The sequence below is a fragment of the Shouchella tritolerans genome, from assembly GCF_025770735.1.
Classification (GTDB): domain Bacteria; phylum Bacillota; class Bacilli; order Bacillales; family Bacillaceae_D; genus Shouchella; species Shouchella tritolerans.
Genome location: NZ_JAODPB010000006.1, coordinates 115343 through 173013 on the forward strand (window position 1 = coordinate 115343; position 57671 = coordinate 173013).

At 43.9% G+C, this 57671-nt stretch carries 58 protein-coding genes and 1 pseudogene (2 of these 59 running past the window's edge); 21 read left to right on the forward strand and 38 right to left on the reverse strand.

Annotated features, from left to right (window positions below; translation table 11 throughout):
- Positions 1–188, forward strand: partial view of a TetR/AcrR family transcriptional regulator gene (locus tag N6H06_RS18570; protein WP_062750305.1) — the 3' end only. It extends 352 nt beyond the left edge of the window; the window shows 188 of its 540 coding nt (coding positions 353–540); the start codon falls outside the window, past its left edge; it ends in the stop codon at positions 186–188.
- A 358-nt stretch (positions 189–546) separates the two neighbouring features.
- Here N6H06_RS18570 and N6H06_RS18575 read toward each other — a convergent pair whose 3' ends face one another.
- The 3 genes from N6H06_RS18575 to N6H06_RS18585 all read right to left on the reverse strand — a co-directional run bounded on the left by N6H06_RS18575 (position 547) and on the right by N6H06_RS18585 (position 3777).
- Positions 547–912, reverse strand: a complete 366-nt coding sequence (locus tag N6H06_RS18575) for a DUF1516 family protein (protein ID WP_062750306.1) — start codon at positions 910–912, stop codon at positions 547–549.
- Between the two features lie 241 nt (positions 913–1153).
- Entirely contained in the window at positions 1154–2254 is a 1101-nt protein-coding gene (locus tag N6H06_RS18580) for a nitroreductase family protein (RefSeq protein WP_263707682.1), read from the reverse strand.
- A gap of 161 nt (positions 2255–2415) precedes the next feature.
- Complete coding sequence (locus tag N6H06_RS18585; protein WP_263707683.1) at positions 2416–3777, reverse strand: MFS transporter; 1362 nt, start codon at positions 3775–3777, stop codon at positions 2416–2418.
- A gap of 607 nt (positions 3778–4384) precedes the next feature.
- On the opposite strand from N6H06_RS18585, the gene N6H06_RS18590 reads away from it, so the two are divergent.
- From N6H06_RS18590 to N6H06_RS18615, 6 genes are all read left to right on the forward strand, one after another.
- Positions 4385–4885, forward strand: a complete 501-nt coding sequence (locus N6H06_RS18590) for a MarR family transcriptional regulator (protein WP_263707684.1) — start codon at positions 4385–4387, stop codon at positions 4883–4885.
- 1347 nt (positions 4886–6232) lie between these two features.
- Positions 6233–7357: a sensor histidine kinase gene (locus N6H06_RS18595; protein WP_263707685.1), complete on the forward strand. Its 1125-nt coding sequence runs from the start codon at positions 6233–6235 to the stop codon at positions 7355–7357.
- A 13-nt stretch (positions 7358–7370) separates the two neighbouring features.
- Entirely contained in the window at positions 7371–7976 is a 606-nt protein-coding gene (locus N6H06_RS18600; RefSeq protein ID WP_062750311.1) for a response regulator transcription factor, read from the forward strand.
- 78 nt (positions 7977–8054) lie between these two features.
- Positions 8055–8966: an ABC transporter ATP-binding protein gene (locus N6H06_RS18605; protein WP_263707686.1), complete on the forward strand. Its 912-nt coding sequence runs from the start codon at positions 8055–8057 to the stop codon at positions 8964–8966.
- Complete coding sequence (locus N6H06_RS18610; protein ID WP_062750313.1) at positions 8963–9703, forward strand: ABC transporter permease; 741 nt, start codon at positions 8963–8965, stop codon at positions 9701–9703. Before N6H06_RS18605 ends, N6H06_RS18610 begins: the two co-directional genes overlap by 4 nt.
- 45 nt (positions 9704–9748) lie before the next feature.
- On the forward strand, positions 9749–10384 hold the full coding sequence (locus N6H06_RS18615; RefSeq protein WP_263707687.1) for a LysE family translocator: 636 nt from the start codon (positions 9749–9751) through the stop codon (positions 10382–10384).
- A 188-nt stretch (positions 10385–10572) separates the two neighbouring features.
- Here N6H06_RS18615 and N6H06_RS18620 read toward each other — a convergent pair whose 3' ends face one another.
- Positions 10573–11148: a hypothetical protein gene (locus N6H06_RS18620; protein WP_062750315.1), complete on the reverse strand. Its 576-nt coding sequence runs from the start codon at positions 11146–11148 to the stop codon at positions 10573–10575.
- Positions 11149–11323: 175 nt separating this feature from the next.
- Here N6H06_RS18620 and N6H06_RS18625 point away from each other — a divergent pair, with 175 nt between their 5' ends.
- Together N6H06_RS18625 and N6H06_RS18630 are read left to right on the forward strand one after the other, a co-directional pair.
- Complete coding sequence (locus N6H06_RS18625) at positions 11324–11914, forward strand: TetR/AcrR family transcriptional regulator (protein ID WP_062750316.1); 591 nt, start codon at positions 11324–11326, stop codon at positions 11912–11914.
- 329 nt (positions 11915–12243) lie between these two features.
- Entirely contained in the window at positions 12244–12843 is a 600-nt protein-coding gene (locus N6H06_RS18630) for a hypothetical protein (protein ID WP_213029534.1), read from the forward strand.
- 36 nt (positions 12844–12879) lie between these two features.
- Here the strand turns inward: N6H06_RS18630 and N6H06_RS18635 are convergent, their stop codons facing one another.
- The 7 genes and pseudogenes from N6H06_RS18635 to N6H06_RS18665 all read right to left on the reverse strand — a co-directional run bounded on the left by N6H06_RS18635 (position 12880) and on the right by N6H06_RS18665 (position 21648).
- Positions 12880–13248 carry a hypothetical protein gene (locus tag N6H06_RS18635; protein ID WP_450103995.1) on the reverse strand — a complete coding sequence of 123 codons (369 nt, stop codon included), beginning with the start codon at positions 13246–13248 and terminating at the stop codon, positions 12880–12882.
- Between the two features lie 142 nt (positions 13249–13390).
- Positions 13391–13548: pseudogene (locus N6H06_RS18640) on the reverse strand (recombinase family protein); the annotation flags it as partial.
- 1333 nt (positions 13549–14881) lie between these two features.
- Positions 14882–16429, reverse strand: a complete 1548-nt coding sequence (gene guaA, locus N6H06_RS18645) for a glutamine-hydrolyzing GMP synthase (protein ID WP_062750330.1) — start codon at positions 16427–16429, stop codon at positions 14882–14884.
- A 201-nt stretch (positions 16430–16630) separates the two neighbouring features.
- Positions 16631–18841, reverse strand: a complete 2211-nt coding sequence (locus N6H06_RS18650) for a DUF4129 domain-containing transglutaminase family protein (RefSeq protein ID WP_263707689.1) — start codon at positions 18839–18841, stop codon at positions 16631–16633.
- Positions 18831–20006: a DUF58 domain-containing protein gene (locus tag N6H06_RS18655; RefSeq protein WP_062750332.1), complete on the reverse strand. Its 1176-nt coding sequence runs from the start codon at positions 20004–20006 to the stop codon at positions 18831–18833. The genes N6H06_RS18650 and N6H06_RS18655 overlap by 11 nt, the downstream gene beginning before the upstream one ends.
- A complete protein-coding gene (locus tag N6H06_RS18660; protein WP_082808449.1) occupies positions 20006–20962 on the reverse strand; it encodes an AAA family ATPase in 957 nt (318 codons plus the stop codon). The genes N6H06_RS18655 and N6H06_RS18660 overlap by 1 nt, the downstream gene beginning before the upstream one ends.
- A gap of 128 nt (positions 20963–21090) precedes the next feature.
- On the reverse strand, positions 21091–21648 hold the full coding sequence (locus N6H06_RS18665; protein ID WP_263707691.1) for a thioredoxin family protein: 558 nt from the start codon (positions 21646–21648) through the stop codon (positions 21091–21093).
- Between the two features lie 117 nt (positions 21649–21765).
- On the opposite strand from N6H06_RS18665, the gene N6H06_RS18670 reads away from it, so the two are divergent.
- Positions 21766–22710: a metallophosphoesterase gene (locus N6H06_RS18670; RefSeq protein WP_213029543.1), complete on the forward strand. Its 945-nt coding sequence runs from the start codon at positions 21766–21768 to the stop codon at positions 22708–22710.
- Positions 22711–22795: 85 nt separating this feature from the next.
- On the forward strand, positions 22796–23002 hold the full coding sequence (locus tag N6H06_RS18675) for a hypothetical protein (RefSeq protein WP_062750335.1): 207 nt from the start codon (positions 22796–22798) through the stop codon (positions 23000–23002).
- 42 nt (positions 23003–23044) lie between these two features.
- Here the strand turns inward: N6H06_RS18675 and N6H06_RS18680 are convergent, their stop codons facing one another.
- The 12 genes from N6H06_RS18680 to N6H06_RS18730 all read right to left on the reverse strand — a co-directional run bounded on the left by N6H06_RS18680 (position 23045) and on the right by N6H06_RS18730 (position 35823).
- A complete protein-coding gene (locus N6H06_RS18680; RefSeq protein WP_062750336.1) occupies positions 23045–23281 on the reverse strand; it encodes a hypothetical protein in 237 nt (78 codons plus the stop codon).
- Between the two features lie 64 nt (positions 23282–23345).
- Positions 23346–25346 carry a penicillin-binding transpeptidase domain-containing protein gene (locus N6H06_RS18685; protein ID WP_263707693.1) on the reverse strand — a complete coding sequence of 667 codons (2001 nt, stop codon included), beginning with the start codon at positions 25344–25346 and terminating at the stop codon, positions 23346–23348.
- 346 nt (positions 25347–25692) lie between these two features.
- Positions 25693–26265 (reverse strand): nitroreductase family protein, encoded by a 573-nt coding sequence (locus tag N6H06_RS18690; RefSeq protein ID WP_062750337.1) that lies wholly within the window; start codon positions 26263–26265, stop codon positions 25693–25695.
- Between the two features lie 85 nt (positions 26266–26350).
- Positions 26351–27121 (reverse strand): N-acetylmuramoyl-L-alanine amidase, encoded by a 771-nt coding sequence (locus N6H06_RS18695; RefSeq protein WP_095253711.1) that lies wholly within the window; start codon positions 27119–27121, stop codon positions 26351–26353.
- A gap of 290 nt (positions 27122–27411) precedes the next feature.
- Positions 27412–27840, reverse strand: coding sequence for a phage holin family protein (locus tag N6H06_RS18700; protein ID WP_213029588.1), 429 nt, complete (start codon positions 27838–27840; stop codon positions 27412–27414).
- A gap of 100 nt (positions 27841–27940) precedes the next feature.
- Positions 27941–28171 (reverse strand): hypothetical protein, encoded by a 231-nt coding sequence (locus N6H06_RS18705; RefSeq protein WP_095253710.1) that lies wholly within the window; start codon positions 28169–28171, stop codon positions 27941–27943.
- A gap of 1 nt (position 28172) precedes the next feature.
- A complete protein-coding gene (locus N6H06_RS18710) occupies positions 28173–32162 on the reverse strand; it encodes a phage tail spike protein (RefSeq protein ID WP_263707694.1) in 3990 nt (1329 codons plus the stop codon).
- 17 nt (positions 32163–32179) lie between these two features.
- Complete coding sequence (locus N6H06_RS18715) at positions 32180–32899, reverse strand: distal tail protein Dit (protein ID WP_062750341.1); 720 nt, start codon at positions 32897–32899, stop codon at positions 32180–32182.
- 15 nt (positions 32900–32914) lie between these two features.
- Positions 32915–34720, reverse strand: coding sequence for a phage tail protein (locus tag N6H06_RS18720; protein WP_263707695.1), 1806 nt, complete (start codon positions 34718–34720; stop codon positions 32915–32917).
- The gene (locus tag N6H06_RS23195; protein ID WP_142237564.1) at positions 34720–34995 is read right to left on the reverse strand and encodes a Gp15 family bacteriophage protein; all 276 of its coding nucleotides are present in this window, start codon (positions 34993–34995) and stop codon (positions 34720–34722) included. Before N6H06_RS23195 ends, N6H06_RS18720 begins: the two co-directional genes overlap by 1 nt.
- On the reverse strand, positions 34956–35405 hold the full coding sequence (locus N6H06_RS18725) for a hypothetical protein (protein ID WP_213029548.1): 450 nt from the start codon (positions 35403–35405) through the stop codon (positions 34956–34958). Before N6H06_RS18725 ends, N6H06_RS23195 begins: the two co-directional genes overlap by 40 nt.
- Positions 35395–35823 carry a hypothetical protein gene (locus tag N6H06_RS18730; RefSeq protein WP_062750344.1) on the reverse strand — a complete coding sequence of 143 codons (429 nt, stop codon included), beginning with the start codon at positions 35821–35823 and terminating at the stop codon, positions 35395–35397. Before N6H06_RS18730 ends, N6H06_RS18725 begins: the two co-directional genes overlap by 11 nt.
- A gap of 247 nt (positions 35824–36070) precedes the next feature.
- On the opposite strand from N6H06_RS18730, the gene N6H06_RS18735 reads away from it, so the two are divergent.
- A complete protein-coding gene (locus N6H06_RS18735) occupies positions 36071–36919 on the forward strand; it encodes an SHOCT domain-containing protein (protein WP_263707696.1) in 849 nt (282 codons plus the stop codon).
- Positions 36920–37003: 84 nt separating this feature from the next.
- Here N6H06_RS18735 and N6H06_RS18740 read toward each other — a convergent pair whose 3' ends face one another.
- The 7 genes from N6H06_RS18740 to N6H06_RS18770 all read right to left on the reverse strand — a co-directional run bounded on the left by N6H06_RS18740 (position 37004) and on the right by N6H06_RS18770 (position 42717).
- On the reverse strand, positions 37004–37429 hold the full coding sequence (locus N6H06_RS18740; RefSeq protein ID WP_062750346.1) for an ArpU family phage packaging/lysis transcriptional regulator: 426 nt from the start codon (positions 37427–37429) through the stop codon (positions 37004–37006).
- Between the two features lie 79 nt (positions 37430–37508).
- Positions 37509–38318 (reverse strand): ectoine/hydroxyectoine ABC transporter ATP-binding protein EhuA, encoded by an 810-nt coding sequence (ehuA, locus tag N6H06_RS18745; RefSeq protein WP_375071300.1) that lies wholly within the window; start codon positions 38316–38318, stop codon positions 37509–37511.
- 8 nt (positions 38319–38326) lie between these two features.
- Positions 38327–39007, reverse strand: a complete 681-nt coding sequence (ehuD, locus tag N6H06_RS18750; protein WP_263707697.1) for an ectoine/hydroxyectoine ABC transporter permease subunit EhuD — start codon at positions 39005–39007, stop codon at positions 38327–38329.
- Entirely contained in the window at positions 39004–39675 is a 672-nt protein-coding gene (ehuC, locus tag N6H06_RS18755; protein WP_062750349.1) for an ectoine/hydroxyectoine ABC transporter permease subunit EhuC, read from the reverse strand. Before ehuC ends, ehuD begins: the two co-directional genes overlap by 4 nt.
- Before the next feature lie 75 nt (positions 39676–39750).
- Complete coding sequence (ehuB, locus tag N6H06_RS18760; RefSeq protein ID WP_062750350.1) at positions 39751–40584, reverse strand: ectoine/hydroxyectoine ABC transporter substrate-binding protein EhuB; 834 nt, start codon at positions 40582–40584, stop codon at positions 39751–39753.
- A 356-nt stretch (positions 40585–40940) separates the two neighbouring features.
- Entirely contained in the window at positions 40941–41780 is an 840-nt protein-coding gene (locus N6H06_RS18765; RefSeq protein WP_263707698.1) for a DUF6612 family protein, read from the reverse strand.
- A 130-nt stretch (positions 41781–41910) separates the two neighbouring features.
- Entirely contained in the window at positions 41911–42717 is an 807-nt protein-coding gene (locus N6H06_RS18770) for an HAD family hydrolase (protein WP_213029549.1), read from the reverse strand.
- A gap of 271 nt (positions 42718–42988) precedes the next feature.
- On the opposite strand from N6H06_RS18770, the gene N6H06_RS18775 reads away from it, so the two are divergent.
- The 6 genes from N6H06_RS18775 to N6H06_RS18800 all read left to right on the forward strand — a co-directional run bounded on the left by N6H06_RS18775 (position 42989) and on the right by N6H06_RS18800 (position 48198).
- Positions 42989–43945, forward strand: a complete 957-nt coding sequence (locus N6H06_RS18775; protein WP_062750353.1) for a glycosyltransferase family 2 protein — start codon at positions 42989–42991, stop codon at positions 43943–43945.
- Positions 43929–44348, forward strand: a complete 420-nt coding sequence (locus N6H06_RS18780; protein ID WP_062750354.1) for a GtrA family protein — start codon at positions 43929–43931, stop codon at positions 44346–44348. Before N6H06_RS18775 ends, N6H06_RS18780 begins: the two co-directional genes overlap by 17 nt.
- Positions 44338–46929, forward strand: a complete 2592-nt coding sequence (locus tag N6H06_RS18785; protein WP_263707699.1) for a YfhO family protein — start codon at positions 44338–44340, stop codon at positions 46927–46929. Before N6H06_RS18780 ends, N6H06_RS18785 begins: the two co-directional genes overlap by 11 nt.
- A gap of 119 nt (positions 46930–47048) precedes the next feature.
- Entirely contained in the window at positions 47049–47213 is a 165-nt protein-coding gene (locus tag N6H06_RS18790) for a hypothetical protein (protein WP_157730329.1), read from the forward strand.
- An 83-nt stretch (positions 47214–47296) separates the two neighbouring features.
- Positions 47297–47476 carry a hypothetical protein gene (locus N6H06_RS18795; protein WP_062750356.1) on the forward strand — a complete coding sequence of 60 codons (180 nt, stop codon included), beginning with the start codon at positions 47297–47299 and terminating at the stop codon, positions 47474–47476.
- Positions 47477–47688: 212 nt separating this feature from the next.
- On the forward strand, positions 47689–48198 hold the full coding sequence (locus N6H06_RS18800) for a ferritin-like domain-containing protein (RefSeq protein ID WP_062750357.1): 510 nt from the start codon (positions 47689–47691) through the stop codon (positions 48196–48198).
- 22 nt (positions 48199–48220) lie between these two features.
- Here the strand turns inward: N6H06_RS18800 and fdhD are convergent, their stop codons facing one another.
- The 3 genes from fdhD to fdhF are packed head-to-tail and all read right to left on the reverse strand — an operon-like array spanning position 48221 to position 52612.
- On the reverse strand, positions 48221–49024 hold the full coding sequence (gene fdhD, locus N6H06_RS18805) for a formate dehydrogenase accessory sulfurtransferase FdhD (RefSeq protein ID WP_213029589.1): 804 nt from the start codon (positions 49022–49024) through the stop codon (positions 48221–48223).
- A gap of 11 nt (positions 49025–49035) precedes the next feature.
- Entirely contained in the window at positions 49036–49662 is a 627-nt protein-coding gene (locus N6H06_RS18810; RefSeq protein WP_062750358.1) for a DUF1641 domain-containing protein, read from the reverse strand.
- On the reverse strand, positions 49655–52612 hold the full coding sequence (gene fdhF / locus N6H06_RS18815) for a formate dehydrogenase subunit alpha (RefSeq protein ID WP_213029551.1): 2958 nt from the start codon (positions 52610–52612) through the stop codon (positions 49655–49657). The genes N6H06_RS18810 and fdhF overlap by 8 nt, the downstream gene beginning before the upstream one ends.
- A 138-nt stretch (positions 52613–52750) precedes the next feature.
- Here fdhF and N6H06_RS18820 point away from each other — a divergent pair, with 138 nt between their 5' ends.
- Positions 52751–53560: a formate/nitrite transporter family protein gene (locus N6H06_RS18820; protein ID WP_062750360.1), complete on the forward strand. Its 810-nt coding sequence runs from the start codon at positions 52751–52753 to the stop codon at positions 53558–53560.
- Between the two features lie 23 nt (positions 53561–53583).
- Here N6H06_RS18820 and moaD read toward each other — a convergent pair whose 3' ends face one another.
- The 5 genes from moaD to moaA are packed head-to-tail and all read right to left on the reverse strand — an operon-like array spanning position 53584 to position 57060.
- On the reverse strand, positions 53584–53823 hold the full coding sequence (gene moaD, locus N6H06_RS18825) for a molybdopterin converting factor subunit 1 (RefSeq protein WP_062750361.1): 240 nt from the start codon (positions 53821–53823) through the stop codon (positions 53584–53586).
- Positions 53824–53833: 10 nt separating this feature from the next.
- Positions 53834–54262: a molybdenum cofactor biosynthesis protein MoaE gene (locus N6H06_RS18830; RefSeq protein WP_062750362.1), complete on the reverse strand. Its 429-nt coding sequence runs from the start codon at positions 54260–54262 to the stop codon at positions 53834–53836.
- Entirely contained in the window at positions 54262–54777 is a 516-nt protein-coding gene (gene mobB, locus N6H06_RS18835; RefSeq protein ID WP_263707701.1) for a molybdopterin-guanine dinucleotide biosynthesis protein B, read from the reverse strand. The genes N6H06_RS18830 and mobB overlap by 1 nt, the downstream gene beginning before the upstream one ends.
- A complete protein-coding gene (locus tag N6H06_RS18840) occupies positions 54744–56030 on the reverse strand; it encodes a molybdopterin molybdotransferase MoeA (protein WP_263707702.1) in 1287 nt (428 codons plus the stop codon). The genes mobB and N6H06_RS18840 overlap by 34 nt, the downstream gene beginning before the upstream one ends.
- A gap of 13 nt (positions 56031–56043) precedes the next feature.
- Positions 56044–57060: a GTP 3',8-cyclase MoaA gene (gene moaA / locus N6H06_RS18845; RefSeq protein ID WP_213029554.1), complete on the reverse strand. Its 1017-nt coding sequence runs from the start codon at positions 57058–57060 to the stop codon at positions 56044–56046.
- Positions 57061–57148: 88 nt separating this feature from the next.
- On the opposite strand from moaA, the gene N6H06_RS18850 reads away from it, so the two are divergent.
- Entirely contained in the window at positions 57149–57637 is a 489-nt protein-coding gene (locus tag N6H06_RS18850) for a MogA/MoaB family molybdenum cofactor biosynthesis protein (RefSeq protein WP_062750365.1), read from the forward strand.
- Positions 57634–57671 carry the beginning of a molybdenum cofactor guanylyltransferase gene (locus tag N6H06_RS18855; protein WP_263707703.1) on the forward strand. The gene runs 535 nt beyond the window's last position, so the window shows 38 of its 573 coding nt (coding positions 1–38); its start codon is at positions 57634–57636; the stop codon falls past the right edge of the window. The genes N6H06_RS18850 and N6H06_RS18855 overlap by 4 nt, the downstream gene beginning before the upstream one ends.

Here is a 57671-nt window from a genome sequence, read left to right on the forward strand (position 1 = left end):
CGTCCTATAAAAAACCGTTTATTGAGCTGCTAAAAGGCAGTAAGTTGCATCTCAGAAGCACGATTGATCCAGAATTTGCGGTAAGCCAACTGTTTATCTCGATTTCCTCTTACTTTCATGCACCTCAAAAAGAGGGGCAGATCGACCGTGCCATTGATCTCTTTTTATATGGAATATTGGATGAATAAAACTAAGAGTGAATTAAAAGCAGTTTAAGGAATCAACAAATTTTATAGTTAAAAGTACACAAAAACACATAGCAATGAAAAGAGTGTTAGTAACTTGTAAAAGGGTTCAAACCCTCTCTAGATTGATTAAAGGAGTGAACATTCTCCAATTCTTGCCTGTATTCGTGGAAGAAACGGGACTTGGCATTGTCCACCCTGCTAGCGTTGTTTCTTTGATTTAATCGGTCTTTTAGGCTCGTCTACAGTCGTACTTTACCTTTATTAGTGTAGTAGTGATCTTTCCCTTGATCATCTCGTAAGCAAGATGGTCAAGGGAATATATCGTGATCACGCACCCGCACATTGAAATTTGCGAAAGCTAAAAACGAATCATTTTGGCTGCAATCCATATAACGAGTATTAAAGCGATAAGAAACTGAATCCAGTACCCTTTTGTAGAAGGACCACTTTCCTTCCTTGCCACCGATTTAGAGAGAATCAATTCCATTGTCCAGATGAGCCACAGTGCTAAAATCCCTTTGATAACGTATAACCATGGGAATTTGAGTACGATTAACATTCCCAGCCCGGAAACGATCATAATCACGTATAACAAGCGCAATAGCATTTGCGTTATTTTTTTGCCCTTAGGTTTTCCTATTTTTAATAAAATAAATGCGAGGAAAAAAAGCAAAATGGTAATGCGCCACAAACCTGCATGTGATTGAAATAATAGGTCCAACATTTTTAACATCTCCTTCTATAATGATCTGCTACTCATTTTTGCAGTGTATACACCCTTCTGCCATTGCCATCATGTTATAAACCAACATACTCAATAATGATAATCATTCTCAATAAAAAGATGCAAGAATCCCCTCACTTTTAAAACGCCCACCTGGTAACGAAAGTGCAATGAATGCAGATATCGTTCTTTATACTAGATTTTCAGCTTCTAAACGACATGCACATATTCAATTGCTTGATCAAAGATGTGTGATGTTTACCATGGAGGGAGTGGATACAGAATTCGAGTGTTGATCGTCTCCTCCGAGCTCCAGCACCGCAACAATACGTTCCTGCGGTCGAACCCCAAATCGCTTACTCTGTTCCTGATCATAAATCCATTCCGGAATCATGCGGCGCGCGTGCCACGGTTTGGAATTAGCCAATAATAGAAAGTTCTGGACCAAACAACATATCGCTGCGTAATCCTCTTCTTGCTTGTGGAGATCGGCTTCTTCTTTAGCTACAACGAATAGGAACGTAGTATCTCTAGATGAAGTTCGAAGTATGCCAGACGCCTCATTGCCTGTTACATAAATAAAACGCCACGGTTCTCGTAATCCATCGTTCGGTGCCCAGACGGCATCATTCAGCAATTCAAGAACGCTTTGTGAAGTGACTCGATGATCATCGTCCCCACCGATGACGGTCCATTTCTGTTCCGCAGGTGTTCTTCTTTTTCGGGTTCTTGGTGTTTTTTCAAAGTATCCTATGTTTAAAATTCCGGCAAATCTCTCCCCTTCCCTCAAACCAATTTCCTTAAAAAATGATTTGCTTTGAATAATTTGCTCCGTGTACCACAGCATCCCTAAACCATGTTCCCAGCCTAGCAGTTGAAAATTTTGCATGACGCTACAGACTGCAGCATAATTTTCATCACTCTGTCGCTGATTTATGGCAGATTCTGCAATAAAGATTAAGTGAGCAGGGGTATCTGCTACCTTTTTCGTTAAAAAATCCACCATTTTGTTGAGGCCAAGTTTGCCAAGTTTGCCTTCCTTTAATTTAACGGTCATGCTCTCAGCCAGCTTTTGACGTGACTCATACGTGCCGTAGTAAATACAACGCCACTTTGGCGTTTCCTCAGCTACGTACAAACTAGCTGCCTTATGCAGCAAAGAAACGACTAGGTCTTTTTTTACCGGAGTTCCATTGAATTTCCGAATCGATCTACGTTCTCTTATCGTCTTAGAATGAATCAAATGCCATTCCTCCAATAAATGTTGATTTGTAAATTCGTTTTGCATGTCCATCAAAATAATGTCCTTGTCGAAACAGGAAAATGTCTCAACCTTTAGCACCAAGGCCATCCTTGTATATTTAACGACTTAACTGACTGCGCTAGGTGATTCATGTCAAAAACATACGTTGTATGAGTAGGCACTACTGACATGATATGCCGCTTCCTCTAACACCATTGGAACAAAGCAAAGAATCGTTCATCATTAAGTTCCAAACTAATTTAAGATTCATCATCTACTCGTATTTTCTGTCTTTTGGTCAGTGACTTCTCCAAAGCAAGCACAACCATCGCCAATACAACCGTCATGGCCGCAAGAATAAAAGCATTGCTATAGGAAGAATCAGCATGTCCATTTAATATATTCCATTGTCCACTATTAAGTTCAAGAAAACGACTAAACAATGCAGAGCCAATTGCAGCGCCTAAAAAAATCATAAAGGTAAATAATCCTGTACCAGTACCAGTCTCATTAGGCGGCAAAATTTCCGATATGCGATTAGTAAGAGCTGATTGGTTCGCAGTAAAAGCTATGCATACAACAACCAACAACACAGAAATCCAAATGGGAGAGGCTCCGACGATCGTAGAAAGAGCCAGAAAAGCAATGGCCATGATGGTAAAACTAAATTGATTCATAAACCGATTTCCCCGTTTGGCAATGACTGTTCCAATTTGCGATCCTAAAATGACTGTCATCATCCCTCCTGGAAATAAAACAAGACCAATCAAACTCGTTGACAATTCATTCACTTTTGAAAGCATTAAAGGAAGTATGAAAATCGTTGCCATGTAAGCAATGGCGTTTAATAAACCCATGAAAAGAACGAGACTAAACGAGACATTTTTTAATATCTCAATTTTAATAAACGGCTCGTTTGCACGTTGCGCTTGCCAGACGAAAAGAACAAAAGAAACGACTGCAAGGATAAGTAGCCAAGCTGTCACATTCATTCCCATCAATAGGGACGTAATGGCCAACATAAATAAAACGGCTCCCACCTTATCAAAATGACTGCCAGTCTTCACTTCCTCCTTCGGTGCATATTTAAGATAGAAAGGAAGAGTAATTAAACTGAAAAACGATAGTAAAAATAAACTGCTCCATCCGAAAGAATCCGTTAAAAACCCACCCATTATCGGACCGATTGCACTACCAAGTGACACCATGGCAAACACCATGCCAAGCGCATAACCCCGTTGTTCTTCTGAAAAATACCGTGCAGCAGCTACTAAGCTTAACGTCGGAAGAGTTCCTCCTCCGACTCCTTGAAGGATTCGGGCCACAATAATGAATGAATAGTTTGGACTGATGAATCCAATTAAGGAGCCTGCCATAAAAATAGCCATTCCAATAACAAACAATCGACGAATCGGATACTTGTCAGATAATTTCCCAATTGCCACAGCTGCAATGCCGTTGAACAAGCTAAAAATGACTGTAATCCAACTTACTTCAGAAGGTGTTAAAACAAATACCTTTCTAAATTCCGGAATTGCGACATTCATCATTGTTACATTCATTGCATTAAACAACACCATGTAGCACATGGAATAAAGTAATACCTTTTGTTTTCTTGTCATTTTTAATCCCTCGTATTTAAATGATTCTTTCAAAAATATGCCTCTGTTCCTGAAATACAAATTTCAAGGGGGCAGAAACAACCACGAAGGAATAAAAAGTATATACTTTTTATGAATCATTATATCTCCCCTATTTTGTTCAATGTAAACCCTCCATTCGTTTTTTAAATCAATATCTATTGTTAATAAGTAAACTAAATAATTTAATAGCAAATCACATAAATTCTCCTCCCTCCCTTTATTTTTGTTAACATGTAAACAATATAATAGGTAAGTTGGGTTTGTCAATTTTTCGGGATCATATTAACGTGTGAGCATAACCAGAAAAACAACTGAGCAATGGGAATCCCACTGTAATATTCACGAATTGATTGTCTATAATGAATATGGTATGTTAGTTTACTGATAAACAAAATTCGCGGACGGATTACGTCAAAAGAGAAAAACTAGAACAATCGTTCAAGATAAAGATGGCTCGGACTAAGACAGAACCTATTATTTAAAATGTCCTGTTCTACTCACCGTCCTTCTCCAAATTGCGTTCAACTTTGATTTTAAGCTGGCTATAGTAGAAGATCGTATTGTAAAGAAAGGAATGATAAGGATCATGGATCCATCTGAGGGACTTAAGCGATTGCTATACGAGCGCTTTCTCCACTTTACGCATTTATTTGAACAAATTTTTGCTAACGAGATTGATGAGTTCGTACATCTCGCACGGTTGCAAGGCATTGCCTCATGGCCGAATAATATAACAAGTATTCACGTCGTTGATTGCATCGGCAACAATGAGCCGATAAACAACACATCTATTGCTGAGAAAATGAATTTGTCCAAGGCGAGTATTTCAAAAATTACCGCCTACCTAATTAAGGAAGGCTACATTAAACGAAGCCAAATGAACGATAACAAAAAAGAAGTATATTTTTCCCTTTCGTCAGAAGGCAAACAGATCTTTGAGGTCCATGCGATGATGCATGAAATGCTAGAGCGTAGATTTATTCGTGCATTTGACTCATTTTCCAATTCAGAGCTACAGGCTTCACTAAAATTTTTCCAAACAATGATTGATCAAAAAGACGACATTCTGAAAGGGGACGAAAGATAGTGGATTTACAACTTTACATCTAGTAATAAATGGACCGTCCAGGCATATCCCATATCGAAAGGAAGGAAGCATTACGTTCTTTTTTGGTGCCAACTTCGCCGGATATGTCTTTAGAGTAAAACGAAATCTACCTAGAAAAAAGGTCCTTAAGATTGTTTTAAGATGAATGTCGAGCCGTGACCTTGTATACCGTTGTCGTTCAATCTGCAGTCGATTCTTCCTTAAGCGGAGTGGCAACAGCGACCAATTCTTTGTTTCGTTCGTTAGGACAAATGTTGGGGGCTTCCGTGTTCGGCAGCTACTTTAACCCCCGGATTGTTCATCACATGGCGACCGAAAACTTGAAAAGTGCGGATATCAATCAAATGAACAGATTGATCAACGCATCAGGCACTAATCAGCTTCCCCCTTCGATGCTATCACAATTGCAAGATATTCTAGTTTCCAGCATCCATGATGTTTTTATCGTGTTCCAGGGGTTAGCCATAGTATGTGTGTTAGCAACGCTGTTATTGCCGAAATCCAATCATAGCAGAGCAAATCGTGTAACCAAGTCCCAATAAGCAGTTTCGAATGAGGTCAACCTGGAGTGGGATTTCAGGTTGACCTTTTTTCTAATTGAATCGATCTGAAAAACCTTCTAAGAAAAGCGCAGGCGCTCGTTTAGCTTATGTACAAACTTTTAGAGGGCCTGACGAGATAAAGGAAACACGATGAACCCGAAGGATGAATCGATGTTGACTTACGCAAGCAGGCACCGAAAGTTTGCTAGTCGCTGGGCGCTGGAGCTAGATCCAACATTAGCCCAATTTATACTTTCCTATCCTGTAAAAAATGATATTTATCATTTCAAAGAAGTGATACCCATCACTACCGGCCCCGGCGGCTCTTCGATATGCTTTTAATACAATAAATCAAGGAGGCACGAGGAATAATGAGAAAAGGTTTATTAATCGGTTTATATGTGGGAGTTATTTAAGGGGCTACCAGTGTTGCCACAGCTTACCTGTTAGGTGCGGTAATAGGCCTGTGATTCTCCCAGTTAAATTGGACCTCCATTGCGGTTGCATCGATCATCGCAACTACCGCCGGGGCAATGATTTTCGTAAAGTGGTTTCAAAAAACTGCAAGACCTTCACTTTATTATGTTCTGCTAACTGGGGGTGTCACTCTGTTGTCGTCACTCAATGTTTTGGCTAAGCCCCTTGCAGATCCATTCGGAGTTATTGCACAGCCGATGCATGTCGTGGTCTTCTTACTGTCGATCTGGTTCCGAAGTGGTTGAAACGCGGGAAGCAAGCCCAGGTTTCCGGAACCCCGATAAACCAACGACAAAGAGTAAGGTCAATGACTCATATGATAGTCCAAAATGGTGAAGGTGGTAAAAAAATGTCTCGCATCAGACTCCCGTGGGAAACAATGATGTTGCTTCCCCCGTTGATTTCTTTGATTATCTTTCCGCAACCGACAGGGTACAACTATCTATTGTTTTTTATCATCGCTACGGCTCATTTGATCAGCATTATGAATACGAAATACCGAACTTTTTTCATCATAGTTCAACTGGTCGCGATTGCTTTTTGGGGGGCTTTCTTGAACCCGTGGGAATTGTGCTTCGGCTTTTATCCCGCTTTGGTGATCGGCAAATACTCATCTTACCGTAAAATTACTGGGATGACTGTACTCATGGCTGTGCTCTTTGCCGGGGCAACTGGGTTCTATTTCTTGCGAGAGTCGAATCCATTGTACCTTGGCTGGTACTCGATTCTTCTCATTCTTTTCTTGTTGCCCTATATAGTGAGAATGATCCGGAAATCACATGAAATGAAATTGGGGTTACAATATGCCAATGATGAAATTTCCCGGTTGATAAAAAATGAAGAGCGCCAGCGAATCGCCCGTGATCTTCATGACACGCTGGGCCATACCCTGTCTCTGCTTACATTGAAAGGGGAATTGGTGGAGCGGCTGATTCCCCAGAATCCTGATCAAGCCTCAAAAGAAGCACGTGAGATCCAGAATATTTCAAGATCCGTTTTATTGCAAGTTCGGGAACTGATCAGTGATATGCAGGCCATCGATCTCGATGAGGAGTTGCAACAGGCGGCCCAAATTTGCGAGTCTGCCGGAATTTCATTCAAAGTGGAACGGAATGATGAACTTTCGGGAGCCACACCGATTATCCGCAATATTCTGAGCTTATGTCTCCGCGAATGTGTCACCAATGTTGTGAAGCACAGCGGCGCGCACAAATGCACAATCCGCCTCGAAGAAGGCCCAGGAAAATACATTCTTCAAGTGGAGGATGACGGAGTGGGCATTACGAAAGAAAATCACGACCGGTTCGGCAGCGGCCTGTTGGGTATGAAAGAACGGTTATTGCTGATTGAAGGGAAACTTGAAATGGAAACCAGGGAAACAAAAGGGACGAAAATCACGATCAGCGTGCCAAAAGTTAAGAAACCACGATAACGGAGGGAATCCAATGAGAATCGTCATTGCCGAAGATCAAGGAATGCTTCGATCCGCGGTTAGCCAGTTGTTGGCCCTGGAAGAAGATATTGAAATTGTCGGAGAAGCCAACGATGGTGAACAGGCTCTCCAACTAATTCAAGAAAAAGACGCCGATATTGCCGTGCTCGATATAGAGATGCCTTTGTTAAGCGGACTAGAGGCAGCAGAAAAATTGAGGGATGAAGGCAGTCAATGCCGAGTCGCCATTGTGACCACCTTCGCCCGAAGTGGGTACTTGCAACGTGCCGTGAAGGCCGAAGTAATGGGGTATTTGCTAAAAGATGCGCCCGTGTCCGAATTGGCGGAAGCACTGCGAAAAATTCATGCGGGCAAGCGTGTCTTTAGCCCGCATCTGACTTTTTCCATGATGGAGGAAATCAATCCACTCACGAAACGAGAATCCGAGATTTTGTTGCACCTAAAGAAGGGAGATTCAGTCCAAGAAATCAGTAAAACTCTCTATCTCTCTCCTGCTACGATCCGCAACTATATCTCTGAAATTATTCAAAAGTTGAAAGCCAGAAACCGGATGGATGCCGTCTCGATTGCCGAAAATAAAGGATGGCTGCCGGAATAACTTTTTTTGTAAAACAAAACGGATTGTATGGTGCAAGACTAAAGAGTAAAAATTTATTTAGGAGAGAAGGAGAAAAAAGTGCCACATGTCATTGAAGTTGAAGGTTTAACCAAACAGTACGGGGAAACTCGAGCCGTACAGGGGATTTCTTTTACGGTCGAAAAAGGAGAAATTTTCGGTATTGTTGGTCCGAACGGCTCTGGTAAAACGACAACGATTGAGATTTTGGAAGGACTGCGGAAAAGAGATTCCGGAAAGGTATACGTACTTGGCCATGACCCCGGTAAGGAATCCGACCGCTATCCATTAAATAAAAAAATCGGGGTGCAGTTTCAGTCCACATCCATACAGGAGTTAATGAAGGTCAAAGAAGCGATAAATCTGTTTACCTCTTTTTATGACACACATCACGTCCTGAACATCATTGAACAATTGCATTTGAAAGACAAACTCAATTCGTATTTCAAGGATCTTTCCGGTGGCTGGAAACAACGAGTAACGCTCGCTTTAGCCGTTTTGCATCAACCCGAAATCGTTTTTTTGGATGAACCGAGCATGGGGCTTGATCCGCAAGCACGCCGCGAGTTGTGGGAAGTCATCCATACCCTGAAGGAACAAGGAACCACCATCTTGGTCACAACGCATTATATGGAAGAAGCCGAAAACCTTTGCGATCGGATCGCCATGGTGTACGACGGCCGAATCCGGGCACTTGGAAAACCGAATGTGTTGCTCGAAGACCTTGCAACAAACTACCTAACGTTTGAAAGTTTCGATGTGGATCCTGGTGTATTGATCGCCCTGCCCAGCGTGATTCATGTGGAGAAATCCACGTATCGAGTGAGAATTCAAACGGAGGATCTCCAGCGTTCTGCCTACCTAGTTTTAAAAGAATGTGAAGAACGCGGTTGGAAAGTGGCCGCATTCCGTTTTGAGCGAGGCACCCTAGATGATTTGTTTGTCCACCTGTTAAAGGAGCGATCAGCATGAATAAAATTGTGAAACTGTCGGTAATAGAAACAAAGTTATTTTTTCGAGAAAAAATGGCCGTGTTCTGGACCTTTTTGTTTCCGGTTCTAATGATCTGGCTATTCGGGACAATGTTCGGAGACGCAAAAATCGGTGGGATGACTTACAGCAATGCTTACATTCCTTCTTGGATGGCCGTGAACATCTTGACCACTGCGTTTTTCGGAATTGGAACGGTGATGGCCAACTATCGAGAAAAAGGTATTTTGCGACGCTATCAGGTTACAACAGTAAGGCCTTGGATGGTGTTAACGGCGCAAACCGTGCAGGGAACCGTCATTTTTACCATCAGCGCCGTAATTATTCTCATTTTTGGATACCTCGTCTTCAATTTACATGTACCGAAATATTTAGGAAGTACCCTGTTGGCCATCCTATTAAGCCTGGTTGCCTTCTTCCCGTTCGGACTGTTGATCAATTCTATTGCCAAAAACGTTCGGACTGCCTCAGCCATCAGTTCACTTGCCTTGAATTTGATGATTTTTCTATCGGGAGCCACCTTTCCGATTGAATGGATGCCAAACGTATTACGTGTTATTGCCCACATCCTTCCGCTATACTATGTCATTGATTTAATAAGGCAAACATGGAATTTCACACCGATTTGGGAGAACGGCGTGGATGTCGCGGTCCTCATTAGTGTCGCCATCGTGTCGATCATTTTGTCTTCACGGTTTTTCCGCTGGAGCGGGGAATAAAATGAAAATGTTATGATTTTTATCGAAGAAAGGTGGAGAGACAACATGTTTTCATTTATTGTCGTAGTATTTCTTTTATTTTTAGTCCCAGGTCCTGCGGTGATTATTACAATTTCTCAAACAATAAAAAGCGGGAGAAAAAATGGTATTATGACTGCTTGTGGAATCGCCTTAGGGGATAGTATTCACGTCTTGTTCACTGTTTTAGGATTATCAGCGATATTATTAAGTTCTGCCCTAGCATTTGAAATCGTCAAATATATCGGGGCTCTTTATTTATTTTACTTAGGGATTCAAATGTTATTTACACAAACTAAACAAAAAGAAAAATCAAACCTTGAACAAACGTCTGGAAGTATAGATAAAAGCTCGAGCTGGAAATCACTTAAACAAGGTTTTTTAGCAGAAATATTGAATCCTAAAACAGCATTATTCTTTTTGGCATTTTTGCCTCAATTTATCAAAAATGACGGAAGCAGTGTAACATTACAGCTTTTTGTTTTAGGGATTGTATTTGTGCTAATGAGTATTACATTCACTTCTTTTTTGGCTTATTGTACAAGTTTTATTGGAGCAAAGATGTTCAAAACCTCAGGTGTTTTTGCTAATAAAGTCGAGAAAATGGTTGGTGTGATTTATATTGGCTTAGGCATACGTTTAGCCCTTCAAACGCAAGAATAGATGGCGATAGGAATTATACGTTTCACGAAACTTGCCCCACTTCATGATTCCTATAAATGAAAGAAAACGCTTATTTTTAAACAACCATGGTAACCATCTATCAGTGTAACAGATAGATGGTTACTTTACGTCAGGCACAAAATCAACAAACCCCACTTTCTTTGAGCAATGCTCTCGAAATATTTATTCTAGCCATCGTATTCTTTTTTAGTACGATGTTTGCTATTTCCATAATGATCGACTGCAAAGCTAAACAATACTTTCATCAGAAACAGTAAGCCGATGATCAACATATGTGTAGTTATTCCTGGCAGCATCGGCACGACCCCCAAACCAACAGACAAAAGCAAGCCCGCTATAAATAATTGCCCACGCTTCCCAATAAGGGCATTTACGATAAAAGCCCCGATGATCGTATAAGCCCATATCCCTACTGAATACCCAATATTCGTATCGAGAAGCAGGGCAATAAGCACGATATGGACATGAATCACAATGAATACGATTCGATTTTTTTTCCGCGCCGCATAAAAATTACTAGTTGATGCAGTAAAATTCGCTATAACGCCCGCAAAAACATCGAAAATCAATAGTAATGCCAAAGCAGTGCGCCACGCTGGCAAATCATTAGCCAATTCAGGGAATCGATAATATAGCACAGCCGTCAGTATACCGCCAAAAAGCAATATCGCTAAAATAGATCCAACAGATTGTTTTTCACCAAATACATCGTGCAAAAAAGAAGGAATTCGAAGCTGTCTCATTTCACGCCACTTCCATCATTAATAATTAACATCTTTTTATAAAGTTATGTATTCTTTATAGTTTTTATCTCTAAAACTATTATATCTACTTGAACCTCATTGTTCAATATGTTTTGTACTATTTTTATTGAATCCATCTAAAACTTTGGTTACACTACATATGAGGTGAACAACGATGAACGGTTATGAACGACGGAAACAGAAAAAAATCGAGCAAATATTCAGTGCATCCATTGAATTATTTTTCAAATACGGCTTTCAAAAGGTTAGCGTGAATGAGATTGCGCATAGAGCGAATGTTTCCCCCGCAACCATATATAATTACTTCGGGACAAAAGAACAACTTTATACTGCCTCCCTGATGAATTGGCTGGATAAGCAGTTGGCACAGTACGAGGACATCCTGAAGTCCGGGTTATCTTTTCTTGAAAAGACTAAAAATATCATGCTGTTGGAGGCTAAAAACTTAAAAATTTTAGCAGATGAGTTTCCGAAATTCCCATCTTCTGATTTAAGAGGGTTGATACAAATGATGGACGGTTATAACCAGCAGAAGGTCGTGCCTTTTTTTAAGAAGTTTGTCGAGCTTGGAAAACAAGAAGGGTATATTCGAAAAGATCAATCTGAAGAGATGATGCTGCGTTATTTTGCAATGTTCCAGAATGAACTGGTCCGGAATTGGGAGGGGTCGAATCAAAAACAGACAGCCGAGAATATGGATCAATTGATGGAGTTGTTCTTTTATGGGGTAGCTGGACGGGCATAGCTTTAGAAATAGTGCAAACCGATTAACTACTTTGTAATCCTTAGAACTATTAAGAAAAAACCTATTTTATTAGTAATCGACTTGTAGCTGAAGTATCAGTAGAGTGTTAAGAGTCTCGTCCTTAGCAAAAGAGTTTTGTACTTTTCGTTCATGGAGTCAAAATATCGCAATCTGAAAAAAGTAGTATAAGCAAGAAAACCCAGAAATTGGCATAAAGCTAGAAAAAAGCTCTTTAACACGGGGAATTTTTTCTATACACGATAGCGTATTTCATCAAAGAAATGACCATAATTTAAGAAATAAGTGGATGTGACAAGGGAGGGTTGAAAATGGGAAAGCAGGAAGAACTACTTGCCCGCCAACTGCGGCTGCAAGCTGAAGCAGATACGATTGTTGAAGAAATGCACCTTAAGCAATTGCTGGCAGAAGCTGGTACACCTGTAAAAGTAGGGAGTGCGGCTCTAGGTTTAATGACTTGGAGAGACCTCGATATTACTGTCGTTTGTTCTAAGTTAAATATCGCTACAATTTCCGGCATCGCTTCACAATTGATGTCCAATCCCCAAGTCCGCGATTTGACATTCATCAATGATACGGGCAATTGGAACACTGATCCAACCTATCCCGACGGTTATTTTCTAGGTATCACTTACGAATCCACCATTGGACACAAATGGGAACTGGATATTTGGTTTGTGGACGAGCCTGACAAACAGCCCGATTTGCAGCATATTCGCACGATGGCTGATCGACTAACTCCAGAAGCGATTGTCTCTATTTTAAGCATTAAGACCGTTTGGGCCACACGACCCGAGTATGGGAAGCAAGTAACAAGCTTTGATATCTATACTTCTGTATTAGATCATAATGTACGTACACCTGACGAATTTAAGAAATGGCTGGAAAGCCGAAACAACCATTTTCAGTAAAAATCTAATCTCGCACTCCAGCAAACTGTATGGAGGTTACCCCTTAAGGACAGCCTTCAAGCCGGCAGCTGTTTGCGGCTGCTCTTTCTTCATCGATTGGCGCATGAAAAATTCAGCTACCTTCGGAACGTTGTCAACTTGAATGGAGAAATGAACACGGCAAGATTGATCCGAGATCGGCTCAATACGATAGCTTTCACAAAACGATTGTTTTTCATCAGGACCTGTCTCCAGCGTCAACAATTGATCCTGAACAAGCTCGGTCACGATCATGTTTTTTTCGCTCTTGAAGCCTGAGTATTTTCCACTTTCGAAATACTTGGTCCCCAACTCAAACGGTCCTTCAGGAGTCACTCGCGCCTCCATAATACCTTTAATCCAGGAAGGCCGCCCCTTTAAATCAATGAGGCGTGAAAAAACGCTTGCTGGAGAGCAATAAAGGAGAGTCGTTTCCTGGTAAAGATACGGTCTATCGCTTTCAATCACGCGGGGTATCCATTACCGAAACTCTTTCGCGGGTTGAGAAACGAACCTGATACGAGTTAAGTCCGGAACAAAATTCCTCTAACATTTTTTGAAGTTGCTCACGATCCTTTGTTGCTCCAAAAACTTTTTCTTCAAAATAATATTCATACGGATCTCGTTTAGTTGCTAAGGGTTTTGTCCAACAGAATTAACACGAACATAACCAATTTTCCGTAAAATACTACTCCATTTTTGATTTTATGTTGACTAGTTAGTGATGCAATATGCTGTATGCTTAAATGCATACTTAATTTACAGAATTTTGTCGAATGCTTCCTTCATCAAGCGATATAGCCCCTCTGATAAAAAATGAAAGTATCAATCCTAATATTGTTATGCAAAAGCTCACTTTGAATGCAAACTGTATCCCTGAAGCAACTACATCGGCATGTTCAATTCCTAATCCTGAACTAGATAATTCGCTTTAAAAATGCTTTTGTCCCCTATAAAAAGCTACACCGATTGCACTCACCAGAGATCTGCTGTAATGTACTTAGAATTGTAGTACCATGTTATAGTGTTTAGCTGTGAGTTCACTTAAACCATTTGTTTGTGCTGGCATTATAATCATAGCAATTGCAACCATAACTAAAGAGTAAAGTAATATAATAGTTGTTAACAAAGTTGAAATGGATACTTTAGAAAATGACCACAAACTAATTGCTAGCAAAATCATTCCTGGTATAACTAAAATTCTTGGACCAAATCTATCAAAAATTCTACCGATAAAAGGAGAGGGAACACCATTTAAAATTGCACCAGGTAATAAAATTTACCAGCAGCAATGGTACTGATACCAAGCACATTTTCAAAAAAGAACGGAAGCAAAATAATCGTTGAAAATTGTACCATCGTTCCAATTAGAATCAGAGATGTAGCTAATGCAAACATAGGATATTGAAAATTCAAGTATGGGTGCTGTAGATCTTAATTGCCTCCATACAAACAATGAAAGTGTAAAAATACCGGTACGAATCGGGACATAAACTGTAGAATTTAACCAATTTTCTGATCCATCACCAGCATAACTAAGCCCGAATACCACCAAATCCAAGGATGGAAAGAAAAACAGAGAAAAAGTCAACTTTTGGTTTAGTAACTTTTGACACATTATCTAATGTAAAAAACGAGATAATTGGGACTGCAATTATAACTTGTAGCACCATAAAAAAGAGCAGAAGAATTCATATCAGTGACTAGGACTGGGATCGCTAAATTCAATAATGTTTCATTTAAAAGTGTAAAAAACACTCCTTTAGCATATTTACCCTTTTAATAATTGTATTCTTCAAAAAGATCAAAGTCAATTTAGTGTATTATATGACATTTACATGGGCACTGCTTAAAAAAAGAGAGATATCACTATTGATTATAGTGATATCCCCCTACAACACATCAAAAGCTCATCCCATTTTTCCTCTGGCGGGAATCTTGGCGGAGAACCTATTCATTTTTAACCATTCTATCCATGTTACGTACCACCGAAGTTTTCACTTCAAATGCTCTCAGTGAGTTACTCCCACTCAATCGTGGAAGGTGGCTTGCTCGTAATGTCGTACACAATCCGGTTGACGTGTTCGACTTCGTTGACGATCCGGGTGGAGATGATTTCCAGCACGTCCCATGGAATGCGCGCCCAATCGGACGTCATGCCGTCAATCGAGGTAACGGCGCGGATGCCGACGGTGTAATCGTATGTGCGTGTGTCGCCCATGACGCCAACGCTTCGCATATTCGGCAGTGCCGTAAAGTATTGCCAAATTTCGCGGTCAAGCCCGGCTTTTTTGATTTCTTCACGCAAGATTGCGTCTGATTCACGGACAATTTTTAGCTTCTCATCGGTAATTTCGCCAAGGACGCGAATGCCGAGGCCTGGGCCAGGGAATGGTTGGCGCCATACAATCTCATCTGGAATGCCAAGTTCTGTGCCAAGAGCACGCACTTCGTCTTTAAATAGCGCATTGAGTGGCTCAATTAATTCAAAAGCCATGTCTTCTGGCAAACCGCCTACATTATGGTGCGATTTAATCGTTTGGGCCGTGTCTGTTCCTGACTCAATGATGTCGGTATAAAGTGTTCCTTGAGCGAGGAAGTCCATTTTCTTATCTTTTAGTTTTGCCGCTTCTTCATCAAAGACGTAAATAAATTCGTTGCCGATAATTTTCCGTTTTTGTTCTGGATCGGTAACGCCTTTTAATTTAGTCAAGAACCGTTCTGATGCGTCAATTTTGACGACATTCATGTTAAAGCCTTGGCTGAATGTTTCCATGACGCTTTCTGCTTCTCCTTTGCGAAGCAAGCCATGGTCAATGAACATGCATGTCAATTGATCGCCAATGGCTTTATGGATGAGCACCGCTACTACGGAGGAGTCAACGCCACCGCTTAATGCGCACAACACGTGGCGGTCCCCTACTTGTTCGCGGATTTTCTTGATTTCCTCTTCAATGAAGTTTTCCATTGACCAATCGCCTTTAGCGCCGCAAATGTCAAACGCAAAATTTTTCAAAAGGTCATTGCCAAATTCGGAATGCCGCACTTCGGGATGAAACTGCACGCCGTACAAGTTGCGGGACTCATCGCTCATCGCTGCAACTGGGCAGGAAGGATTGGAAGCGTCGACGGTAAAGCCCTCTGGAGGAGCCACAATTTTGTCGCCATGGCTCATCCAAACGGTTTGCTCAATGGGCAAGCCTTTAAAGAGCGACGATTGGTTTTCCACATTTAATAACGCTTTTCCGTATTCACGATGGGAAGCCTTGTCGACTTTGCCGCCAAAGTGATGTGTCATTAATTGGACGCCATAACAAATCCCTAAAATCGGAATGCCTAAATCATAAATGGCAGGGTCGCATTTAGGGGAACCTTCTGCATACGCGCTGTTAGGCCCGCCTGAAAAGATAATGCCGATTGGGTTCATTTCTTTTAATTCATCCGCCGTCAGTTTGTGTGAATGCAGTTCGCTATACACACCGAGGTCGCGGATCCGTCTTGTGATCAGTTGATTGTATTGCCCACCAAAGTCAAGGACAACAATCGTTTCATGATTCGTTACTTGCATGCAGCTTCACCCTTTGCTAAAGAAATTCTATATAGGAAAAAAAGTCAATCGCTATCGCAAATAAAACGGCTACAAGAGCAATCGCCCCTCGGCATTGCCTTTGCAGCCATATAAATGAATGCTCTCCCCTTTGTTTCGGGATCACGCATTTCTTTATGCAGCTTATACGCCAATAATCATAACAAGCCTGCTTGAATGCGGTCAAGTTCTGATTTTGTTGAGGATGTTTTTCCAATTTTCATGAAAGCGGTCCCCGTCAATGTTAGGTTTTTTATTGCTGTATAAATATTGCTCGTAGGCCTCGGTTAGCTCCCGCATTCCAGTAGACTCCAGTTCGCTGTCCACGTCGGTTGCATATTCACGCAACGTCTGCGTTGTTTTCCGCTTATAGCCATGAAAACCGAGCAACCATAGCAAGCGCTCATAGGAGCGGACAAAGGTCTCTGTTCGCCCGTCATTTTTGTACATTCCGCTTACATAAGCACGGGCAATCGCTTTGCGGAACAGAAACAAAACCAACGCCGCCACTGCAAGTATCCCTATAGCGGCTCCTAGCCACCAGCTCGGGCCTTCTTTCGTTTGGCCTAACGTTTGTGATTCATCTGTTTCTTCTTCGTTTTCAGGCTCTTGCACTTCGTCTTCATCCTGCTCAGGCTCTTCTCTTTGTTCAGGCTCCATATCCTCCTCATCGCCGTTTTCTATGTCAATTTCGGGCTGTTGAAAGGAAAAACCTGAAAAGCTAGGCGTCGGTTCAAACGGTACCCAGCCGACTTCCGGAAAATATACTTCTACCCAAGAATGGGCATTGCTATTGGCAATTACGTATTCTTGATAGGTTCCGTCCTCGCCGACAGCTCCTTGTGCTTCGCCCTCTGTAAACCCTTTTGCCCATCTAGTCGGAATGTCAAGTGTTCGGAGCATGACAGCCATCGCTGTCGAAAAGTTATCGCAATACCCTCGGGCTGTTTCAAACAAAAACTGGTCGACGTAGTCTTGGCCTTCGGCTGGAATAGCCACATCCTCTGTTTCGTATTCAAAATTAGGCCCGCTTAAATATTGTTCAATCGCCACGGCCATGTCGTACTGGTTGTCCGCGTCTTTCGTAATGTCTTCGGCCAACTCGCCGATACGCTCAGGCAATCCTTCTGGCAATGCTAAATAATCCGCTAGCTCTTCATCGTTGCTGTAATCAGGTCGGCCAACGTTTCGCAAGCCTTCCACATAGTACGTTTGCTCGTAAAATTGAAACTCGTATCGCTGTGGCACCAATTCGCCATTCGCGATGGTGGCCATTGCCGAAACAGGATCAATTTGCAACGGATAGTCTTGTTCGCCAACCAAATCTGTTACCGTTGGCGAGGCAAGCTCTCCTGGATAAAACAAGTGGCCGAATTGTTGCTCCCCTTCACTATACAATTGCAACTCCGCCTGCTGCTCTTCTACTTCAACGGCATCGGCACGTTTGCTTCCTTGCAACGGTGGCGTCACGCTCCGCTCTTCGACTTCCAATGCGTCGGAAAGCTGCCAACCTCTCCCCGTATACTCGTTTTTTGTCTCCCCTTTCCAATATTGGCCGTTTTCTACTCGAGCAATAAAAATAGGCGTGTCATCTTGGACAAAGCCACCACCGAGGCGGCGATCGTCCTCACTGTAGCCAATCCGTTGCACAGGAGTGCCTATGCCGCTCGGAACAAAGCCAAATACCGACTGGAGATAAGGAAGAGGGTCCGGCCACTGCGGTTCAGGTTTTGGCATCGCATAGCCAATCGACGCTGCTAGCATGATAAACACGCCTAGCAAAGCAAAAGAGCGGCCAAATGTACGAAACGATAAAACGGCGTGCGTGCCTTTTTGTTCGCCGCGTTTAAGCAACAGCAGCAGCCCAAACAGAAACAACCCAACAATAAAGGTGCGAACAATCGCCCAGCTCCCGCTATAATCGGTAAATGTGTCAATTGTACCAATATAGACGATGCTGATCGCTAAAAAAAGCAATATTCGCCGTGCCTGAACAATCCAGTAAAACAGTAGGTAACTGAGGATGGACAAGAGAATCAAAAATAAAAACGTCCGGTGCATATCAGTAATGTCCGCCAAATTGCCAGCAGTCAGCAAATAGATGTTGTAAAATAGATCGTCTAAAAAAGCAAACATCCACATTTGCTCAGTGCTTGATCCTGGAAACAACAAGTACAACGATCCGAGAATGACAGCAAAGCGGAGAAGCAGTGACCAGACAAGGTGTATTTTAAAGAATGTGATCAAGAAAAATACAGCAGAAACAGCGACAAACAGAGCAATCGAATCCGTGTGCGTAATTTCTGAGACAGGATAAAGCCATTCCATCAATAGAAGAAAACCGAACATGTATAACACAAAATCACGATAAAGTTGTCTTTTTTTATGCATCATCCGCACTTCGCCTCTTGCCCTCCTCAAACTGGGGATGGAAAAGCTGTGCCTTTAACCGCTTAAACTGCTCCTGTTCCCACTCGCCAACCGGAGCGGCAGCAGCAACAAACACAAGCGTTTTACGCTTTTCAAGCTGACGTACTAAACGAATCGTGTTCTCCTCTATTTGTGGCGTTATCAATAGAGTCACCCCTCCTAGTAGCTGAAGATTAGGAGGAAGTGGGGCTTGCTTTTTCGTTTTCAGCGGCTTCACTTTGGCAAGCAAGCGCAGGCCTGATTTCCATGTTCGCTCATTAAGTGGCAGCTGATTCCAACGATTTGGATACGTGTGCAAAACAACCTCCGTACGTGCTGACACAAAAGTGGCTGCCAAAGATGCGGCCCAACTCACACTTTCTTCAAACCATTCTTTTTCTAACTCTGTTTCCACTGTGCTTGGCAATAAAAATAACGATATTTCTTCGCTCTGGTCCGTTTCAAACTCTTTTGTGACGAGCCCTACTACACCTGCCGAGCGCTTCCAATCAATTTGCGCCATGCGGTCGCCTGCCACATAGGGGCGTACGCCAGAAACAGCATGGTCCTCATAGTTCTTTTTTAATTGCTTGGCAACATGGGAAGCGCCGACTATCCCTAAGCCGTGCTTTACATGGTAATAAGCAGGATAGACAAGCAACTCCGTATGAATGGGAATCCTTTTTTTAACGCGGATAAGGCCGAACAAATCATTTGCTGTTACAACGAGTTGGCCAAATTGTTGTTCCCCTCGTTGCAACGCTTTGGCCTCATATGAAAAACGCAGCTCTTTTTTTAACGTGAAAAAGAAAATCGCTTCATGCCGCTCTGCCAATATAGAAGCAGGAATGGTGTCACTTGCTTCATAATAAAAAAATGGAAGCAACCGTGGCCTTGAGATCGTTACATCTACGTTAAATCCTTCACCTGTTCGTAGTTCCTGTTTCGATATATAGCGCGTGGCCTTCACTCCAAACAAGGAAAGAAAAGAAACAAGACATGAACAGACAAACACAATGACGACACTGTAAAACAAAAACCAACTGACAAAGCCGCCTTGGAACATGCCAAAGACAAAGGTAGCAGCAAGAATAAACAGGACAATCAACCATCGGAAAGCAAAATAAACAAATGGCTTTACTCGTTTCATTAGGTTGCATGCCTTTTCCGCTCTACTGGAACGCGGATTTGTTTTATCAGATCAGCCAGTACCTCATCAGCGGCTTCTTCACGCATGAGCACATCATGGTGCAGTCGAATTCGATGCCCTAGTACATAGGGAGCAACAGCTTTAACGTCATCAGGAGCAACAAAATCACGACCCATAATGAGCGCATAAGCTTGGCTTGTCCGCATCAGTGCAATGGAAGCGCGGGGACTTGCGCCTAGTTCAATCTTTCCGCTTGTTCTGGTGGCATGGACGATGTTTACTAAATACTCTTTGACATACCCATCGATGTAAATGTTTTTGACTTCTTGCTGCAAAGCGGAAATTTCATCAAGTGTCACGACCGCTTCTAGATCCTCAATTGGATGCTTCTGCTCAACACGCCCTAAAAGTTCCAGCTCTTCTTCAATCGTTGGGTAGCCTAAGCTAATTCTGACTAAAAACCGGTCCAGTTGCGCTTCTGGAAGGGGGAATGTTCCAGCGTATTCAACGGGGTTCTGAGTCGCCATTACAAAAAAAGGCGAATGGATGACCATCGTCTCTCCGTCAACGGTGACGTTTCCTTCTTCTAGTGCCTCCAGCAAAGCCGATTGGGTTTTAGGCGACGTACGGTTAATTTCATCGGCAAGCACGACATTCGCCATAACTGGGCCAGGACGAAACTCAAACGCTTGCTTGTTTTGATTGTAAATCGATACGCCCGTCACATCCGACGGCAGTAAGTCGGGAGTAAACTGAATTCGCTTGAACGAGCCGTTAATTGTTTTCGCCATTGCTTTAACAAAAACGGTTTTGCCAACACCAGGCACATCTTCAAGAAGCACATGCCCCCCTGCAAGCAAGGCGACAAGACTAAGACGGATTTCCGCTCGTTTGCCAATCATCACTTTTTCAACATTTTCAATGATCTCATCTATTTTAGCTGTGCTTGTAGTCAACAAATCCTAGGCCCCTCTCCGTTTCTTTTTTTCATTGTACCATTGTCCTGTTTTTTTATCATTACAGAACAAGCGTTACCTTTCACCCAAAAAACCGTGCACCTTTAAAGTGCACGGTTTTGCTTTTGTTACAGTTGCGACATTGTTCGCAGCATGTCTGCTTCAATTTTATCCCAAGTCTCTTTTTGCTGGAACAGCTTTCGCGTTTTCGGGATCAGTTCTGTCTTAAACGCTTCTTTATAGGCGTCCGTTTCAGGATCAGGAAGCTGCTTTTTCCATTCGGTTACACGAGCCTCTATCTCGCCAGCTCGCGGCCCCCATTTGCCTGCTTCTTTTCCTTCTCTATCGAAAAAGACGATAATCGGAATTGATCGAGCACGGCCATTGGTTAAGTACTGGTCCATCAACTCAAGGTTTTCATCGCGGATTAAAAAACGCACATCCATTAAAGCCGTTTGCGCCAATTTAAGAAAAATCGGCACGTTTACCATCGCATCCCCGCACCAATCAGCGGTAAGCACAACGGCTTTCAAGCCTTTCCCTTGGAGGAGCTCCATTTCTTGCACGGCGTCTCCGCTAGGGATGTAGTGATTGTATATGTGAAGCAACGTCTCTTTGTTTACTTCCATCGATTCAATGTAGTCTTGGGCAGTCGCCCCTTTTTCAAACCAATCAAGAAGTGTCATAAGCTTGCTCCTTTTTTACTGATCGTACCATGCTTGGCTCATGGGACGCAAAAAATTTGATCTTTCTAGACATATTTTTGCTGACAATCCAAACACTACATCCAAAGGAGTGGTGAGATGTTCAAACGTTTTTTGCTTGCCCCGACTCTTATTTTTCTTCTGCTTTTAGGCATCGGGCAAGTGTCAACTCCAACCGCCTATGCCATCGGCAACAAGCCGTTTACATTCGTGTGGATGTCTGACACGCAGTATTACTCGCAGCATTACCCGTATATTTACGACAGCATGACGGAGTGGATTGTCGAAAACGAACGGAACCAGTCGATTAAATATGCGATTCATACGGGCGATATCGTTGACCATATGACGAATGAATTCGAATGGGTTCAGGCAGACTTAGCAATGAAAAAACTAGATCAAGCCAAGATTCCATACGGCGTGCTGGCAGGCAACCATGATGTCGGACATAGCAAATTGGACTACAGCACATACAGCCGCTATTTTGGCGATGCTCGTTTTAATAAAAGCCATGCCTTCAAAGGGTCTTACAAAGACAATGAAGCCCACTTTGACGAAATTCATGTTAGCGGGCACAAATTCCTTATTCTTTACCTCGGTTTTGGCTGGAATGACGAAACGCTCCAGTGGGCCAAAGAAGTGGTTGAAGATCATCCTCATCATGCAACGATTGTTGCCACGCATCGTTACTTGCAAGTCAATGGCAAACGCTCTGAGGATGGAGACAAACTGTTTAAGGAATTAATCAAACCAAGCCCTTCCATTCAGCTGGTCCTAAGCGGGCACTACCACGGCACCGCCCAGCGGTTTGACCGTATTGATGACGATGGCGACGGTGTAAATGAACGAACTGTGGTCCAGATTTTATCCGATTACCAAGGATATGAAAAAGGCGGAAATGGCTTTATGCGCCTTTTGACATTCCAACCAAAATCCCAAGCAGTGACAATCAGTACCTATTCTCCTTATACAAAGGAAGACTCATTAGAAAACGAGGACTTTCATAAAGCGCCGATGACGTTTAGTTTTCCAATGGATTTTTAGCCCCTTGCCCAAATTGTAATGGTTCATCACCTTTTTAGATGGATATCCATATCGTGTACTATCCTAGAAAAAGGTGGTGCAATGCTTGGGCTATTATTACGGAGGATTTGAAAACAACTGCTGCTGCCCTCCCCCGCCTTGTGGAGGATACGGTTATGGACCGGGCCCTTACTACGGGCCGAGAGGATTTGGCGGCGGCGGCTTTGCGATTGCGATTGTTGTCGTGCTCTTCATTTTGATTATTATCATTGGCGGCGCCGGCTTTTGGGGTGGGCGTGGACTGCCTTGCTAAATGAAAAAAGAACATTAGCGTCCTTCGCTAATGTTCTTTTCTTTAATAATAATATCCATAGGGCGGGTACCCATAAGGTCCAGGTCCATAACCATAAGGCGGATAGCCGTATCCGTAACCGTAACCTCCGTATAAAAACGGCGCAGCAATGAGTGATCCCCCAAGACCGCCTACGAGCCCGCCTAGAAATGCACTTCCCCCATAGCCAAATGGCCTTCCGCCATAGTAACCAGGTGGGCGCCGATAACCGGGCTGCTGATAATGCCATTGCGTCTGCATCGTGGTCCCCCTTCACATCTGATGGGGTATCTTATGCACAAGCAGGCAGGCATGTGCGGAAGTTTTACCGAGTTGCTTCAAAAATGGCCTTTACTTTTGGGACAACTTCACCGCTCCTTGCCCCTTCCTGCATAAACGCCACCAACATTTCGGGATCATCTTGGTTATAGGCGACAACCCATCCAAGAACATCGTCATTCGATTCGCCTTGACCACCGCTTAATTCAGCTGTTCCTGTTTTTGCTGCTAACGGATAGCCATCTATTTCCATTGCATGGGCCGTCCCGCTTTTTTCAGACACAACTTTCCCAAGTGCCTCATCAATAATTGCGGCGGTTTCAGGCGTCAGATGGTCTTTCCACACGACGCCGGTTTGTTCACTTTGCTCAAGCACTGGTTGAATCATAGCGCCTTCATTGGAAAAAGCCGTATACATCGTGGCAAGATGAACTGGATTGACGAGCACTTGCCCTTGCCCTGATCCTGAATAAGCGAGTTCAGGCTCCGAGCGGAACCCGTCTTCCCCGGTTATTTGTGATTTCTTCAACGGATACAAATAATCGATTGATTCCCCAAAACCAACGGCTTCAGCCTGCTCGATTAGCTTCTCTTCCCCTAGTTTTAGTGCTTCCATCGCAAAATAAATATTATCCGAGTACATAAGGGCACCTTCTAAATCGACTGGACCGCCTGGATCAGTGACGCGGTGGATATGGTAATCGCCCCAACCAGATGCATCGTCCGGCTGCCAGTCGTGGCCGCTTACTTCAATCGTCTCTTCTGGGACAAGCGTTCCAGCTTCTAGTCCAAACGCAGCAGTTAATGCCTTCATTGTCGACCCTGGAGAAAAACTGGCACTAAAACGGTTCAACAGCGGCATTTCTTCATTTTCCTCGATTTTTTTGCGCTCCTCGCTGGAAAAACCAAGTGCTGCTAAATTCGGATCGTAAGCTGGCGAACTAACCAACGCCAACGTTTCCCCTGTGAGAGGATCTAGCGCCACACTTGTACCTGATTTTCCAGCAAATTCGTTAAAAATCGCTTCTTGAACGTCCATATCAATCGTTAAGTGGATATCCTCGCCATCCTCGCTTTCAGACTCGATAATGGTTTCCTTCCGCTCACCATCTGCACTTGCTGTATAAATTTCTATCCCGTCTTTTGCGCGCAAACGGTCTTCGAGCACCAATTCCAACCCGGCTAAACCAATGTTTGAAGAAGAAGAGTATCCTTCGCTGCTGCGCTTTTCTAATTCTTCCGCCGTAATCGGCCCGATGTATCCGGTCAAATGGGCTGCTGCTTCGCCGAATGGGTAAACCCGACCGTTCAAGCGCCTGTAGGAGGCGGCAGATACTTGCTCTGTGATCGAATCTGCTAGGCGACTTTCACTAGCAGGCAATTGCTTAAGCGGCACAAACGCTTCTGGCGTCACCCAGCCTTGACTCAACTGTTCATCAATGTAGTCTTCCGTTATCCCTAACTCATTGGCTAAGATGGCCACAGCATCATCTTGCCCTTCAAGCAAGCTTGGCTGAACACCCATTTCGAGCACTTCGCCATTAGTGGCTAACGCCTGCCCATGAACATCATAAAGATCGCCCCGCTCTCCTGGTATGCGGTTAAGCCTTACCACATCATCGCCCTCCAACTGGGGAAATAAAAGGCTCGGCTCCCATTCTAAATGCCACTCATTTTCCTCTTCTGCTGTCTGTACCCATTCCATTCCTTCCTCAAAGGAATAAGGTCCAGCAATCGTTTCCATTGAAATGGCAATCGGAACCGATTCGATCCCTTCCCCTTCGTAGTCTTCCGGGAAACGCGGCTCGACTGCAAACTCTGTTATCAAATCACTAAAAATGCGCTCGTGTTTCGCGATAAATGTTTCCTCGTCGACGTTTTCCTTTGCTTCATTTGTAAGCATAGCGTACATATCCTTGTATTCGCCGTTTTTCCAATGTTCGATATAAGCCTTAGCAGTATCTTCTGGAGACGAACTTGAACAAGCCGCCAAAGCAAGTGTCATTCCGGCGAATGCAGAAAAAAGTAGTAATCCCGACCGCTTCAACTCCCTAACAGCTCCCTTGCTAATTGGTAAGTCTTCAAAAAATATGACAAAAATCATAGGATAAAAGATTCTACTGTTAGAGTAGCACACTTGCCGATACCTTTGAACCTCTCATGACTAAAGTCACAAGATTGTTTGCAAACAGACCATCTTTGATGTGTCGTTGCATCCTCAAGCATCAGCGTTTTGCCCTTCTCCTTTCGAAGAAAACCGGGAATCTTACATCTTTTGTTTTTCCTGCTGAGGAATGATCACTAGGAGACCATACTGTCTCTTCTTTCGTGTGTTAAACCCATTATAAGTAAAAAAAGCGTACGAAAGCCTCTGCTTTCGTACGCTCTTGTCATTAAGAACGGATAATATTGATTTTATCAGCAATTGGCGTCCGTTCTTTTGCTTCAGGAATAAAATCGCCATAACCAATCATTAACGTTGCGACAATTTTTTCTCCAGGCTGAACACCAATGGCTTCACGGAAGACAGGATTGTAAATCCAATCATTGGTACGCCAAATCATGCCAATGCCTCTGGCCCAGGCAGCAAGCTGGATGTTTTGAATCATGGCACAAACCGCCCCATAATCTTCATCCCACGTTTTTTGACGCGGATCCTCAGGCATAACTACAACAAGATGGAGGGGAATTTCCCTAAAATAAGCTGCCTTTTTTTGCGCTTTTTCAGGGATCTTCCCATCGCTCCCTGCTTGTGTTTTCAAATAGGCGTCTACAAACTGTTTTTTCCCTTCTTCAGCGTATAGAAGAAAACGCCAAGGTTCCGTTAATTTATGGTTGGGCGCCCACTTTGCAACTTCTAATACATCGACTATTTCTTCAATGGATACAGGATCAGGTTTAAATTTTTTAATAGAGCGCCTTCCCTTAATAAGCTCGTCAATTGCTTTTACTTGGTTCAATTCCATTTTCACTCATTCCTTCGTTCTCCATTCTTACCCTTTAGTCTAACGAAAGGATCAGACAAACGCAAGGAATGATTCTCATTTTCATTTAGATCGTGATAATAATCGCATCATATCCCCGGCTCTTTAATTCAGCAACAAGCGCTTCTGCATTGGCTTTAACCGAAAAAGCGCCAACTTGCACACGGTAAAGAGAACCACTTCGGATAATTAAGGCTTCATAGCCGTCTGCTTGAAGCCGTGCTTGTAGGGCTTCTGCATTAGCGCGTTGGGAAAAAGCGCCTGCTTGCACACGGTAAATCGTGCCGTTACCGCCAGAATTACGCTGCAAATCGAACGCTTGCGCCAAACCATTTACATGACCACGAGCGACACGGGTCAAAAAGGCCGGATCCCGAAGCTTGGCCGCATCATTGGCGTGGTCAATGAACAGGTTTTCTGTTAAAATCGCTGGCATTGTGGACGTACGCAAAACTGCAAAATTAGCGGTTTTCTTTCCTCGGTCCGTTCCGCCAAGTTGTTGCATAATCGCCGGATGGATAATATTTTGTGCCCGAACAGACCCGCTTGTCTGCGATGTGTGAATAAACGATTCAAATCCGGTTCCACCCCCTGCGTTAATATGCACAGATAGAAAATAATCAGCACCCCAGTTGTTTGCCATATTCGTCCGTTCTGATAAAGACACGGCCGTATCGCCTGTTCGGCTCATCCGGACTTCTGCGTTTTCGTATTCAGACACTAACATATCACGAATTTGCGTCGCAATTGACAGTGTTAAGTTCTTCTCTTGCATGCCATTTCCTACCGCACCTGGATCGTTACCACCATGTCCTGGATCAATAAAAATTTTAACCATAAATAATTCCTCCTTAATAATAGTAGGTGCTTGTCCTAAGCGTATATAGGCTGAAGGCAACGCCAACAGCCTTCCACAATGTTGATTAGGACAGGACTCCTCCCATCCTGTAAGGGTTAATCTCAACACCTGACCAGTAGTAGTCAACCCTTACAATCTACTTGTATGAAACAAAGGGTCCTGCCGACATGGACAAACGTTAGAAACGAATTGAATTAGGTGAAAAATCCCGCGAATAGCTAGGATTGATCCTCTTTGCATTTCCATTACACACTAAATTTAGAATTTTTCTATAAACCCTTTTGATTTTTCTTATTTGGCTTGTCTTCACCTGAGTCCCTATCTTCATCGCTTTTCGCAAAACCTAACAATTTTTCCCGAATCACAGGCGGGATTTTCACTCCACTGGCCGCTAAATTTTCTACAATACTCAAGCACTCATTCGCGATATAAAAAAGCACAGTTGCCGACGCAACCATGCCTTTCAAATCTAATACAATATCAATCATATTGGCAACAATAATAACGACGAAAATCCCAATTTTCTGAGCAAAACCGTACAAAGAAACCCGGCTGCGAACGCTTTTGTTTTTAATTGCTTTTGCAATACCGGTGGCAATGTCAAGAACCATCAGCAAGATAAGCAAATCAAGAAATTTGACATTGCCGAAAAGGTAAAGGCGAGCGACATCTAAGGACAAGTCAGCGAACGTGCCTATATAGCATCCCCCCTTTCGATGGCATGCTGTTATTCTTAAGCGGTTCTTGTTTCCTGCTTGAAATCCGTTAACCAAACACGATTATCCTAAATAGAGTATGTTACTCAGAAAGGCTTTCCTGTGTTTCTTCCTGCTTCATGTCCTCATTTTCTTTTTGCAGTAAAGCGTAAGCGTTTTTAAAGGTTTGTAATTGCGCATCCATTTCTGATAACTCTAACTCCCGCTGTCCTAGCCTTTCCGCTAAATACTCAACACGTGCATTGGCTTTTTGTACCTCATACTCGAGTGATTGGATGTATTGCTTTTGTTCAGAGGATAACTCTTGACTCACATCAGCGACCTCCTTTCAGAGCATTGACTTGCCTTTGAATCTCTTTAATCTCATTTGCCTGTTGTTTTATTATCCGGTCTTGTACTTTCACTTTAGCTAGAATCCCAGCGATAAAGTCATCCATTGACAATGCCGGACCTTCGTCAGACGGCGTGCGAAACTCTTCCGGTAAATCCTCTGAAATAGGACCATAATTTGGTCGAACAAAAGCACCATTTCTATCTGGTGTTTTGTAGTGGTAAGACATTAATTCAACTTGGTCTATTAAATGAGCGAAGTAATCCAGGTCAAGGGGTTCAATGTTTTCCTTTACGTTACGTGATGAAATCTTGTGCATCGTAAAGTAATGCATATTGTTGGTCCAAACTTCCCATAACCGGAAATTACTCATCCCTACAAGACCCCATCCAGAGGTATCAGGCCTAAAAGTTGGATGAAGTCCTGATTTACTTGACGTATTTCCCCTTCCCATTACCCAATATCTGCTGCCGCTGCTGCCACGCATTGGATCAAAACGAAACTCCGTGGACCTTGAGATAATCCGGTTGACTGAATCAATAAATGTAGAACTTGCACTGTAAATGGTAAACGTATCGTTTGTGTTTGCACCAATATAACCCATGTTTTTGCCCCCAGGGTCGAAAAACCTTACAAGGGCCGGATCGCTGCCCTGACCATTAAAATTTCGTATGCCGATTAGAATTCGGTTCCGGGCATTGCTGTCAAACGCCTTAAATCCGTCCGCATCCATCTGCACAGCCATACTGCCATTCATCGCCCTAACCATAATATTGGCTGCATCTAACGTGCCACTTGTGATTTTAGCGGCACTAATGTCGCTAATTTTGGCATTGGTAATAGTGGCATTTGCAATTTTCGCGTTGTCAATTTGCCCATTGCCAATTTTTGCGTTTGTGATTGCTCCGTTTTCGATCTGTGCCGTGCCGATAATGGCGTTTTGCAACTTCGCCTTGCTGATGGATGCATCGGCGATCGCAGCGGTACCGACTGCTGCCTCCCCAATATGGGCCGTCTTAATTACGCCATTGTCAATTAGTGTTTGCCCTGTGATGCGTGTTTTTGCACCATCAATGAGGACACCTTCACTAGATAAGTTAATGGCTGCAATGACACCGTTTTTCTCGACACGGGCATTGATTTGATCGGCTTGTACACTTAACTTAGACTCTGCTTGTGACATGCGGTTCCCTAAACCAGTGGTTTCAGACGCTACTAGGCTGATCTCGCGTGCATTTTGGTCGATTGATGTTTGGAGGCTGGATACTTCCGATATATCAACCACCTCTATATCATCGACACGAACCCAACCGACGCTATGATTAGTCACCATAGACACCGATAAAGCCTTGACGTTACTAGGACACTTCCACGTACCTTTTATTTGTCGCCACTCTGTTTGCGCTCCATCCCATCCCCAGTCTGCTACCAACGTACCTGTATCTGCGTTGCCAAACCTAAATTTCTGGTTATCTCGTACTCCATTTGCGTCAGCACTCGTCTTATACCAATAGGAAATTCGGTAAGTGTGCCCAGGTACTACCGCAACAGGGTTAGTAACGCTTTGGCTTCGAGTTCTAGGGGATGAACCTCCCTTAAATTCCAATGCTTTCTTACCTGAATAGGCATCGTCCACGATCTCGCCAGGCCCATGCCAGCCTAGCCCCCCGCCCTCAAAACTTCCGTCTGGGATGATATTGTCGCCCGTTGTAGCAACGTGCGACAGCTCTGAAATTGTAGTGCTGAATTGGTCAGCTCTTAACTCTAGCCGGGACGTACGACTACTGACATTAGTAATAGCTCCGGCATTATTATCTACTCTTGTCTCCACGTTTGAGACATCGGCCTTTAGCCCGTTAATTGTCGTTTCAAAATTAGACTGCTTCTCTGACACTCCTTCAACCGTCTTGCTCAGTTCGCCAAAATCAGTCCTTAATCCGCTAGCGGTTAACTCTAATTCGCCAATTTGGCTGGAGAGTTGCCCTGTCGTGTCCTCAAACTCGTCTTTCGTGATTCTTGCAGCAATGGCCTCTGCATTCGCTCGTATGTCTGCCTCTTGAGCACTCAGCTTTCCGTCCATATTCGTTAAGCGGCTAGCTGTGGTTGATAGTTCGCCTTCAATGACGTCTATGTTAGTCGCTATGTCAGATACAGTCCCGTTAATGTCACCAACCTCACGGGTTAGATTATCGGTAATGCTGTCTAACTCAGCTAGTTTGCCATCTGTGAATTGGAACTTGCCGTCCACATACTCTAACCCAGCTTTTTCAGCCAATTCGCTATTTATTTGCTCGGTAACGGTCTTGATTTCCTCGTCGGTGTACTGCTTGGCATCTTGCTTTAATTGCTCGCGGGCCGACTCTTCCAGTTGATCCAAATTAATTGACCCATCGGCAATAATTTGCGCTTCCTTACTTAGTTCACGAAGTTTGGCAGCCAAGTCCTCGCCAAAGAAAATGTCCTCTGATACGATTCGTGCTGTCGTAGCGCTTACTTCTTCCGACAAAGGCGAGTAACGCTCGTAATAGTTAAAAGCACGGACACGGAAATAATACTGTTTGTTCGGTTCGCCATGAAAGCTATAAGTATTGCCACCCCCTCGGTAAACGAGTGTTTCTGGGCTTCCTGCAAACCCCTGTACTTCGCTTGCATAGACTTCATAACCTGCAATATACGTGTCTAAATGGCTAAAATCCCATTCCACCATGATGGCAGCATATAAACCGGTAGCTGTCACATTAGCGGGTACTTCAGGAACAATGTCTGGATACGAATTGGGCTGAATTGGCCTCCCTGCCCTATCCCATACATGGGCATTTTCCTTTACTTTTGCCAGCACCCTTTCCACTTCTTGATTTGGGGTTGAAAATAGCGGCAGAAACTCCCCTAATACGACTTCATCCTTGCTAGGATCAAGCAAGTCGCGTTTTAGCTCAATTACTCTCGTCTTTTCTTGAATGATCGGATAAATGTCTTCATCAAGGACAGCAGCCGTGTCCCCTAATTGAATACGTTCATGTTCAAAATTGGAGAGTCTGAATAAATCAACAACCTTTCCGGAATAATGGACAAGTGGCGTACATACCGTTTGCAAATATTCATAGGTTTGTTCTAATAAACGGACAGGGTTGTCTTCATCTGATTCTTCCAAAATGCCAAATCGATGCCTTTTTCCTTCATAATCCCCTCGTCCCCATAAAGCTCTTGCCTGCTCATCGCCAAGCCAGTCTTGCCCTTTTGGTTTATCAATAGGGTCGCCTTTCGCTTTGCTCCATTCGATATCTTTAAACGTAATCGGTTTGCCTTGGTCCCCATTTTCATTCTCGGTCGGTTTCCCGTAAGCTCTGATCGCCGTTTTGACATTGCTCATATCAATGGTGCGTTCAATTTCGGTTAAGTCTTTTCTATATTCAAACCGTTTGCCTGTATCTGCCCCTCGGCGTGAAAGAATATCAATGTACCGCCCGGTAATTTTATTTCCTTCAATTGTCACTCGACATCTTAGTTCGCCTTTAAATGTATTTAGCAACTCGGCTACACAATATTTGGCGTTGGTTTGGCTAAACTCTACAGGAGCTTCCCCTAATTCGGCAACGACGCCTGGCTGCCACCGTGTCCCAGCAAGAATACTAGAAAGGGCTTGCCTGACGTTTGTCTGATTATACAGAATATGCTCTATATGTTCATCAAGCAGTTCATTGACCGCATGTTCACATATAACCGTTTTATAAGCGGCATCCCCATGGCGGTCTTCTACAACAACAATTTCAAAAAGTTGAAAATCGCCATCGACATCATAAAAAGCGACTTGTTGGCCTTCGACGATTTCAAGTGCATGGTCACAATCGGCAAGGATTGTAAATTCAAAGGAATGTGCATTGTTCAGTTGTTCTGTATGCACCGCTTCGATTAGATGCCGTTCATCGAGAACAGCTCTGCATGTTTCGTGCTTGTCGAAAATAAATACGTTCATTCTATCCCCCTCTCCCTTTATAACCATTTCTCCTTATATGCCATCTCTACTGTCGCGGTTTCCGGTCGAACGGCAATATGATTTTCGCCAGGATGTAAAAATATATCTTTAAATCCTGAACGCAGATCAAGCAAAGGCATCGCCCATTCATCGTTATAACGAATTGATGATTTTTCACTGTCAATCACAACCTGGTCGCCTGAATGGAATACTCGATTTAACTTAAATCGTTTCCCGTCTTTTTCTATTTGCATGTTTTCTGTTTCTTCATGGAAAAGAATTGAGTAAACCGGCATCGCTGGTGCAGTAGCTGTATAGTCGACAACTATGCTCTCCGTGAAATCAAGCTCTTTTTTTGCCCCTTCTGCGACAGGATCAGATACTTGAAAGACTAATTTTCCCGTTTTCAACAAGCCTTTGCCTGTAAAATCGGAAAAGTCGACTACAAATGCATGGTAGGCTTTATCTGGCTCATCAAAAAATACCAGTTTGCCTTCTTCTGCCGAAAGGTAATAAGCCATTTCTCGCATGGCTTTTCTTTGTTCTTCATAACTATTGGAAATCATTAAAACATCAAGCTCGATCAAGTACTCGCCCCACCGTTTATTTGAAGCGTGGACGCCGTGGTGGACTTCAGTGTTCGTAAATTTCCGTGGCGGCAAAGAGGCGCGGTTGTCATCGACCAGTTTGAGCCACTTTGAAAAATTCACGCCATTAAAAGAAAACCAAGCATTCATTTTCTCGCCTCCTTTTTAGTAGTGTCCTCTTGCACGCTGTGCCATTTGTCCTCTCCGTCCAAGTTCAACATCCATAAACGGTGCGGTCACTCTAGCAATTTGTTTGCCTTCAAGGTGGACTGGCACTTCAATCGTCATCTTGCTAGAAGGATTTGCTGACAGCCCCTGCAACTCTCTTGCTTGTACATTGCTATCTAACCGCGCCAATCCCCGTCCTAGTGAAGAACCAATATCATGAAGAGAAGGCAGCGTTAATGCTTTCTCAAACGCATGTTCAATTTTAGGCACATCTCGGTTAATGGAGTCTTTTATTGGCCCGCCAAAGTTAAGACGGTGAATGTCTTGCAGTGGTCCTTCTTTAGCAGGAGAGAAAGGCAAGAAATCCCGTATCTTTCCTGCAACATTGGAGATTGCATTTTTTACTGCCCCAACTGCACTTGTAATTCCCTCTGCAATGCTATTAACAATGTTTTTCCCTGCTTCGCGAAAACGGCCAACAAAATTCAACACGGCTTGCCATGCGCTTTGAATTCCATTAGAGATAGCCGTTTTGATATTAGTCATTGCGGTTGTCACACTTGAGCGGACAGCGTTAAAAATAGTTGTAAATGTGTTTTTTATCGCATTAAGAGCACTTGTTACCGCTGTACGTGCCGCCGAAATCCCGGTTGAAATAAAATTCTGTACAAAGCTAATCGCCGTTGTAACCACATTGCGAACAGCATTAAATACAGTTAAAAATACTGTCCTAATTACCGTTAACACAGATTGAACCACATTCGAGGCAGTTGTTAAGCCTGTTGAAATGGCATTGCGGATAAAGCCCATTACTGTCATGACTACGTTTTGAATAGGAGTAAAAATGGTGGAGAAAAACGACCTTATTCCATTTAATGCCGTCAAAAACAAATTGCTTATTGCTCCCCACATTTTCGAAAAAACACCCATTAAACCGGTAAACAAAGAACTAGCAATTTTTAAAAGCCGCCCAAACAATAACAACTGAACAACATTCCATATCGCCTCAAGCGCGCCAGAAAAAAGCTGCTTAATTCCTTCCCACATTAAAGAAAAATCTCCAGTAAAAAGGCCTGCAAACGCCTTTACTAGCCCCATGATGATGTTCAATGCTCCCGAAATAACTCCTTGAATATTGCCCCATACCATTTGAATAAGCGACACAATGAACGGCCAAACAAATTGCATAATCGCCAGAATGCCGTTCATAACTGGTTCAATAATGCTCTTAATTCCATTAAATATATTGGTTACTGCTTGCATAACAGCAGCTCCATGTTCATCCCAAAACGCCTTGATTTGCGCCAATTTTTCAGCAACAAAGGTAACAATCGTAGCCACTACCGTTTCCATCGTGGCCTTTATTGCCTCCCACGCTTGGACGACCCCATTGCGAAACGTTTCGTTTGTCTGCCAAAGATACATAATGCCTGCAACAAGAGCGGCAATCGCAGCGGTGATGAGAACAATAGGAGCTAATAAGCTAGACAAAGCTCCCAAAAAAGAAATAAAACTAGGAAGGACCATCGCTTTAATTAAGGATCCTATAGTCGTAAAAAGTTGCTGTAAAATAGACAGACTAGTAGCAACTTGAGAAATAGCAACTATCACCAACCCTGTCCCTGTTACAATGCTAAAAAAAGCTGATAACAATTCACCACTTGAAAGACTAGTTCCTAATTCCTCTAGCTCCTTCTTTATACCTGTAAGGGTCTGCTCTATACCACTTAACGCTTTTCCACCCTTTTCTAACGATTCAAAGTCAATTTTAATATTTGCTGACTCTCCTATTGAAATCGCCATCATCTTCCCCCTTTCCATTTGTTTGCTTCCATTTGCATGTTGCCTTCATCCCATTCGGCGGCGCTGCGTTTCTTTTTGTCTTGCAAAAAACGTTGGAAGGCGCTATCTTCGGGCAAGCCTCTAACAAATACTAAGAACCGCCTCCAAGATAGGCGGTTCTCAAACCCTTCTTTTGTTAAATTTATGCCATAAAACCGGTAGAAATCGGCTTCTAGCGCTGCCCACGCCCAAATGATTATCCGCGAATCTTGGTTTTTTTTTGCGCCGCGGCTGATTGTGCGCTTGAGCCTTTGACATCATATCCCCAAAGTTTCATAATGTCAGGCACAATATGTTTAAAAACGAAATTGACGCCTGCTTTCGACTGTTCGAGATGGGCTAAAAATTCCTTCCCTAACATTAGTTCAATAAATTCATACATTTTTTCTTCTGGCACAGCCATTTGCGTTTTGCCTCTCACTTTTTGTACACAATGGCGAAAGTAAAATGTCGCAAACTGGAAGGGCATTTCAGTTGGAATTTGAAAATATTCGCCCGCAAACTTGACATATTGATGCTTTTGTTCATTCGCTAGCTCAGCTAAAGCATCATCATAATCGGCAACTAGCTGTTCCTGTTGGATTTGGGCAAGCTCTTCCGCTTTTTCATTGAGCAATTGCAAACGGTCCGCCGATTTATTCGCCACCTGGAGCACCATCTTCCACAACTGCTTGTTTTGTGTTTACTCGGAACTCGCCAGAGAACGTATATACACCTTCAGATACAGAACCTTCTTCTTCATACGTGGTAAAGAACCCTGTTAAGGCGTACCCAGCTCCGTTTGCATCTGTATGCTTAATAACCGCTTCTTGACCTAATTCAGCTACTCGCTTTAACTCTGTTTGGCCATCATCTTCAAGCAGTGCGATCCCTTCCATCGCCACCGTCTCTCCAACAGAGGCAGCAATGAATTTTTGGCGGAAAACGCCGCCTCCTTCGACTGTGTCCCCAAGACCAGTTACATCCGCCTCTTCAACCTCTAGTGAGTGTGTGAAAGACGTTAATTTCGCTACTACTCGTCCATTTACTTCTACCCGTGTTCCAGCAAATTTCTTTTCTGCCATGTCCATTCCTCCAAAATTAATGTTTGTCCGTTTATCCAAAGCAAAGGTGGTGCCGGCACCAGTAACAAATGGATAACGAATGTGCAGCTTGGTTTTAGCTAACCTTGCTACACTACCATCATAATATGGAACAAGCGTTCGTACCTGTCATGTTTCTGCCATAATTCTGCCTTTAATATAGCTTCTGTATATAAAATCTACTAAAATAAAGATGACATAATCTTTACTGCGAAAAGGAGGGGCCTTTTTGATATCTCAGACAATGACCTCATATGGCACCACGCTTTCATTGACGGAAAGTGAGATCGTTTTAGAACATAACCGCAAAATATCTAAGCTAAGTCAAAGGATCGAGATTCCCTATGCTGACCTTAAAAAGGTTATTGTAAAGGAACATCGTTTTAAGTCTGGATATGCTTATTTTCTCCTCAATCATGAAGATGAATCTGTTTTTAGAGACCGGGATGCCTTTATTAGTGATATGGCAATTGTCTTTGTCCAAAAAAGGAAGTACAAAGAATTTCTACCTTTTTTAGACTTTATTGAAAATAAAATTGCTTCCCTTCAGAATATCAATGATAGCAATCATGCAATTACGCTAACCGAATCTCTAGCCCAAGAGCTATTAATGGAAACTAAAAAATCATTGGAATACAAAACAGATCAAGGAAAATTAATTATCAAAAAAAATACGATATCACTTACTCATAATCGTCTGTATGTAGGAAACAAGGGTACGAAAGAGATAGCGATAACATCTATTTCAAGTATTCACTTGTCACAGCCAGGAATTAAAGCAGGGCGTATCCGTTTTTTTATAGAAGGAAGCTTGCAAGAAAATAAATACCAAGCTTATCTGGCCTCTGAAAATGAGCTTCTAATTACTACACCTAATGATTATCGGACCATGCATGAGGCAAAGCAAGTGATTGAAAGCCTACGTTTACACCATTCTGAAAAGCTACATAAGACTTTATCTAAACATACATTGGCTTTCTCTCCTGCCGACGAAATTCGCAAATATAAATCATTGCTTGATGACGGTATCATATCTGAAGAGGAATTTGAGAAAAAGAAGAAGGAATTGCTTGGCTAAAAACAGGCATGGCCGTTTAAACTGTTGAAACAATAAAACCAGCGTTCATTTGCTCATGAACGCTGGCAAAGTGTTGTCTTCCGCTCAGATGCCTTCCAACTCCCCGTGTTCTTCCTCCCAAACAGAAAACAAATAGTGTAGCTTTGTAAACGCCCTGTTTTTTATGCGGTAATATTGGCGCTCGCTAATGAGCATATCCATGTATACTTGATAATCGAACCGGTCTGCCTCTTGCAAATAGCGGCGGACAATCAACTCGCGTTCAGCAGGCGGCAAGCGATTGACGCATTGTTCGATCATGTTCATGTAGTTCTTTCTTTTTTGGGCGGCTTCGATATTTTTTAGCGCCGTCTGTTCGGTTGTAGAAAAGAACGATCGAGCTCCCGTGTGAGCAGGAACGAATTGAAAGCTCTGTGTCGTTTTTGGAAGTTCTTCATAGGTTAGGGTCAGTCGATAAAGATTGTACGTTTCAAGCTTTTTTTCGACATAGCGTTTTTCTGTTTTGTTCATAACCATTCCCCTTCATGCTCTCTTTCCTACTAAAAGAGAACGAAGGTTCGCTAAATCAAAGAAAACAAGAAAATTTTCCTCAGGCGTGGAAACGCCCTAAAAATGTTTTTAGCCGTTCTGTTTTTGGGTGGTTTAAGACGTCATCAGGCGTGCCTTGTTCGGCAATGCTGCCTTTATCAAGAAACAAAATCCGGTCAGCGACGTCACGGGCAAAATCCATTTCATGGGTAATCAACATCATCGTTGTTTTTCCTTCTTCTGCAATATCGCGAATCACTTGGAGCACTTCCCCGACCAGCTCAGGATCAAGGGCTGCCGTTACTTCATCAAACAGCATCACTTTCGGCTGCATAACCAGCGAACGGGCAATGGCTACACGTTGCTGCTGCCCACCGGACAATTGCGATGGATACATGTCAACTTTGTCGGCAAGCCCGACTTTTTCAAGCATGGCGACAGCCCGTTCTTTTGCCTCGTCTTTGCTCAAGCCAAGGACGTGGATGGGCGCTTCGATACAATTTTTCATGATCGTCATATGGGGAAACAAATTGTATTGTTGAAACACCATCCCGATATTGCCCCGTACTTTGCGCAAATGCTTTTCGTCTGCTGGCTTTAGCTCACCGTTCACTTTTTTATGCCAGAGCATTTCTCCATCCACTTCAATCGTCCCTGCCGTTGGCTGCTCCAATGTCATTAGCATGCGAATAATTGTTGTTTTGCCAGATCCAGACGGGCCGATCAAAGCGATTTTTTCGCCTTTTTTTACGTCAATGTCTAAATTGTTCAAAACGACCGTATCGCCAAATGCTTTTTTCACATTGCGGTAACGGACAAGCGTTTCTGCTTGCTCCATTTGTACCACAGCAGCTGGTTCCACTTTCTCCATGACTTCACTCATGTTTTCACTCCTCTAGTTTCGATTTTATTGCCGTGCAGCGTACCGACTTTCCGTTCTAAATAGCGAATAAACGCAGCGGATGGATAGCTTAACGCTAAAAATAAGAAACCAACGATCGTAATCGGCTCTACATAACGCCAATCGCTTGTACCGATTGACTGGGCAACAGCCATCATTTCTACGACAAAAATCGCCGAAAGTAACGGGGTTTCCTTAAATAAGACGATTAAATAGTTTCCAAGCATTGGAATGACTGGAGGAATAGCTTGGGGCAAAATGATTCGTCTCCATGTTTGGGCACGAGTGAAATTTAATGCCTTGCTTGCTTCCCATTGGCTTTTAGGAACAGCTTCAATCCCCGAGCGGTAAATTTCTGAAACGTACGTAGCATAATGGAGGCCAAGTACGATGGCGCCTGTTTGGAAGCCTGTTAATGGCGTTGTATAGTAAACGAAAAACAGTTGGACAAGCGGTGGTGTTGCCCGAATAAATTCAATAATACCGGCAACCGTGAGTGCCAACGGCTTAAAAGAAGCACGTCGCAAAAGCGTTAAAACGAGGCCAGCTGTTAGCGAAATGCAATAAGCAATGATCGTAGCTGCAATCGTTACTGTAATAGCGGAAAGAATTTCAGGAAAGATCGCGATCGCAAATTCCCAATCCCATGGTTTGTTCATGATGTGCTCACTCCTTTAGAAGCCCGTTTTTCCAGCCAGCGGGCAAGGAAGATCAAAGGCAGCGCTAAAATAAAGTAAGCGACCAGCAAGTATGTGTAAATTTCAATTTGGTTGGACAGTGAGTTGTTGCTGCCTCGGAGTACATTGGCTTGGAACGTCATGTCGGCAAGCGCGATAAAATAAACAAGCGATGTCCCTTTCAATAATTCAATCGCGTTATTGCCAAAACCCGGCAACATCAAACGGACAGCTTGTGGCAAAATCACAAGCCTCATCCGCTGCCATTTTGACATGTTCAACGAAATGGCAGCTTCCGTCTGGCCAACGGCAATTGAATGAATCGCCCCTCTCACCACTTCTGAAGCATACGCGCCGTAATTTAAACCAACGGCAATTGAACCAGCTAAAAAATTGGACATCGACAGGCCAGGGAAAATCATCGGTAGCGCGTAAACAAAAAAGAACATTTGCACAAGCAACGATGTGCCACGGAACAGCTCAACGAAAACAGCAGCCACACTGCGGACGACTGGATTTTTTGAAGTTCGCATCAATCCAGCAACGAGAGCGATGCTGTACGCGACGACAGCGCCTACTAAAAAAACTTGGACCGTGATTTCTAGCCCTTTTAGAATAAACGGCATAAAGCTAGAAAAGTTATTGAACATCCTCTCACCTCTTATCAACTAAAAAAGGGAGCATGGGATTCCACCTATGTGAGCACCATGCTTCCCTCTTGCCCTTTAGGCATTGCAGCGATCTTCCATTGTGATGTCTTCAGGAGGCAAATTTGCTTCAGTGAAGCCAAACTGTTCAATGATTTCAAGCAACTCCCCTGAATCAATGAGTTCTTGCAGAGCGGCATTGTATTCTTCCCGCATCTCTTCTCCTGCTTCCGATTGTGGGAAGACAGCTGCGCCGTAGGCGATTTGCTCTTCGCCGTCAATCACAGGTTGTGTAAAATCTTCTACAAATTCGACTTTATCTGACGTATTGTTTTGAGCAGCAGAGTTTGCTGTCGCATCAGTAGCGACCATTACATCTGCCTGGCCATTTTCAACGGCGGCAATATTATCAGCAATGCTGTTTCCGCTGACAAATTGGCTTTCATCTGCTCCTAGTGCGAGCAACATCGCTTCTTGGTTCGCGCCTGCCATAAGCGCAACACGAATGTCTGGATCTTCCGCAATGTCTTCATAGCTTGTAATGTTTAGCGGGTTGCCTGAGGCGACGACGATTCCTTCCCCGTATTGCATTTCAATATTGCCGAAATTACCATTTGCGCACCGTTCTGGCTGGATGTCCATCCCGGCTGTAACAATGTCAAACTGTCCGCTGTTGACGCCTTGGATCAATGCTCCAAAATCAACAACAGTCCCTTCAATATCCTCATAGCCCATTTTTTGCAGTACAGCCCGGGCAATTTCAGGGCTGGCTCCCGTTACTTCTCCCGCGTCTGTGTCAATATAGCCGTAGGGCTCTTCATTTGCCACCCCTACCTGGATTGTGTTTCCGCCGCCACATGCAGCCAATACAACAGCAGACGTTAATAAACCGAAGATTCCTGCTTTTTTCACTACTCAATCTCCTCCTGCTGTCCATCACCAAAAACAAGCTATTTTTACTTTCCCAACCAACAGCCTCTTTTTAATGAGGACGCTTTTTCGGTCTGTTTTTAACATGATAGCACAGATACACATTCTTACAAATTTCGTATCACTTAAAATCAGCGCATTTAGTCGCCTATTTCTTACTTACGTTCGTTGTCGTTCGAGTATGTCTTAATTTCTTATGAATAAGTCCATATCCTCTTTGATACGCAAATATAACTATAATTTTCAATTTTCTTCATGTTAATTTTCGGCTTTTTTGCTATTCCTGGGTAGATTTCGAACAAAAAGCCCCTTTTCGCTGCTGAAAAGGGGCGCATTCGCTATTCTTCACTGTCTCCGTTCGATTGTGCCTCTTGTTCCAACTCGGCTTGTTGTTGCTCCATCCTTTTCTGTGCTTCTTCTACATCGATTGCTTCGTTTATGACTTCCTCTGGCACATGAATGTCTTCTACTTCGTTAAATTGGCTATACGTGGTTGTAAGCGATTGTGTTTGCACGTCTGCTTCCTCTTCATTTTCTTGCTGGTTAGGCACCTGAAATCCTAACGTCATTGTTGTCTTTTTTTGCAACAGGGAGCTTTTGTCAATCACAATTTCGATATCAAAATCGGTTACTTCTAAGCCCATCTCTTTTGCTTGTTGGCCTCCAGCCATTTCCAAAGCCAACTCCTTTAATTCCTCGTCCTCCGTTCCTGAGGCAGAGAGGATACAGTCATCGCCTTTGTCATTTAGTTCAAGCTGATCGCTATACTGTTTCAGCATGTCCAGTTGCGCTTCAGCAGGGCGGAGGCTTTCCGCGCCCGTTATGCCAGCTTCTTCCGCATCAAACTTAATCCATTCACCTATGCTTGGCTCTTCATAATAGTAAATGCCGTCTTCAATAAACTCCCTGTTGGCATCTGTTTCTCCACTTACAGCATCGGGCTGCCTATGTTCGTTCGTTAAAGCTACCGGATCCCTTGTAAGTTGAAGGGACGCATTGTTTTCAAAATCATCGCTATGCACAGCCGTTTCTACGGCATAACTGTCCAAATTTCCCATCGCTTCATTTGAATCGGTTAACAGCTGCTCGATTTCTTCGCCAGTTGCATTGTCACCGCAAGCAGTAAGCGCCCCTGCGCTCACCAGTACCGAAACAACTGCAAGTCCATATTTTTTCATCGCCTTTACGTCCTCCTTTAAACCTTTGTTCGTTGCCACTTGTGCCACACTAACACAAGTGCCTGTAACAAAAAAAGGAGTAAGCGCCATTTCCAGCTACTTTATAGATTCGTTTGTTATTTTTGCATATTTACCATAGCTCAAGGACAGTGCTTACAACACGTACTTGCTCCAACTCGACCTTTGGCCGTTGCGGATGGATGTATACCGCATTCATTCCGAGCAAAACAGCGGGGGCGATTTCGTTAATGAAATTATCGCCAACACTGACTGCTTCTTCTGGTTTTACCTCGTAGTGGGACAGAAGTTGTTCAAAAAGGCCCATCGTTCTAGTCGGTTTTTGGGCAGATGAAATGATATGCTCAAACACGCCTTCAAGCCGTAATTCTTTAAATAAGCGCCCAACATCATCCCGGTCACTATTTGTCATCACAACCACATTTGCGTGTTTCTTCAGCTCAAGAAGCTTGTCCCGCAGCCCAGGAAGAGGCTCAAGTTGAAATTTGTCTGATACCATATATTCTTTTGTCGCTTGATAGCTGGAATAACAGTCTGTTACTCCGTAGTGTTTGGCACAAACAAATGGATACCACCAACCGTCGCCAATCGCGATCATGTCTTCAAAGTTAAACGACAATTCACCAGTATACACTTCATCGACAGAGGCCTGGTCGTACTGTTCGCCTTCCCATGTATGAGCGGCGATTACTTTTAATGTCATCGGATCAATCGTTAGAACAGCGTCACGGGCGACATCGTATGCTTTTCCAATTTGCACAACATGATTCCCTGCTTTCATCGCCTCGTAATCAAGCTGAAATTCAAGCCGGTCTTTTTTAGCAACCTTTTGTTGCAAATGGGTTGCATAAAAATCAAAATGGTCGGTCCCTTCGTATAAGGTTCCATCCAAATCAAAAACAACCAATTTATAGTTCATAAAAAACTCTCCTTTCAAGTCCCTTTCCAGTTTAAACCGATCTCATTTGGCGCGCCAGCTGTTAGCGGCAAAAAACACAGAGAATCAACAAGCTAATCTGTCGGCAACTTGTTTGTACTTTTATTTACAAATTGAAAACGGTTCACTGAGATACTTTTTTACAAGCAACCATAGTTTTTCGCATTTTGCAAACGAACTGTAAGATTGAATAGGCGTGAAACAGGGTAAGATAAAATGGAGCAATATCTTGTAAAGAAATGGAGGCTCGGAGATGAACAAGCCGTTGCTTTCTGTTATCGTCCCTTCATTTAATGAAGAGGAAAATGTTGAACCTTTTTACTTTGCTTTAAGGGAAACTCTTAAGGATACCCACTACCGCTGGGAAGTCATCTATATAGACGATGGCAGTTCCGATGGCACGCTGCCGTTGCTCCAGCGTTTATCTACTTGGCATCCACAAGTACATTATGTGTCATTTACACGGAATTTTGGCAAGGAAGCTGCTATCGTCGCAGGATTCCAGCATGCCAAAGGAGACTGTGTTGTTGTTATTGACGCTGATTTGCAACATCCGGTCCATTTGATCAAAGACCTGTTAGAAGGTTTTGAAGAAGGGTATGATCAAGTGATTGCTTGCCGTGACCGAAAAGGAGAGGGCTTTTTTCGTAGCACAGCCTCAAAACTGTATTACAAGTTCATCAACAAAATTGTCGATGTTGAGCTCGAAGACGGTGTCGGCGATTTTCGCTTGTTAAGCAGACGCGCTGTCGACGCGCTTTTGATTATGAGCGAAGGCAACCGCTTCTCAAAAGGGCTGTTTTCTTGGATCGGTTTTGACCAAAAAGTCGTTTATTACGAAAATGTTTCCCGGCAAAATGGCGAATCAAAATGGTCTTTCTCTAAGTTGGTCAATTATGGCATTGATGGAATCGTGTCTTTTAATATGAAGCCATTGCGCATTTGCTTTTACATGGGCGGCTTTATTTTAGCAGCTGCTCTTCTGTACATTTTCATTATGTTTGCTGAAATCATCCGTACAGGCATTGATGTCCCTGGCTACTTTACGATTATTTCAGCCGTGTTGTTTTTAGGAGGCGTACAGCTTGTGTCTCTAGGGATCATCGGTGAGTATATTGGCAGGATTTACAATGAAACGAAACGTCGCCCCCATTATTTAGTGAAAGAAACAAATGCGACTAAAGGAAAACGGTATGAACGAGCGCACTAACATATGGAAGAAAATCTACCACAACTCGTTTGTCCGTTTTGCTTTCGTCGGCGGAATTAATACAGGAACGTTTTACTTGCTTTACTTGCTGTTTCAGCAAGTCTTTTCGCTCCATTATTTAGCTGCCCATGTGACAGCTTTTTTACTGAGTATGATTGGCTCTTATTTTTTAAATGTATTTTTTACATTTGGCGTTAAGCCTTCTTGGAAAACATTCCTGCAATTTCCGTTGACGCAAGCTGTCAACTTTAGCGTATCGACAGTGCTTGTTTTTGTACTCGTTGAATGGATCGGGTTGCCTGCCCCTCTTGCACCTTTAGTGGCTGTCCTATTCACTGTCCCAATTACGTATATTGTCACTGCAAAAATTTTAAAACGAGATGGAGTCCAACATGAAGTTTAATTTAAGGACGTTGCTTTCTTTATTGATCGGAAGCGTGCTATTTGCAGCAGCTGCGCACGCTTTTTTCTTTTATCAGTCGGCAAACGGCCAATTCATGGTCGGTCCCAATGACGGCACAGCGCAAATGTTGCCCTTTAAGCAATTTCTGTACAGCCTGTACAGTGAAGGATCGTTCTTTTATTCCCTTCAGTTTGGCCTCGGAGGAGGGATTTTCAGCCAACTTGCTTATTATTTTGCCACAAGCACTGTATTCTTCCTTACATTTCTTGTTATCTATTCTGGCGAAGTACTTGGGCTGTTTGCTGATCCTGACACGGTCCTTTTTTGGGGGCAAGCGGCTGTCTTTGTAAACGCATTCCGCCTTGCGGCTGTTGTGTTCATTACATCACTCGTATTTTGCTATATGAACATAAAAGCCAAGTACGCCTTTATCGGAGCCGTGTTATATGGCGGAAGTGTAATGTATTTTAGACACGCTGCTTTTTGGGAATTTTTTGCGGATGCTTATTTATGGTTGCCTCTACTCGTGCTTGGCGTTGAGAAAATCATTCGCGAACAGAAACCATGGTGGCTGATTGCTGCTATTGCTTTGTCACTAGTGAACAATTTTTACTTTGCCTACATGAACTTTCTGTTTATTGGCCTTTATGCACTCTTGCGCTTTTTCTTTCCTTTGTCCGATCATGAAAGTTCAATCAAGCAACAGCTGCGCTTGTATATCCCTTCTGTTTTAATCGGCTTTTTGATCGGAGCCATCGCCTTTATACCGGCGGTTTACGGGTATGTCAATAATTATCGCCCCGCCTTTACTGATCCAATTAAATGGGTTGAATTGCATGACAACGTTTTTTATACGAGCAGGCTGCTCATTTTGCCAGCCATTTTCATCTTTTGCCTGTTTGCACGCTCTCTTTATAAACAAAAGCCTTTTCGCTTTTTTGCGTTTATGGCCTTGTTGTTTGTCGCTTTCCATTATAGCCCGATGATCGGTAGCGTCTTTAATGGCTTTTCAGCTCCCCAATACCGGTTTCAATATATGGGGTCTTTTTTGCTAGCAGCTGCCGTTGCCGTTGCCTTGCCGTCATTAAAAACATTGGCCAAACGCGACTTTTGGATTGCCTTTTTTCTAACAGGCTTCGCTTTCGCGCTCAGCTATTTATTAGGATATGAAACATCGTCCTTATTCCAATCTGGCCAAGCTTATTTGCTGATGATTAGCGCTGTGCTAACACTGGTGCTTTTGCTCTTCGTGCAAAAACATCCTAAAGTTTGGATGCCCATCTTACTTGTTAGCCTTGCCGTTTTACAGCTTGGACTTGCGAATATTTACCAAAAAGAGCGCCTCTATGAAAACGGAAACTTGCACAATACATCGGCAGCATTTTTACAAAGCCATGAGTATGACCACGACGCTCAGCGGGAGCTGCTTACAGAGGCAGTCGATGAAAGGCCTCTTTCCAGAGTGGAGTGGGTCGCTGATTTCCGCAACAACACACCACTTGTTCAAGATTTTCATGGGACGAGCGCCTATTCGAGTGTGTTAAATAAGCATCTTCTGTTCTTCTACTATCATGATTTGCAAATTGACATGAACCGAGAAAGCGTCAGCCGTTATTCGGGCTTTGGAGATCGCGCTAACTTGCATAGCTTATTCCAAGTCAAATATAAACTCGCCGATCAACATAAAGAATCGCCGATCCCATACGGTTTTTCAAAAGTGGCCAACAATGAACGCTATACACTTTACGAGAACGAAAACGTCCTTCCTTTTGCCCGTGTCTCTTCTTCGACCTATAGTGAAGATCAGCTTTCGTCGTTAAGCATCCTTGATCGGGAGCACGCCATGCTTGAAGGCATTATTGTCGAACCGGGTCTAGAGACGGCCGAGTTTACACCACAAGCCCAAAACCGTATAAACGAAGCTGAAATTGAAGCAGTAGGCGGAACATATGAAAATGGCCGATTGACTGTGACGGAAGAAATAGGGGGGATTGACATTTACATAGGTGAACGGGATGAAAGCGAGATCGATGACTACTTGTCATTTTATCTCCGGAACAATTCTGAGACTGCTCCATTATTTCAGTTAACAGTCAATGAATTCAAAACCTCGCGCAAATCCCGTGAGTCGATTTACCGAACCGATGTAAACCACATAACGATTCGTGTAGCGGCCAATGACGTATTATCGTTACGCGTCCCAGAAGGAAGCTATACATTAGACGAGTTGGCGCTTTACACAGAAACCTATAGCCGCCTTGATGAAGCAGTTGAAACGAACGAAGACATTCCTGTTCAATTGTCTTCGCGGGAAATAGCGATTGATTATGCCAATGATGAGGAGAACAAGGTGCTGGCCATACCTGTGCCTTATGAAAAAGGCTGGGAAGTGGAGGTTAATGGTGAAAAGGCTGAACTGCTTAAAGTAAACTATGCCTTTCTCGGCGTACCCTTGCAAGCAGGCGAAAATCACATCGTCTTTTCTTACTTGCCTCCATTCTTCCGCCTTTCCGCCTTTTTAACAGCCACTGGTTTGCTTTTAGCGGCTGGTTGGGCGATTGCAAGAAAAAAACAGCGATAATGCTGTTTTTTTCTTGCCTTTAAACAACGAAACTGTTATTATGGAGGTTAAATCTACAAAAAACGGCCATGGCAATATTCATATGATTATGACAAAATATTAAAGAAGGAGGATTCTTAATGAAACGAATTTTTATTGGTTATGTCGCTTTGCTCATTGGACTTGGCGTTCTGCTGCTTTACTTAGGTGTTTCAGAATTGGCAATTACTTGCACCATGTTTGTTTTACTCGTACTCGGTTCAATCCTTTCTCTACTATTCAAACCCCGCAACGCTCAAAGCTAACAATGAACCAGGAGCTAGCGATCTTTTGACCGCAGCAGAGTTGTCCGCTACAATACATGTAGCAACACTACTGGAGGTTCGACATGTCCAAAGCTACCCAAAAGAAACCACCTAATGAGACATTCGGAATGATTTTTGGCCTTTTGATTGGAATTGCCGTTAGTATTGCTTTAAATAGCATCCCACTTGGAATCGTTATTGGCATTGTTGTCGGTACAATGGCAAGTTTTTATTCAAAAAAACAGAAACCAGACAAAGATTAACCGGCTCATTTCAGGCCGGTTTATATTGTAAAAACGCTAACAGCTAGTTTAATGGTTGCTCACCTTCTATTCGGATGCTCATTCTCGTTCTTCCCCCAGCTGACAAGTGTTCTCTATTAGTCTAAGTGATGGTTAGGGCCGGTTATTTGTGAATGTCTGCCTTTTTCAGCGCATAAACATAGGTTCATACCATTTATGCGAGGAGGTAAACTATGTTTAAAAAACGGGCCGCTCCCTCTTTCTCGGGCCCTCCACCTACTCCATCTGCTGGGCCAGTGACGCGGGGAGCAAGTTCGCCAACTGTATCCAAAGAGCAGCGGGCTGAGTTGCAGCAATTTACCCAATTGTCTTACCAATCAGTGGCGGAATATGAGCAGCTTCGCAGCCAAGCGCCTACGCAACACTTGGCTTCTCTTATTGATGCGACCATTGAAGAAGAAAAAAATCATTATCAAACGCTGGTTCATGCTTACAAGCAATTAAGCGGCAAAGACCCTACTATTACCGAACCTACCTTACCTCGAAACGACTATATACCGGCTTTAAAAGCGGCGTTTGAAAAAGAACAAGCTGCAGCTTATGCGTTTGAACAGGCGGCTCGCTTTGCCCCTCACCCTGCTTTGAAAGAAATGTATGCTTCTCTTGCTCGTGATGAGCAGCGACATGCCTTATGGCTACTATCTTTCTTAACGATCTACAGCACTGGCGGAATTTCATATTAAAAAAAGCTAGAAGCGGTTCGCTCTAGCTTTTTAGCTCGATTCGTTCTGGCACCGTATAGACATTCATCGAGCGATTGCGAATAAAACCGACTGTTGTTATGTTCAATTCCTCGGCAATTTGCAGTGCCCTATCGGTTGGGGCCGATTTGGACAGAACTAGCTCACAACCGATTTTAGCCACTTTAAGAATAATTTCCGCTGACAGCCGGCCGCTAAAAACCACTAATTTGCCTTGCAGGGAAAGCCCGTTTTGCAAACAATGGCCGTAGAGTTTATCTAAAGCATTGTGGCGGCCGACATCTTCCCGCATGAGAAGCAGTCCATCCTTCGCCGCCAATGCTGCATTGTGGACACCGCCTGTTTGCTGAAATGTACGTGCATTTTCCTGGAGCTCCGCCATTAACCGGAAACAATCGCCAGCATTTAGCTTCACATCTCTTGTTTGCACTTTCTTCGCTGTCTTTGCATCGGCCGCAAAGACGAACCCTTGCCTGCTCATCCCACAGCATGATCCCATATACCGTTTTGTTTGCAAGTGCTGGTGCAAGCGATCTATTGGCCGTACTAGTTCAATATGGATAAACCCTTGCCTATCATCGATCCATATCGTCTTTACTTCCTCATACGCTCGGATAAGGCCTTCGGAAACTAGAAATCCAATGGCCATTTCTTCCAAATAGGTTGGCGTACAAACAAGCGTAGCAAACTCCTCACCGTTGATTTTCAGCGTTACAGGCTGTTCCCTCGCAATGGGATCGTCTATCCGCAGTGGCTCTCCTGCCTGAAAACGCCATATTTGTCTTGATGTTTGTATGTTCTTTTCCATAGGCATAACCGTTATTTCCTTTTCCAGATAAGCGGAAGCGCGCAAGCAAGAGCGCCTGCCGCTAACATGTACCACTTTCCTTGTGCAGGTTGGCGCTTTGGTGCATTCCGACGGGTAACGGGTTCGGAACGCTCGTGCATCGTTTGGTTTTCTTCTATGTCTTCCTGATTGATGCCCAATCCTTTTACGATTGCAAGCAGCACATTCATTCCTTCGATCACTTGCTCGTCTCTCAACGCGCGGAGCAAACCGGCAAAGCCTCCACCTTGGCCCTCAACATGTTCATAATCGGCAACTTTTTCAATGCTTGAGTTGATTTTATAAACGATTGGTTCCAAGTCTGCCATTCTCACTGTACCCAATGCTTCAACGAGTAATAACATGTTCTTGAGCGACTGTGTCACATTGGGATGATCAAGTGCTATTACAATTCGCTCCAATATTTTATCGCTTTGGCCTATTGCGCCGTGGGCGATATCAAGCGCCCCCTTTTCGTGGATACGGCCAAGGAGCTTTACGGCGGACTCGATCGCCTCCTTGTTGTCTAAAAAAGCGTCTTCCAGCTCTTTTAAATCGTTTTGGCGCTTTTCTGCTGGGTCTATTTCAAGCTTACGGATGACCGTCGTCGCCTTAGCCATTGGTCTGCGCTCTCCTTTCCTTTACCACATCGCCGGGAAACACATAATCCTTTCGGGCCCACTTTTCTTGAACGCGCACGCCTATTTGTGGCTGAGGATTGCCATAGCGGTGGTTCGTCTTTGGAAGTGGGTTATTGCCTTGTGGCTCTAACACTTCCATTTTAGCAGCTACCTCTTTATAAGCAGGCGTGTCGGTGTCTTTGTCTGAATGAGAGCTTGTCAAATAATTGATTGCTCCCTCTCCGCTCGTGTTCATCGGCAAATAGACTTCTTTTCCTGCGACTCGTTCAGTGACAATGCACCTTACTTTCACGCTGCCGTATGGCGATGTAAGCCGTACTTTTGTGCCATCCGTAATGCCCCGGTCTTTAGCAAGCTCCTTCGATACTTCTAAAAATACTTCTGGCGTTTTTCCGCTGATCGCCTTCGATTTATACGTCAGATTGCCTTCATGGAAATGTTCAAGCAACCTTCCATTGTTAACGTGAATGTCATACTCATCCCCAAATTCAAGCGGCTTCGTCCATGCAACCGGGTATAGGCGGGCTTTTCCTTCTGGCAGCGGGAATTTGTCTTTAAACAGCAAAGGTGTATCTGTGCCATCTTCTGCAACTGGCCATTGCAAGCTGTTGTAGCCTTCAAGGCGGTCGTAGCGTACGCCAGCAAACAATGGCGCTAGCGATGCTGCCTCGTCCATAATCTCAGATGGATGTTTATAAGACCAAGCGGCACCAAGGCGATTGGCAATGTCTCGGATAATCATCCAGTCAGGGCGAGAATCGCCAAGTGGTTCAAGGACTTGATATAGCCTTTGCACACGCCGCTCCGTATTTGTAAATGTCCCTTCTTTTTCAAGGCTCGGGCTTGCTGGCAAGACTACATCGGCGAATTGGGCCGTTTTCGAAAAGAACACGTCTTGGACAACAAAAAAGTCCAGCTTTTCAAAAGCAGCTTGCACATAGTTGGCATTTGAATCGACTATGCCCATGTCCTCGCCTTTTAAATAGAGGATATTCAACTTCCCTTCATGGATCGCGTCGACCATTTCATGGTTATTCAAGCCAGGTTCTGCTGGGATTTTAACACCCCATTTTTGTTCATAGCGCTGGCGCACCTCGTCATCGCTAACAAATTGGTATCCAGGGAACCGATCAGGCATGCTGCCAAAATCACTAGCGCCTTGGACATTGTTATGGCCTCGCAGCGGGTAAGCTCCTGCGCCTGGCTTCATATAGTTGCCTGTAACAAGGAGTAAGTTTGAAATGGCTGTGCTCGTATCGCTTCCGCCGCCATGTTGGGTAACGCCCATTGCCCAGAGAATGCAAGTTGTATCAGCCTCGTGGATGGCTGTAGCAACCGCAATCATTTCTTCTTTTGACAAATTTGTTGCTTTTTCGGCGTAATCGAGTGTATATACGGCTAAGCTGTCAATAAATGTTTCCACATTGTTGACATGCTTTCGCAAAAACGCTTCATCGTGCCAACCTTGGTCAATGATGTATTTCGTCACAGCAGACAGCCACACGAGGTCGCTGCCTGGTGCTGGCTTAATAAATACATCCGCACGTTCAGCAAGCTCATGCTTGCGAATGTCGGCGACAATCACTTTTTGCCCATGTAGTTTTTGCGCTCGTTTCACCCGTGTTGCCAAAACCGGATGTGATTCTGTTGTATTGGAACCAATGGAAATAACCAATTTTGCTTTTGCGATATCTTCAATTCCCCCTGAATCGCCGCCGTAGCCGACAGTGCGCCACAATCCTTTCGTCGCTGGAGACTGGCAGTAGCGGGAACAATTGTCGATGTTATTCGTGCCAACTACAGCTCTTGCCAATTTTTGCATCAAATACGATTCTTCGTTCGTACATTTAGACGAGGAAATGAAGGCGAGTGAATCAGGACCGTTCTGATCGATCGCTTCCTTAAATTTACGAGCGATAACGTCGAGCGCCTCTTCCCAATTCGTTTCGCGGAATCCGTCCCCTTCACGAATCAATGGTTTTGTTAATCGTTCCTCACTATTGACAAAATCCCAGCCGAATTTGCCTTTGACACAAGTAGAAATGCCGTTTGCCGGTGCTTCAGGTTGTGGTTCGACTTTTAAAATCTGTCTCCCTTTTGTCCACACATCGAATGAACAACCTACGCCACAGTACGTGCAAACAGTCTTTGTTTTATTGATCCGCTCTTCTCGCATAATCGCTTCTACATCGGAAACAGCCATTAATGATTGATAGCCTGTTTCTACATTCTTTGTAATGTTAATCATCGGCCGCATTGAATTTTCCTTAATCGCTGTTAAATACCCAGCCTCACCTTCCATGCCAACTTCCATCATTGCATTGCAAGGACACACCGTTGAACAGTGTCCACAGTTGACACAAGATGATTCGTCAATGGGTGAGTGTTTATCCCAAATAACGCGTGGCCGTTCTAAACTCCAATCAATCGATAGTGTTTCCGTTACTTGCAAGTCTTGGCATGCTTCAACACAGCGCCCGCATAATATGCACTGGTCTGGATCATAGCGATAAAATGCGTTACGCTGTACTTCTGCCTTTTTTGAAGAATGTTCCGTTTCCTGGTGTGTCATCTTCATTTCTTTGACCGCATTATGTATCTCGCAGTTGCCGTTATTGTAATCGCATACCGTACAATACAGTTCGTGATTGCCAAGAATGCGGTCCATTGCGATAAATTGAGCCTCATGCACGCCAGCGTTTTTTGTATTAATCGTATCGCCAGGCTTGATATCTGTCGAGCATGAGCGGACAAATTCGCCGTTTACTTCTACAATACAAGTGTCGCACGTTTCGATCGCCCCTAAACTTGGATGATAGCACAGGCTAGGCACTTCCACTTTTTTCTCCGCTAGGAAAGTGAAGAGTGAGCGTGCGTTTGTAACCGTTTCCTTTTTCCCGTTCAACGTAACTTCGAACTGTCTGGCCAATTTTTATTCCCCCCTTATTTCCTCTTTCCTCCCCTACCCGCAAAATCCTGCAATAAAACCTAGACGTTTTCCGCTTATGAAACCGTTTTAAAATGGAAGCGACTGGGTATACGGGTAACGATGAAAGGAGGGCCATTTATGTATAACAACACACTGGCCAAGCTAGACTCTCAGGCGAAACAGAAACACGGGCTGCTCCACTCTTCTCCACTGCGTTATTTTCTTGCTGCCATGCTTGCCGGTGCTTATGTTGGCGTCGGCTCGATTGTGCTTTTTTCTGTCGGCGATCCACTCTATCAGGTCAGCTCACCATTTTTGTCTGTCGTGACTGGCGCTACGTTTGGACTTGCTTTAGCACTCGTGCTCTGGGGTGGCTCAGAACTTTTCACAGGCAACCATTTAATTTTTACTGCCAGCTCATTAAGTGGTACCACCACTTGGAAACAAACAGCCTCAATTTGGAGTTGGAGCTTTGTAGGCAATTTAGTCGGCGCGTTGCTGCTCTCGTATCTCGTCTTCCTTACTGGCATTTTTGCTGACGCTGGGGCCAATCATTATATGATGTCTCTTGCGGCCGATAAGATGAATGCGCCTCTATACGAGTTGTTTTTCAGAGGCATCCTCTGCAATTGGATCGTTTGCCTCGCGATTTGGACTTCGCTCCGAGCGGAAGGCGACATCGCCAAACTTTTTCTCATTTTTGTGCTCATTTTTGCCTTTATCGCATCCGGTTTCGAACATAGTGTCGCCAACATGTCTCTTCTTGGTATGGCCCTGTTCCATGGCGGCAGTGATATCGTCACAATTGGCGGATTTTTTTATAATTTGATTCCTGTTACGATCGGCAATGTCATTGGTGGCTCTCTGTTTGTCGCTGGTGCTTATGTAGCCATTAGCCAAAAAAAGAATGAGTCGTCTCGGAAACAAGTTGACAAAAAAAGCGGTTAAAACCTTGCAGTGTTTGCAAGGTTTTAACCGCCGCTTACAGGGGGGATAAAAGCCACGACATCCCCTGCCGTCAGCTCAGTCGACTGGCTCGCAAACTCTTCGTTTACTGCAACCATTGCATCGTTCAGTGAAGCGGGAGAAAGTCGATGCATGTCGATGGCCCACTCCGTCAATTCTTCTACTGTCCTTCCAGCAAAATCAACTTTTGTTTCTGCCCGGCCAGCTTGTTCGGCTAGCCCGGCAAAAAAAAGAACTGTAATCATGTTGTCCCCCTTATGTATACCGTTTGGTTTCAAGCTGGTCGCCAATCCACGAACTGCCATCTTCCCAAATTTCTTTTTTCCATATTGGCACCATCGCTTTTATCCGTTCCATTGCGTATGCATTGGCCTCATACGCGGCCTGTCGATGTGGTGAACTGACTGCGATCACGACCGCTGCTTCAGAAATATCGAGAACGCCGAGCCTGTGTACAATCGCTACATTTGTACCTGGCCATCTTTCGTTTATTTCAGCGCCAATCCGTTTCAGCATTTTTTCAGCCATTGATTCATAGGCGATGTATTCCAGACGCACTGTTTTTTTGCCATTGGTAAACTCACGGACAGTGCCGATAAAAGTGGCGATCGCTCCGCAGTTTCTGTCGGTCACTTGGTTGATTACCTGTTGGACATCAATCGGTTTATCGGTTAACTGAAACACTAAAAATAAGCCCCGCTTTCTAGAATTTGCTTTTTCAAGTATGGAATATAGCGTTGATGTTCATTGATGCCAAAAACAGGAAACGCCCTCTTTTCCTTGTTATTGCCCCAATCGATGGCGCACTGTACTTGTTCCAACTCGAGAAGGGGCCAGTCGCCGTCATCGCACAGCAAAACGACTTTTGGGTACGGAGCGTTTTTCCACCCCTCTACTAAAATGACGTCTGGTTGATCGATAAGCACTTGAAGCTGCAACAATTGCGCAAGCGTCCATTCCCGCTTTTTCGCAACGATTTTTAATACGCCATCTCCCTCGACCGAGCTCCCATTGGCTCCGGCAAGAAGAAACCGGTCACTGTCTGTGCTGCCCGCAGGCGCTCCCCCATGGCCATGGTGCTTCAGGCAGGATACCCCCATCCCTTCATTGCGAAGGACCGCAATTAATTGCTCCATTAATGTCGTTTTGCCTGCATTTTTGTAGCCTACAACTTGGAAGATACGGCAACGCTTCCCCACGGCCATTCACTTCCTTGTTGTTCACCTAAAAGCAATATATCCACTTCCATACCAGATTGATAGCCACGCGTCCCCCCAGGCAACATCATCAACACATCTGCTTCAGCAAGAGAAATGACCGACCCTGACTTGTCGAGGCCAGAGGGCGCTACTTTATGAATGCCATCTTCTTCTGAAAGAGTACCGCGCACCAATCTTGTAAATGGGTTCGGTTTTGGAAAATCAACCGCTAAAATCGCTTTGCTCTTTTTCAAATGGATGTTTTGAGCTTGAAGGCTACGCCGGATGAGGGGGCGGACAAACAACTCGCAGCCAACAAAACAAGCCCCTGGATTGCCTGACAAACCGAAAAACGGCTTGCCGCCAACATGAGCCGCTGTTGTGACACTTCCTGGCCTCATTGCTACTTTGTTAAAAATTTGCTTGGCGCCTATTTTCTCAATTAGTTGAGGCACAAGATCAAAATCACCGACAGAAGCCCCTCCAGTTGTAATAACAATATCGACTTCTTCAAGCATATTGCGCACTGCCTGCTCACATAGATTGAGATCATCTGGTAGCTGTCCATATATAACAGGCTGTCCACCTGCTTGCCTTACTTGGGCTGCAATCATATACGCATTGCTGTTGCGGATTTTCCCAGGCGTTAGCGGTTCGCCGACTTCCAACAGTTCGCTTCCCGTCGACAAAATGCCAACGGTTGGCTGAACGGCCACAGGCACGTGGTTGTATCCAAACGTCGCCAGTAAAGCGGCGACGCCTGGATGGATATAGCTACCTTTTTTGACAAGGGCTGTCCCCTTTCGCGTGTCTTCTCCTTGAAAAGAAATATTCGTGTTCGCTGCAAAGGGGCGAACAATGGTGATATAGCCATCGCCCTCTTCTTTAACGACTTCAAGCATCGCTACGGCATCACAACCGTTCGGAATTTTTGCCCCTGTCATAATGCGCACCGTTTCCCCTGCTTTCACGTCTCCTGTAAAGACAGTCCCCGCACCAATCTCACCAACTGTTTTTAAACGCACTGGGTTTGTTCGACTTGCTTGCGCCGTATCCAACGAGCGAAGCGCATAGCCATCGTACGGCGAACGGTCAAAAGAAGGGACGTCGTGGTCCGCAACAAGATCAGCAGCCAAAAAACGTTGCGTGGCATCTAGAAGTGGGACTGACTCTGTACGAACAGGGACATCCATTTCTTGCAATACACGCTCTACTGCCTCTTCGATTTGAATCGGCAATCTTCGCTCTACCATTTTTTACCTCCTGTTAACCTCCAATATAAGACATCTCAATTTTTTTTCTTGTTTTTGCTGTTTCTTCCGTACGTAGCTCTGAGTAGCGATCAGCCCGCACTGCCCATATTTGCCTGATTTTTTGCTGCAATGCCTCGTCGGAAATTCCCTTGCGCAAATCAGCACGCAAGTCTGTGCCATTTTCCGAGAATAAGCATGTAAATAATTTTCCATCAGCCGATAGGCGCGCACGAGTGCACGAATGGCAAAACGTTTCGGTAACCGAAGAAATAAAGCCAACTTCCGTATCTGTGCCACTATAGCGATAACGGGAGGCTACTTCACCGTAATAGGCTTGATTTACCGGCTCTAATGGCCCAATTTGTGAGACGAGCTTGTACAATTCCTTTTTCGATACAACATAGGAAAAATCCCAGCCATTCGTTTGCCCAACATCCATAAATTCAATAAAGCGCAATGTGACACCAAGCTCCTTTGCATAACGTGCAAGGGGAATGACCTCCTGTTCATTTGCGCCTCGTTTGACTACCATGTTTATTTTCACGCCGAGTCCCGCGTCCTTGGCAGCAGCAATACCGTTAAACACCGCTTGCGGCTTCGTCTTACGTCCGCTCATTTTTTGAAATGTTTCCGTGGACAACGCATCTAGGCTAATATTGACCCGTTGCAATCCAGCGTCTTTAAGGGCTTTCGCCAACTTTGGCAACATCACGCCATTTGTCGTCAACGCTAGATCTTCCAAGCCCTCTATAGCATGGAGTCGGCCAATCAAAAGCGGCACTTCTTTGCGAAGCAGCGGCTCTCCCCCTGTAATGCGGATTTTTTTGACGCCTAACTGCACAAACTGCTCTGCTGTGCGAACAATTTCATCAACAGAAAGAAGCTCGCTTTCATCCATAAAAGCATGATCTGGGCCAAACACTTCTGCTGGCATGCAATAAGAGCAACGGAAATTGCAGCGATCCATGATTGAGATGCGTAAATCTTGCAAAGGCCGCTCTAGCTTATCACAAATTCGTTGGTTCGCCACTTTACGCCTCCTTCCTCCCTCACTTACAATAAGTATGAAGAAGCTATTTCCACAATTTTAGTATAGCTGAAGTGGAGGGTAAAAGAAAATGCATCATACTCACGATGTGCCAGTTGTAAAAGTTGCGGTCCTCACACTCTCAGATAGCCGCAGTGAGGCAGAAGACAAAAGCGGCCAAACCATTCAATCGCTATTAAAACAGCACCATCAAGTCGTCCGTTACAAACTGATCGACGATGATGCAGACAAACTGCACCAGACTGTGACAGAATGGGCTCAAGCCGTCGATATTGATGCGATCATCACGAACGGTGGCACCGGGCTTAGCAAGCGCGATATCACGATTCAAACCGTTTACCCGCTTCTTGATAAAGAAATGAAAGGTTTTGGCGAATTGTTCCGCGTTAAAAGTTACGAGCAGATCGGCGCAAAGGCACTCCTTAGCAATGCACTTGCTGGCGTACGCGAGAACACAGCCATCTTTTGCCTGCCTGGCTCAAAGAATGCTGTTACATTCGCAATGGAAGCCTTTATCTTGCCGATTTTATCTCATTTAGCTGGAGAATTGCGCAAATGAACATTGCCGGTCTTGTCCTAGCTGGCGGGAAATC

What these genes read in the sequence shown, in the direction of transcription:
- N6H06_RS18775 (WP_062750353.1), top strand. Translation starts at nt 42,989, where the DNA reads ATGAACAAGCCGTTGCTTTCTGTTATCGTCCCTTCATTTAATGAAGAG.
- ehuD (WP_263707697.1), bottom strand. Translation starts at nt 39,007, where the DNA reads ATGAACAAACCATGGGATTGGGAATTTGCGATCGCGATCTTTCCTGAA.
- guaA (WP_062750330.1), bottom strand. Translation starts at nt 16,429, where the DNA reads ATGCAAGTAACGAATCATGAAACGATTGTTGTCCTTGACTTTGGTGGG.
- N6H06_RS18710 (WP_263707694.1), bottom strand. Translation starts at nt 32,162, where the DNA reads ATGAACGTATTTATTTTCGACAAGCACGAAACATGCAGAGCTGTTCTC.
- N6H06_RS18650 (WP_263707689.1), bottom strand. Translation starts at nt 18,841, where the DNA reads ATGATGCATAAAAAAAGACAACTTTATCGTGATTTTGTGTTATACATG.
- ehuA (WP_375071300.1), bottom strand. Translation starts at nt 38,318, where the DNA reads ATGGAGAAAGTGGAACCAGCTGCTGTGGTACAAATGGAGCAAGCAGAA.
- N6H06_RS18665 (WP_263707691.1), bottom strand. Translation starts at nt 21,648, where the DNA reads ATGACACTTCTTGATTGGTTTGAAAAAGGGGCGACTGCCCAAGACTAC.
- N6H06_RS18630 (WP_213029534.1), top strand. Translation starts at nt 12,244, where the DNA reads ATGGGAAAGCAGGAAGAACTACTTGCCCGCCAACTGCGGCTGCAAGCT.
- N6H06_RS18590 (WP_263707684.1), top strand. Translation starts at nt 4,385, where the DNA reads ATGGATCCATCTGAGGGACTTAAGCGATTGCTATACGAGCGCTTTCTC.
- N6H06_RS18730 (WP_062750344.1), bottom strand. Translation starts at nt 35,823, where the DNA reads ATGGCAGAAAAGAAATTTGCTGGAACACGGGTAGAAGTAAATGGACGA.
- moaD (WP_062750361.1), bottom strand. Translation starts at nt 53,823, where the DNA reads ATGATTACAGTTCTTTTTTTTGCCGGGCTAGCCGAACAAGCTGGCCGG.
- N6H06_RS18585 (WP_263707683.1), bottom strand. Translation starts at nt 3,777, where the DNA reads ATGACAAGAAAACAAAAGGTATTACTTTATTCCATGTGCTACATGGTG.
- N6H06_RS18740 (WP_062750346.1), bottom strand. Translation starts at nt 37,429, where the DNA reads ATGAACAAAACAGAAAAACGCTATGTCGAAAAAAAGCTTGAAACGTAC.
- N6H06_RS18715 (WP_062750341.1), bottom strand. Translation starts at nt 32,899, where the DNA reads ATGAATGCTTGGTTTTCTTTTAATGGCGTGAATTTTTCAAAGTGGCTC.
- N6H06_RS18785 (WP_263707699.1), top strand. Translation starts at nt 44,338, where the DNA reads ATGAAGTTTAATTTAAGGACGTTGCTTTCTTTATTGATCGGAAGCGTG.
- N6H06_RS18575 (WP_062750306.1), bottom strand. Translation starts at nt 912, where the DNA reads ATGTTGGACCTATTATTTCAATCACATGCAGGTTTGTGGCGCATTACC.
- fdhD (WP_213029589.1), bottom strand. Translation starts at nt 49,024, where the DNA reads ATGGAAAAGAACATACAAACATCAAGACAAATATGGCGTTTTCAGGCA.
- N6H06_RS18625 (WP_062750316.1), top strand. Translation starts at nt 11,324, where the DNA reads ATGAACGGTTATGAACGACGGAAACAGAAAAAAATCGAGCAAATATTC.
- N6H06_RS18615 (WP_263707687.1), top strand. Translation starts at nt 9,749, where the DNA reads ATGTTTTCATTTATTGTCGTAGTATTTCTTTTATTTTTAGTCCCAGGT.
- N6H06_RS18820 (WP_062750360.1), top strand. Translation starts at nt 52,751, where the DNA reads ATGTATAACAACACACTGGCCAAGCTAGACTCTCAGGCGAAACAGAAA.
- N6H06_RS18765 (WP_263707698.1), bottom strand. Translation starts at nt 41,780, where the DNA reads ATGAAAAAATATGGACTTGCAGTTGTTTCGGTACTGGTGAGCGCAGGG.
- N6H06_RS18720 (WP_263707695.1), bottom strand. Translation starts at nt 34,720, where the DNA reads ATGGCGATTTCAATAGGAGAGTCAGCAAATATTAAAATTGACTTTGAA.
- N6H06_RS18795 (WP_062750356.1), top strand. Translation starts at nt 47,297, where the DNA reads ATGTCCAAAGCTACCCAAAAGAAACCACCTAATGAGACATTCGGAATG.
- N6H06_RS18695 (WP_095253711.1), bottom strand. Translation starts at nt 27,121, where the DNA reads ATGGTTAAAATTTTTATTGATCCAGGACATGGTGGTAACGATCCAGGT.
- N6H06_RS18680 (WP_062750336.1), bottom strand. Translation starts at nt 23,281, where the DNA reads ATGCAGACGCAATGGCATTATCAGCAGCCCGGTTATCGGCGCCCACCT.
- N6H06_RS18600 (WP_062750311.1), top strand. Translation starts at nt 7,371, where the DNA reads ATGAGAATCGTCATTGCCGAAGATCAAGGAATGCTTCGATCCGCGGTT.
- N6H06_RS18670 (WP_213029543.1), top strand. Translation starts at nt 21,766, where the DNA reads ATGTTCAAACGTTTTTTGCTTGCCCCGACTCTTATTTTTCTTCTGCTT.
- N6H06_RS18790 (WP_157730329.1), top strand. Translation starts at nt 47,049, where the DNA reads ATGAAACGAATTTTTATTGGTTATGTCGCTTTGCTCATTGGACTTGGC.
- N6H06_RS18810 (WP_062750358.1), bottom strand. Translation starts at nt 49,662, where the DNA reads ATGGCTAAGGCGACGACGGTCATCCGTAAGCTTGAAATAGACCCAGCA.
- N6H06_RS18840 (WP_263707702.1), bottom strand. Translation starts at nt 56,030, where the DNA reads ATGGTAGAGCGAAGATTGCCGATTCAAATCGAAGAGGCAGTAGAGCGT.
- N6H06_RS18595 (WP_263707685.1), top strand. Translation starts at nt 6,233, where the DNA reads ATGACTCATATGATAGTCCAAAATGGTGAAGGTGGTAAAAAAATGTCT.
- N6H06_RS18610 (WP_062750313.1), top strand. Translation starts at nt 8,963, where the DNA reads ATGAATAAAATTGTGAAACTGTCGGTAATAGAAACAAAGTTATTTTTT.
- N6H06_RS18655 (WP_062750332.1), bottom strand. Translation starts at nt 20,006, where the DNA reads ATGAAACGAGTAAAGCCATTTGTTTATTTTGCTTTCCGATGGTTGATT.
- N6H06_RS18800 (WP_062750357.1), top strand. Translation starts at nt 47,689, where the DNA reads ATGTTTAAAAAACGGGCCGCTCCCTCTTTCTCGGGCCCTCCACCTACT.
- ehuC (WP_062750349.1), bottom strand. Translation starts at nt 39,675, where the DNA reads ATGTTCAATAACTTTTCTAGCTTTATGCCGTTTATTCTAAAAGGGCTA.
- N6H06_RS18850 (WP_062750365.1), top strand. Translation starts at nt 57,149, where the DNA reads ATGCATCATACTCACGATGTGCCAGTTGTAAAAGTTGCGGTCCTCACA.
- N6H06_RS18780 (WP_062750354.1), top strand. Translation starts at nt 43,929, where the DNA reads ATGAACGAGCGCACTAACATATGGAAGAAAATCTACCACAACTCGTTT.
- N6H06_RS18690 (WP_062750337.1), bottom strand. Translation starts at nt 26,265, where the DNA reads ATGGAATTGAACCAAGTAAAAGCAATTGACGAGCTTATTAAGGGAAGG.
- N6H06_RS18770 (WP_213029549.1), bottom strand. Translation starts at nt 42,717, where the DNA reads ATGAACTATAAATTGGTTGTTTTTGATTTGGATGGAACCTTATACGAA.
- N6H06_RS18620 (WP_062750315.1), bottom strand. Translation starts at nt 11,148, where the DNA reads ATGAGACAGCTTCGAATTCCTTCTTTTTTGCACGATGTATTTGGTGAA.